Origin of the sequence: Streptomyces sp. NBRC 110035, assembly GCF_000829695.1 — a bacterium.
In the GTDB taxonomy this organism is placed as follows: Bacteria; Actinomycetota; Actinomycetes; order Streptomycetales; family Streptomycetaceae; genus Streptomyces.
In genome coordinates this window covers 115,343-172,840 of record NZ_BBNN01000029.1, presented here as the reverse complement: position 1 = coordinate 172,840, position 57,498 = coordinate 115,343, and the positions used below count along the sequence as shown (strand labels likewise).

The window sequence follows — 57,498 nt, the reverse complement described above, 5'->3', positions numbered from 1 at the left end:
CCTTCGACGTGCTGGAGGAGCGTTTCCCCGGGAGCAGTGCCGACGGAGCGACCGCACGTGTCGTCTTCAAGGCACCCGCCGGCGAGAAGATGACCGACGCCGGCCACAGGGCGACCGTCCAGGACACCGTCGGGGAACTCTCCGACGGCTCCGAGGTCGCCCGCGTCACCGACCCGTACGCGGGCGGAGGCGTCAGCAAGGACGGCACCGTCGCCTACGCCTCGGTGACCTACCAGGTCTCCGGCATGGAACTGGAGGACTCCTCGCGCGACTTCCTCCAGGACGCCGCGGAGAGCGCCCGGGACACCGGCCTGACCGTGGAGATCGGCGGTGACGCGCTCCAGGCCGTCCCGGCGACCGGCGCCGCCGAGATCATCGGCATCGGGGTCGCCGCGGTCGTCCTGGTCATCACCTTCGGCTCGCTGGTCGCGGCCGGTCTGCCGCTGCTCACCGCGCTCATCGGGGTCGGCATCGGCGTCGCGAGCATCACCGCGCTGGCCTCGACGCTCGAACTCGGCTCGACCACCTCCATCCTGGCCATGATGATCGGCCTCGCCGTCGGCATCGACTACGCGCTGTTCATCGTCTCCCGCTACCGCGCCGAACTGGCCGAGGGCCGGGAACGCGAGGACGCGGCGGGCCGCGCCGTCGGCACCGCGGGCTCCGCGGTCGTCTTCGCCGGCCTCACGGTCGTCATCGCCCTCGTCGGCCTGTCGGTGGTCAACATCCCGATGCTCACCAAGATGGGCATCGCCGCCGCCGGCACGGTCGCCATCGCCGTCCTGATCGCCCTCACCATGGTTCCGGCGCTGCTCGGCTACGCGGGCCGCAGGGTCCGCGCGGCCGGCGAGAAGGGCAAGCCGGGCGGGCGCAAGGCCAAGAACGCGGACGAGGAGAAGCCGCAGCAGCAGGCGCAGCGCCCGAACCTGGGCACCCGCTGGGCGAGCTTCGTCGTCCGGCGTCCGGTGGCCGTCCTCCTGCTCGGCGTCGTCGGCCTCGGCGCGGCGGCCGTACCCGCGTCCTCCCTCGAACTCGGCCTGCCCGACGACGGCTCGCAGCCGACGTCCACCACCCAGCGCCGCGCCTACGACCTGCTCTCCGAAGGCTTCGGCCCCGGATTCAACGGTCCGCTCGTCGTCGTGGTCGACGCCAAGGACAGCGACGACCCGGACGCCGTCTTCCGGCAGACCGGCGACGACATCAAGGCGCTCGACGGCGCCGTCTCGGTGAGCCCCGCGGCACCCAACAAGGCCGGCGACACGGCGACGATCACCGTCGTCCCGGACTCCAAGCCCTCGTCCGTCGCCACCGAGGACCTGGTCCACGACATCCGGGACGCCGGAGCGGACGTCAGGGCCGACACCGACGCGGACGTCCTGGTCACCGGTGCCACGGCGATGAACATCGACGTGTCGCAGAAGCTCAACGACGCGCTGCTCCCGTACCTGACCCTGGTGGTCGGCCTCGCGTTCCTGCTGCTGATCGTGGTCTTCCGGTCGATCCTGGTCCCGCTCAAGGCGGCCCTCGGCTTCCTCCTCTCGGTGATGGCCGCGCTGGGCGCCGTGGTCGCGGTCTTCCAGTGGGGCTGGCTGTCCGGCCTGATGGGCGTGGAGGAGACCGGCCCGGTCATGTCGATGATGCCGATCTTCATGGTCGGCGTGGTCTTCGGACTGGCCATGGACTACGAGGTGTTCCTCGTGACCCGGATGCGGGAGGCCTACGTCCACGGCGAGAAGCCGAGCCAGGCCGTGGTGACCGGCTTCCGGCACGGCGCCCGCGTGGTGAGCGCGGCCGCGGTGATCATGATGGCGGTCTTCGCCGGGTTCATCGGCTCCAGCGAGGCGATGGTCAAGATGATCGGCTTCGGCCTCGCCGTCGCCGTCTTCTTCGACGCGTTCGTCGTCCGCATGGCGATCGTGCCGGCGGTACTGGCCCTGCTGGGCGGGAAGGCCTGGTGGCTCCCGAAGTGGCTGGACCGCGTCCTGCCCAACGTGGACGTCGAGGGCGAGGGCCTGCGCACCGACGCGGAGAGGAAGGGCGGCAGCCCGGGCGACGACCGGGACCTGGCCCGCGTCTGACAGCCGCAGCGCACCGCAGAACCAGCCGGTGAGGGCCCCGTGGGGACGGGGAGCCCTCACCGGCTTCCGTACCGGTTTCCGTCTTCGCCCGGACGGTCCTGTGCAGGTACGCCTCGTACCCCACCGTCGCTCACACGCCGTGGGCCCTGTTCCCCGCACACGTCGCGAAGCGACTCGGGCCGCCCGTGCCGCCCTGTGCGGGCCGGACCTGAAAACCCCCTGCCGGTCGCCGCCCTGCGGGCGCCCTCCGTCCTCGTCGGCGCTGCGATCGGGGCCCTGTTCCTCGAGGAGCGCTTCGGCGCGCCCCGCGCATCGCCGTGTCCGGGCCGCTGGTCGTCGGGACCGGGCCGATACCGCGCAGGGGAGGGCAGGCGGGCTGCTCGGGTGCCCGTTCGGGGGGAGGGACCGACGGATCCCCCGAACACCTCGTCCGGCGGGCAGGTGCGGCGGGCCGGTGCGGGGCGCACCCTGGAACTAGGTATTCCGGAGGTGACCGTCATGACGAACACCATGCGCACCACCGTGGGGTGGCATGTCGAGATGGAGTTCATGGAGGACGACCAGCACACACGGGCGGTGGCCATGGTGCGCTTGCCCGACGGGACCGAGCTACGGGGCCACGGGCACGCGAGCCGGCACCGGGTCGACGAGAACCAGCCCAGGGTCGGGGAGGAGGTGGCCGGCGCCAGGGCGCTCAACGAGCTCACGATGCAGCTGCTGACCAAGGCGCACGACGAGATCGACGCGATGTCGGGGCGGACCTCGCACCCGATCCACGTCTGAGCGGGCCCGTACGAGCGGGCCCGTACGAGCGGCCGCGTACGAGCAGTCCCGCACGGGCGGCCGGGTACGGGTCAGGTGAGGACGACGGAGCGTACCGCCCGTACCAGGGACTGGGCGCGGGGGTCCGAGGTCACCGTGGTGCGGAAGCCGTTGGTGACGTAGCCGAAGGCGATGCCCGTGTCCGGGTCGGCGAAGCCGAGGGAGCCGCCGCGGCCGGGGTGGCCGAAGGACCCCGGGGCCAGCAAGGGCGACGCGCTCCCGTGCAGCATGTAGCCCAGGCCGAAGCGGGTGCCGACGATCAGGACACGGTCCGGGCCCGCCGACTCCTCGGCGCGGGCGCGTTCGACGGTGGCCGCCTCGAAGAGGCGTACGCCGTCGACCTGCCCGATGAGCGCGGCGTAGAAGCGGGCCAGCCCGTCCGCCGTCGCGACGCCGTTGGCAGCGGGATGGGGGACCGCGCGGAACTCCGGGTCGTTGTGGTCCGGGAACGGGTCGATCGCGGCGAAGGCCCGGCGGGTGACGGAGGCGGGGTCCTTGTAGGCCTCGGTGACCGAGCGCTTGGGGCGGGCGCGCAGCGCGCCGGACGGCTCGGATCCCTCGACCGGGCCGACCCTCCCCACCCGGCCGGTCTCCGCGTCCGGCAGGCCCAGCCAGAAGTCCAGCCCCAGGGGAGCGGCGATCCGCTCCGCGATCCACTCGCCGGCTCCCCGGCCGCCCGTCACGCGTCGTACCAGCCCGTCGAGCAGCCAGCCGTAGGTGAGGGAGTGGTAGCCGTGGTCCGTGCCCGGCTCCCACACGGGGGCCTGGGCGGCGACGGCCTCGGCACCCCGCAGCGGGTCGAGCGCCTCCCGCGGGGTGAGCGGGCGGTCGAGGAGCGGGAGACCGGCCCGGTGGTTCAGTAGGTGCCGGACGAGGACCTGTTCCTTGCCCCGGGCCTTGAACTCGGGCCAGTAGTGGCCGACCGGCGCGTCCAGGTCCAGTTCGCCGTACTGGTGCAGCAGCAGGGGCACGGCGGCGGCGACGCCCTTGGTCGCCGAGCGGACGAGCTGGGCCGTGCCCCGCTCCCACGGCTCGGGGCCGGAGCCCTCACCGCCGGCCCCACCGTCGACGTTCTTCGCGCCGGCCCACAGATCGACGACCCGCTGCCCGTCCCGGTACACGGTGACGGCCGCGCCCCGCTCCCCGAGGCGCTCGAAGTTCCCTGCGAACGCCGCCCTGACCGGCTCGAAGCCCTCGGTCACCGTGCCGTGCACCTCGACGCCCACGTCTGTCGGTCCTTTCCGTGCCGTTCCCTGTGCTTCTGTCCGCCGCCGGGCGTGCTCGCCCGCGACGCGAGGTGCAACAGCCGCCGTCCACCGGGGATTCCTCACCCCGGGGAGGACGACCGGCCGGCCGGGCGTGACCGGGCGCCCGTGGCCGCGCTCCGGTGACCGTCCGTGTACGGAGAGTCGGATTCCGGAATCTGTGGCACATTGGAGGCAGGGGCGGGTATACGGCTTTCGTGCAGGTAGCGCACCGTGAGGGGCCACCCATGAACGTAGTCGAACAGTACGCACGCGCCCAGATCGTCGCGGACGCGGACGCCCCGCAGGCCGCGGGCCGAACGGTACCGGTGAGGTTGAGCTACGATCCCGGGCGCGATCCCCGGACCGTGCGGGTGAGTCTTCCCGGTCCCGCCGGCCGTGAGTGGAGTCTGCCCCGTGGGCTGCTCGAACAAGGGCTGTGCGCCCCTGCGGGCAGCGGTGACGTGCAGGTGTGGCCGTGCGGCCGGGTGCAGGCGGTCGTGGAGTTCCACTCCGTGCAGGGAGTGTCGGTGGTGCAGTTCGAGACGAAGGCCCTGACGCGTTTCCTGCGCCGTGCGCACATGGCAGCGGCAGCCACCGAACCGGTACCGCACTGACGGACGGACGGACGGACGCACGGACGGACGCACGGACGCACGCATGGACGGACCGGCGCCCGGACCGGTCAGTCGCCGAGCTTCAGCAGGCTCGCCACGATCGGGCCCGCCGTCGAACCGCCGTGGCCGGCCGCCTGGACGACTCCCGCCGCGGCGAGGTCCCCGCGGTACGCGGTGAACCAGCCGTTGGGCTTCTTCTGCCCGTCGACCTCGGCCGAGCCGGTCTTCGCGCCCTTGTCGCCGCCGACCCCGGCCATCGCCTTCGCCGCGGTGCCGCTGGTCGCCGTGTAGGACATCAGCTGCCGCAGCTGCGTCACCGTCCCGGCCGACATGGTGCGCGAGGCGGTGGCCAGCTTCCGGCCGTCCACCTCCGGCGACACCAGGTACGGCTGGTGGAACTCGCCCGCCTTGACGGTCGCCGACACCGACGCCATGTTCAGCGGGTTCATCCGGACTCCGCCCTGGCCGATCAGGGAGGCCGCCATGGGGGCGTCCTTCTGCACCGGCACCGAGCCGTCGAAGGACGAGACACCGATCTGCCAGTCGTTGCGGGAGAGCCCGAAGACCTCCTGCGCCTGCTCGGTCAGGTCGTCGTCCTCCAGTTCGGACGCCTGGCTGATGAAGGCGGTGTTGCAGGAGGCGCCGAAGCTGTCGCGGAACGTGCCGCCCTTGATCTCGAACTTGTCGAGGTTCTGGAACTTCCAGCCGCCGTAGCTGGAGTACTTCGGGCACGGGTGCTTCTTGTCGCTGGACGCGAGGCCCTTCTCGATGAGCAGCGAGGCGGTGAGCACCTTCATCGTCGAACCCGGGGCCAGCGAACCCTGGAACGCGGTGTTGAAGCCGCGCGAGGAGTTCGCGGCGGCGAGTATCTCGCCGGTCGACGGCCGCATCAGCACCACCGACGACTTGGCCTTCTTGGCCACCTGCTCCTCGGCCGCCGCCTGGAAGGCCGGGTCCAGCGTGGTCTGCACCGTCCCGGGGGTGCCCTCGCTCACCTCCAGCACGGTCTTGTCGGAGGCCTCCGCCTTCTTGGACTTCTCGCCGCGGACGACCCGCAGCTCGATGCCGGCCTCGCCGCCCGCCGTCTTCCCGTACTTCTCGCGCAGCCCGTCGAGGACCGGGCCCAGGGACGGGTAGTCCTTGGTGGTCAGCTCGCCGCCGTCCCGGTCCAGCGCCCTGATCGGCGGGGTGTCCGTCTTCCCGGTGACCAGCTTGTCGCCGTCCTCGAGGTCGGGGTGCACGACCGAGGGCTGCCACGCGACCCGCGGTTCGCCGTCCCCGTCCCGGCGTACGACGGTCAGCCTGCTGTCGTACGCCAGCGGCTCGGTGATCTCCTCGTACGCCACCGTGCCCTTGACGGAGAACGGGACCTCGGTGCCGGTGCGGGCGCCGGCGGTGAGGGTGACGTCCTCGACGCGGGCGTCCTTGGCGTAGCCGGTGAGCAGGGCGGTGGCCGCCTCCGGGTCGTCGGTGGCGTCGGCGGCCTCGCCGACCTTGCCCTGCTGCCAGGCGGTGAGGAAGCGGTCGGCCGCGGCGGTGACCTCGGCGGCGGACAGCGGGCCGCTCTTGGCCCTGGCCTGCTGGGTGGCGGCCGCCCCGGGGTCGCCCTCGGACCCGGACCCGCCCCCGAACAGCGCGTAGGCACCGAATCCGGCACCCCCGACGACGGCGGCGATCACCCCGCCGAGTACGGCGGGGTTGGTCTTCCGTCGCTCGGCGACGCGCCTTCTGTTGCCCACTGCTGTCCGATCCTCCGCAAAGTCCGCATCCGCCGGGCTGACCGGCCGGCAGGTCGACAGGTCGATAGGCCGACAGGCCGTAGGCGGATGGTCGTACCGTCATACCGGCCCGCTGTTCATGCGGCGCTCACCTGCCCATGACGGCCACCAGCCTAGAGTCCCGCCTTCCGCGCGTCGCGGTCAGCCGCCCGCTCGTAGCACAGCTGCGACAATCGGACCGGCCGCGTCGCCGCCGTGACCGCCCTGCTGGGTCATGGCCGCCGCCGCGACGTCGCCCCGGAAGCCGGTGAACCAGCTGTCGGAGGTGGCGTTGCCGTCGACCTCCGCGGAGCCGGTCTTCGCGCCGATGTCGCCGCCGAGCCCGGACATCGCCTGCGCGGCGGTGCCCTGTGTGGCCGTCAGACGCATCATCTGCTTCACCTGGCTCGCGGTGTCCGCCGGCAGACCCTTCGCCTGCGCCAGCTGCCGGCCGTCGAGCTCCGGGGAGACGAGGTAGGGCTGGCGGAAGGTGCCGGTGATGGCGGTGGCCGTCACCGACGCCATGTTCAGCGGGTTCATCTGCACCTGGCCCTGGCCGATGGCGTTCGCCGCGCGGTCCGGACCGCCGACCGCGGGGACGCTGCCGTCGAAGGAGACGATGCCGGTCGCCCAGTCGTCCCGGCCGAGCCCGAACCGCTCCTGCGCCTCCTGGGTGAGCGAGGCGTCGGTCAGCGGGTTCTCGTCGATGAGCTTGATGAAGGCCGTGTTGCAGGAGCGCAGGAAGCTGTCGGCGAGGGTGGCGCCCTCGTTCGGTTCCATGCCGGTGAGGTTCTTGAAGGTCTGGCTCTGCCAGGTCGCGGTGGGCGGGCAGGGAGCCGGACCGTTCATCGAGGCCACGCCGTTGTCGATGAGCATGGCCGCAGTGATGATCTTCATGGTGGATCCGGGGGCGACCCGGCCCTGGAACGCCGCGTTGAACCCGTCCTGGCGGTGGTTGGCCACGGCCAGCACCTCGCCGGTGCTCGGCTGCACGGCGACCACCGACGACTCGGCGAACTCCTTCACCGCCTTCTCGGCGGCGGCCTGCACGCCCGCGCTGAGCGTCGTCCGCAGCTTGCCGGGCTTGCCCTTCGCGAGGGTCGCCAGCGTGGAGTCGGCGGCACCCGCCCCACCGCCGGCGCTCTCGGCGTGCCGGATCGTCAGCTCGATGCCGGGGGTGCCGCCCGCCTTGTCGCCGTACTTCTCGCGCAGCGTGTCCAGCACCGGTCCGAGGGAGGGGTGGTCGTCCTCCGTCAGCACCGTGCCGTCCCGGTCCACGGCCTCGATCGGCGGCTGGGCGGACTCCCCGGTGACCAGGGTGTCGCCGTCCTCGAGCTCCGGGTGGACGACGGACGGCTCCCAGTCGACCAGCGCCCGCCCGGTGGTCTGCCCGCGTACCACGGTCAACTCACTCTTGTAGGCGAGCGGTGCGGACTTCCCGTCGTACGAGACGGTCGCCTCCACGCGGAACGGCACGGTGGTGCCGGAGACCGTGCCGGGCGTGATCTCGACATCGGTGATGCGGGCGTCCTCGCCGTAGGCCGCCAGCAGCGGGGCGGCGTCCTCGGCGTTGTTCGTGTACGACGCCGCCCGCGTCGCCCGCCCCTTCTCCCAGGCCGCGAAGAACGTCGCGCTCGCCTTCTCGACCTCCTCCTCGTCCGGCGGCCCGGACTTCTTCGTCACGGCCGCGTCCGAACCGCCGCCGCCCCCGTCGTCGTTCACCGCCGACACGATGGTGTGGACCCCGTACCCGGCCCCACCCACCATCACCGCGAACACACCGCCGATGGCGGTCGCCTTGACCCCCTTGCCCATCGGGCGCTTCCCCTCCCCCGCCGGACCTCCCACGTCTTATGAACGTGTTCAGAAAGTTCGGCGAGTGAGCACTCTACGCACAAGGAGCGACGCCAGGGACGGCAGTTGACCTTTGTTGTCCGAAAGGAGATCGCTCCCGACCGACATCTGTTCGCGGTCGGCCCGCCTTCGAACGGATGAAGGGGCGTTCCTCCTGCGGGCACCCCCGTCTCTCCGTCTCTCCGTCTCTCCGTACGTCCCGCTCCGTAGCCCCTTCGGGCGCCGCGAAGGCCGGCGCGCACGGACCGGCCGCCGGTGCACCCTGCGCCACGTCACCCTCGCCCGAGCCGAATCGGCTGCATCACCCGCGCCGCCCTCGTCCTCGGCGGACACTGGAAGTGATCTTCACTGGGAGGACGTCACCGGCCGGGCCGTTCTTCCCAGGGCTCGGCGGCCGAGCCGGCTAACGCGCCACGCGGTGGCGGAGGTAGACGACCTTCGAGCCGAAGGTGCGGGTCTCGACGAGTTCGAGATCCACCCGGCGCCCGCGTTGGGGAAAGAACGGAACGCCACCGCCGACCAGCACCGGGTGGACCATGGCCCGGTACTCGTCGATCAGCCCCGACGCGGCCGCCTCGGCGGCGAGAGTCGCGCCGCCGATCGCGATGTCGCCCTCCCCCGGCTCGGCCCGCAACCGCCCGATCTCCTCCGCCAGGCCGCCGGAGGCCAGGCGGGCATGGCCCTGCACCGCCGACAAGGTGGTGGAGAACACCACCTTCGGGAGCGGCTTCCAGAGCGCGGTCCACTCGCGCAGGGAGTCGTCGAGCGCTGGATCCTGGTCGGCGTTCTCCCAGTACAGCATCGTCTCGTACAGCCGTCGTCCCAACAGGTGGACGCCGACCTCTCGAATCTCGTCGATCCAGAAGCGAAAGACCTCCTCGTCGGGGCCCGTCCAGTCGAAGCCGCCGTCCGGCCCGACGATGTAGCCGTCGAGTGAGACGTTCATCGAACAGGTCACGCTGCGCATCCGGAGTCCTCCTCGGTAACGGGTTCCACCGTAGGACCGCCGGACGCCGCAGGACTCATCGCGGCTCGCGGAACCCCCTGGGCCGAGTCACCTCAAGAGATCCTTTCGTTGAGGAAACCCCGGTGACCCCATGGACGGCTGCCCCACCGAGACCGGCCTGACCGTCAGACCCATCCGAGCAGCCCGGCGACATCAGGAGTTCTACCTCGGCAACGGCCCACAACGACCGGGAGGGCGCGGCGTTCCGCCGCGTCCCCGTGGGACGTTTGCCCAGCTAGACCCACGTGTCCAGCCACATCCGCGCCCGCCAGTCGTCGATGGGGATGGAGGTGCCGGTGTAGACGGGCCAGAAGTAGATGAAGTTCCAGGCGATCAGCAGGGTCAGCACGCCCGCTGCCGTGGCACCCGCCACGCGGCGGGTGTCGCCCGCCCGGGGCGGGCCGACGAGCGCGCCCAGGAGCATCGCCACCGCCAGGCACAGGAAGGGGAGGAAGACGACGGAGTAGAAGAAGAAGATCGTGCGCTCCTGGTAGAAGAACCAGGGCAGATAGCCGGCCGCGATGCCGCAGGCGATGGCGCCCGCCCGCCAGTCCCGGCGGAAGAACCACCGCCACAGGACGTAGAGGAGCGCGAAGCAGCCCACCCACCACAGCAGGGGCGTGCCCAGGGCCAGTACCTCGCGGGCGCACTTCTCGGCCGCGTCGGCCGGGCAGCCGTCCGCGCCGGGCGCAGGCGACTCGTAGAAGAACGAGACCGGGCGGCCCGCGACGATCCAGCTCCACGGGTTGGACTCGTAGGGGTGCGGCGAGGACAGGCCGACGTGGAACTCGTACACCTGGGTCTCGTAGTGCCAGAAGCTGCGCCACCAGTCGGGGAACAGCCACGACCAGGAGCTGTCCTTGCCGTCGGTCACCGCCCAGTCGCGGTAGTAGCCGCCGCTGCCGTCGGCGGCGGAGAGGAACCAGCCGGTCCAGGACGTGACGTAGGTGGCCAGGGCGACGGGGACCGTGGACAGGAACGCCCAGCCCAGGTCGCGCCGCACGACGGCCCGGACCGGGCGGTGGGCGCCCGCGGTCCGGCGGGAGCCGACGTCCCACAGCACCGACATCACACAGAACGCGGCCATGATGTACAGGCCGTTCCACTTCGTGGCGAACGCCAGGCCCATCATCAGCCCCGCCGCCAGCCGCCACGGCCGCAGGCCCAGCCGTGTGGCGGCGGCGATGTGCGCGTCCGGCAGGGTCCTGCCGTCGGTGCCCACGGGCAGCGCGGCCGCGAGCCTCTCCCGCGCCCGGTCCCGGTCGACGACCAGGCAGCCGAAGGCCGCCAGTACGAAGAACATCAGCACCCCGTCGAGCAGCGCGGTGCGGCTCATCACGAAGTGCAGCCCGTCCACCGCCATCAGCGCGCCCGCCAGGCAGCCGAGGAACGTCGAACGGAACAGGCGCCGGCCGATCCGGCACAGCACCAGCACCGACAGCGTGCCGAGCAGGGCCGTCATGAACCGCCAGCCGAACGGGTCGAACCCGAACATCAGCTCGCCCAGCCCGATGACGTACTTCCCGACCGGCGGATGCACCACGTACGCCGCTTCGATCGGGATCGAGACGTCCCCGCCGGAGGAGAGGACCAGGCTGTCGGCGTTCTTGTCCCAGTTGACCTCGAAGCCGCGGTGGACCAGCGCCCACGCGTCCTTCGCGTAGTACGTCTCGTCGAATATCACCTTCCTGGGGCTGCCCAGGTTCCAGAAGCGCAGCACCCCCGCCACCAGCGCGACCAGCAGCGGACCGCCCCAGCCCGACCAGCGGGCGATCCTCTCGCCGAGTCCCGGCGGCACCCCGAGCGCCGTCCACAGCCTGCCGGACGGCTTCGTGTACGGAGGGACCAGGCGGTCGCGGACGTCGCCCCCGGACCTCGCCGTGTAGCCGAAACGGCTCAGCCGCTGCTGCCACGGCGATTGCTGGTCCTGCGGCGGCTGTTCCTGCCGGGTGTCCGTGGAGGACGCGGTACTCGTCACCGCGCCATCGTAGGGAACGGCGCTGTGCGAGTCCCGTGCACGGGCGGGATGGACCCGGTATGCCCCGGGTGTGCCCGGCCCTCCCCGGGTATGCCCGGCCGCGGAGGCCGCGGGGGCGCGCCGGGTGCGGGTACGGGCCGTTCCCGCGGGGGCGCCGGTGCTGGGAGGATGACAGGCGTGACCGGAATCCTCGTACTCGCAGGCACCCCCATCGGCGACGTCTCCGACGCCCCGCCCCGGCTCGCCGAGGAGCTGGCCGGCGCCGACGTCGTCGCCGCCGAGGACACCCGGCGGCTGCGGCGGCTGACCCAGGCACTCGGCGTCACCCCCAAGGGGCGGGTCGTCTCCTACTTCGAGGGCAACGAGTCCGCCCGTACGCCCGAACTGGTCGAGGAGCTGGCGGGCGGCGCCCGCGTGCTGCTCGTGACGGACGCCGGGATGCCGTCCGTGTCCGACCCCGGCTACCGGCTGGTCGCCGCCGCCGTCGAGCGGGACGTCAAGGTCACCGCCGTGCCCGGACCGTCCGCCGTACTCACCGCGCTCGCCCTGTCCGGGCTGCCCGTGGACCGGTTCTGCTTCGAGGGGTTCCTGCCCCGCAAGGCCGGGGAGCGGCTGGGGCGGTTGCGGGAGGTCGCCGGGGAGCGGCGCACCCTCGTCTACTTCGAGTCCCCGCACCGGCTCGACGCCACCCTCGCCGCGATGGCCGAGGTGTTCGGCGCGGAGCGGCGTGCCGCCGTCTGCCGTGAACTGACCAAGACGTACGAGGAGGTCAGGCGCGGTCCCCTGGCCGAGCTGGCCGCATGGGCGGCCGAGGGCGTACGCGGCGAGATCACCGTCGTCGTCGAGGGTGCCCCGGACCACGGGCCCGAGGAAGTGGACGCCACCGAGCTGGTACGCCGGGTACGGGTGCGCGAGGAGGCGGGGGAGCGCCGCAAGGAGGCCATCGCGGCGGTCGCCGTGGAGGCGGGGGTGCCCAAGCGGGAGGTCTTCGACGCGGTGGTGGCAGCGAAGCGCTCCGTGGGGTGAGCGGGGGCGGCAGGCGCCGTCGGAGGCCTGCTTTCTCGTCGTGGGGCGCGGTGGTGCGTGGTGGGCCGATGGCGGGGCGGTGGTGCGTGGCGGGGTGGCCTCGGCTCGTGGCCGGGCGGTGGGGCCGCAGGCCGGAGCGGTTCCGTGCCTCCTCGGGCGGGGACGGTGTGCCCGGCGGAGACGGCCTCCCGAGCCGGACCGTCGCCCGCGTCGCCCCGGGTCCGGACGGTGCGTGCACGGCCTTCCGTAGGATCGGGGCATGCCTTCGAACACCTCCGACACCTCCGACCGGAACGCCGCCCCGCCGCTTCCGGAGCCGCTGCGGGTACCGGTCGCGGACTCGCACACCCACCTCGACATGCAGTCCGGCACGGTGGAGGAAGGACTCGCCAAGGCCGCGTCGGTGGGGGTGACGACGGTGGTCCAGGTCGGCTGCGACCTTGCGGGCTCGCGCTGGGCGGCGGACACGGCCGCCGCGTACGAGGGCGTGCACGCGACCGTCGCCCTGCATCCGAACGAGGCCCCCCGCATCGTGCACGGCGACCCTGACGGCTGGTCGCGGCAGGGCGCGCGGGAGCCGGGCGGGGACGCGGCCCTGGACGAGGCGCTCGCCGAGATCGACCGGCTGGCCGCGCTGCCGCAGGTCAAGGGCGTCGGCGAGACCGGACTCGACTACTTCCGCACCGGGCCCGAAGGCAAGGAGGCGCAGGAGCGCTCCTTCCGTGCCCACATCGAGATCGCCAAGCGGCACGGCAAGGCCCTGGTCATCCACGACCGCGACGCCCACGCCGACGTACTGCGCGTGCTCAAGGAGGAGGGCGCACCGGAGCGCACCGTCTTCCACTGCTACTCGGGGGACGCGGAGATGGCGGAGATCTGCGCCCGTGCCGGGTACTTCATGTCGTTCGCCGGGAACGTCACCTTCAAGAACGCCCGGAACCTGCGCGACGCCCTCGCCGTGGCCCCGCCGGAGCTCCTCCTGGTCGAGACCGACGCCCCCTTCCTGACACCGGTGCCCCACCGCGGCCGGCCGGGCGCCCCGTACCTGGTGCCGGTCACCGTGCGGGCCATGGCGGCCGTACGCGGCACGGACGAGGACACCCTCGCCACGGCCCTCGCGGCGAACACGGCACGGGCCTTCGGTTATCCACAGGCGTGACCTGCGGGGTCCCGCGCCCCGTACCCTTGTCCCGTGACGAGCCCCACCCCCGACGCCCTCCTGGGCCCCGCCGACGTCCGCGAACTCGCGGCCGCGCTCGGCGTACGGCCCACCAAGCAGCGCGGTCAGAACTTCGTGATCGACGCGAACACGGTCCGCCGTATCGTGCGCACCGCCGAGGTCCGCCCCGACGACGTGGTCGTCGAGGTCGGCCCGGGGCTCGGCTCGCTCACCCTGGCGCTGCTGGAGGCCGCCGACCGGGTCACCGCCGTCGAGATCGACGACGTCCTGGCCGCCGCGCTGCCCGCGACCGTCGCGGCCCGGATGCCGCAGCGCGCCGACCGGTTCGCGCTGGTCCACTGCGACGCGATGCGGGTCACCGAGCTGCCGGGACCCGCCCCGACCGCGCTGGTCGCCAACCTGCCCTACAACGTGGCCGTCCCGGTGCTGCTGCACATGCTCGAGACCTTCCCGAGCATCGAGCGCAGCCTCGTCATGGTCCAGGCCGAGGTCGCCGACCGGCTCGCCGCCCCGCCCGGCTCGAAGGTGTACGGCGTACCCTCGGTCAAGGCCAACTGGTACGCCGAGGTCAAGCGGTCCGGCGCCATCGGGCGGAGCGTGTTCTGGCCGGCGCCCAACGTCGACAGCGGTCTGGTCTCCCTCGTCCGCCGCGACGGGCCGCCGAGGACCACCGCCACCCGGCGCGAGGTCTTCGCCGTCGTCGACGCGGCCTTCGCCCAGCGCCGCAAGACCCTGCGGGCGGCCCTCGCCGGATGGGCGGGCTCGGCCGCGGCGGCGGAGGCCGCACTGGTCGCCGCCGGGGTGTCGCCGCAGGCCCGCGGCGAGTCCCTGACCGTCGAGGAGTTCGCGCGCATCGCCGAGCACAAGCAGTCCGAGGAGCCCGAGCCGTCCGAGGAGCCCGTCGCGTGAGCGTCACCGTCCGCGTGCCCGCCAAGGTCAACGTCCAGCTCGCGGTCGGCGCGGCCCGCCCCGACGGCTTCCACGACCTGGCCAACGTGTTCCTCGCGGTCGGCCTCCACGACGAGGTCACCGTCACGCCGTCCGCCGACGGCCTGCGCGTCACCTGCGAGGGGCCGGACGCCGCCGAGGTGCCCCTGGACCGTACGAACCTCGCCGCCCGCGCGGCCCTCGCGCTCGCCGGGCGCTACGGCCGGGACGCCGACGTGCACCTCCACATCACCAAGGACATCCCCGTCGCCGGCGGCATGGCGGGCGGCAGCGCGGACGGCGCCGGCGCCCTGCTGGCCTGCGACGCGCTGTGGGGGACCGGCGCCTCACGGCAGGAACTGCTCGAGATCTGCGCCGAGCTGGGCAGCGACGTGCCGTTCGCGCTGGTCGGCGGGGCGGCGCTGGGCACCGGGCGGGGCGAGAGGCTGACGGAGCTGGAGGTCGGCGGCACCTTCCACTGGGTCTTCGCGATGGCCCGGCGCGGGCTGTCCACCCCGGCGGTCTTCCGGGAGTTCGACCGGCTCGCCGAGGGCCGGGACGTCCCCGAGCCCGTGGCCTCGCAGGACCTGCTCGACGCCCTCGCCAAGGGCGATCCCGAGGCGCTCGCCGCCGCGGTCTCCAACGACCTCCAGCCCGCGGCGCTGTCGCTGTTCCCCGAGCTGGCCGACACCCTGGCGGCGGGACGCGCGGCAGGTGCGCTGGCCGCCCTGGTCTCGGGCTCGGGGCCGACCACGGCCTTCCTCGCCCGGGACGCGGAGGCGGCGGAGGCGGTCTCGGACGCGCTGGGCGACTCCGGCACCTGCCGCACGGTGCGCACGGCGTCGGGGCCGGTGCCGGGGGCGACGGTGGTGTGAGGGCCCGGTTCAGAGCTCGGTGACGGCGGTCAGGTCGATGTCGATGGCATAGGGGTGGTCGACCTTGATCCGGTCGCGGTGCATGCCCATGTGCACGTACGTGAGGGTCAACGGGTCCCTCTCGTACACGTGGACGAGTGGGCTGCCGCCGGTGCCGTCGCGCTCGACGCGCCAGAAGTGGGGGATGCCGGCGGCGGCGTACTTCTGCGGCTTGGTCGTACGGTCGCGGGACTCCGAGTCCGGGGACACGACCTCGACGGCCAGCAGCACGTCCTGGGCCTGGTAACCGGTCTGATCAGGGCCACGGACCGCCTCGGCGAAGACCACGCTCACATCGGGTTCCGGCCCGTTGCGCCGGTCCAGGACGATGGTCATCTCCCGCTTCACCCTGAACTTCTTCGGCATGTCTCGCCGTAGGCCGCTGACCAGCAGGTCGATCACGTCTGCGTGGAAATTGCGCTGCGGACCCACGGTGATGAGACTCCCGTCGATCAGCTCGGTGTGCGGCGGGAGATCGGGCAGTGTGAACAGGTCGTCCACGGTGTAGCCGTCCACGGGCGGCACCGGCCAGTGGTGGCGGTGCTCTACGGACTCGGCGGTCATGGTTCCTCCCATGGACGGGATCCTGCTGCCTGCCCCTACGGTAGCCGCCCGTTTCCGATCACGTCATCACAAAGAGTGACGGCCCTCTCGCGTCCCGCCCGCTGTCCGCCAGGGCCTACGCTGGACAGCTGATCGACCCCCCAGGCAGGAGCGTAATGGCCGTCAATCTGGTCAATGTCGAGAACGTCAGCAAGGTGTACGGCACCCGTGCCCTCCTCGACGGCATCTCCCTGGGCGTCTCGGAGGGGGACCGCATCGGTGTCGTCGGGCGCAACGGCGACGGCAAGACCACCCTGATCCGGATGCTCGCCAAGCTGGAGGAGGCGGACACCGGGCGGGTCACGCACTCCGGCGGACTGCGCCTCGGCGTGCTGACCCAGCACGACTCCCTCGACCCCCGGGCCACCGTCCGGCACGAGGTCATCGGCGACATGGCCGACCACGAGTGGGCGGGCAACGCCAAGGTCAGGGACGTCCTGACCGGCCTGTTCGGCGGGCTCGACCTGCCGGGCTTCCCCAAGGGCCTGGACACCGTCATCGGACCGCTCTCCGGTGGCGAGCGGCGCCGGATCGCGCTCGCCAAGCTCCTCATCGACGACCAGGACCTGGTCGTCCTCGACGAGCCCACCAACCACCTCGACGTCGAGGGCATCGCCTGGCTCGCCCGGCACCTGCGGGAGCGGCGCTCCGCCCTCGTCTGCGTCACCCACGACCGCTGGTTCCTCGACCAGGTCTGCACCCGGATGTGGGACGTGCAACGCGGTGACGTGTACGAATACGAGGGCGGCTACTCCGACTACGTCTTCGCCCGCGCCGAGCGGGAGCGCATCGCCGCCACCGAGGAGGTCAAGCGGCAGAACCTGGTCCGCAAGGAGCTGGCCTGGCTGCGCCGCGGGGCACCCGCGCGGACGTCCAAGCCGCGCTTCCGCGTCGAGGCCGCCAACGAGCTGATCAAGGACGTCCCGGCGCCCCGGGACAGCAGCGAGCTGATGAAGTTCGCCTCCTCCCGGCTCGGCAGGACGGTCTTCGACCTGGAGGACGTCACCGTCCAGGCGGGGCCCAAGGTGCTGATCGAGCACCTCACCTGGCAGCTGGGCCCCGGCGACCGGATCGGCCTGGTCGGTGTCAACGGCGCCGGGAAGACGTCCCTGCTGCGGGCGCTGACCGAGGCCGCCCGCAGCGAGGGCGAGGTCCAGCCTGTGGCGGGACGGATCCACGTCGGCAAGACGGTCAGGCTCGCCTACCTCTCCCAGGAGGTCGCCGAACTCGACCCCACCTGGCGGGTGCTGCAGGCCGTGCAGGCGGTCCGGGAGCGCGTCGACCTGGGCAAGGGGCGCGAGATGACCGCCGGGCAGCTGTGCGAGACGTTCGGCTTCAACAAGGACAAGCAGTGGACGCCCGTGGGCGACCTGTCCGGCGGTGAGCGGCGCCGGCTCCAGCTGCTGCGGCTGCTCATGGACGAACCCAACGTCCTCTTCCTCGACGAGCCCACCAACGACCTCGACATCGAGACCCTCACCCAGCTCGAGGACGTCCTCGACGGCTGGCCCGGCTCGATGATCGTGATCTCCCACGACCGGTTCTTCGTCGAGCGCACCACCGACCGGGTGTTCGCCCTGCTCGGCGACGGCGCCCTGCGGATGCTGCCCCGCGGTATCGACGAGTACCTGGAGCGGCGCAGGAAGATGGAGGAGACCGCCGCCTCCGCGGCCTCCTCCGCCGCCTCGTCGGCGAAGGAGGCCGCGGACGCCGCTCCCGAGAAGAGCGCCGCCGAGGTGCGCGCCGCCAAGAAGGAACTGCAGAAGATCGAACGGCAGCTCGACAAGGTCTCCGAGAAGGAGGCCACGCTGCACGCCGCGATCGCCGAGAACGCCACGGACTTCGCCAGGGTGGCCCAACTCGACGCCGAGCTGCGGGAGACGGCGGGCCAGCGGGACGAGCTCGAACTGAGGTGGCTGGAACTCGCCGAGGACGCCTGACCTCCGGCCCCACCCCGCCCGCGCCCCCACGCACCCTCTGCGCAGGCACCCCGCACGCCCCCGCTCACCCCCGAGCGCGGGGCGTGCGGGGTGTGAAGGGGGCGTGGAGGCGCGTAACGAGGGCATCACAGGCCGGTTCTTCCTTGGGAACAGGGGTGGACGGGGCCCGGTGACCTGTCGGTCCCGGGTGATAGAAAGACCCCGTCCGAGAAGAGATAAGAACCGCGTGAATGCGACTCTGGGAACCTCACGTACCTCAGGGTGTGGCTAAAAATCAGTGAGCAAGGGGGAACGCGCTGATGGCTCAGCCGCCCAGTCAGCCGCCGCAGGGTGGCTTCGGAGCACCGCAGGACCCGCCCGCGTCGGGTGGTGGTTTCGGGGCTCCGGCCCCGCCGCCCCCGCAGGGAGCGCCGTCCGGTGAACCGCCGCAGCCGGGGTACGGCTACCCGCAGCAGGGACCGCCCGCACCGCAGCCGGGACCGTACGGGCAGCAGCCGGGGCCGTACGCCCCCGGACCGTACGCCTCCGGTCCCTACGGCCCGCCGCAGCAGCCCGGCCCGTACGGGCAGCAGCCGGGGTACGGCTATCCGCAGCCGCAGTTCCCGGGCGCGCCCGGCACCCCGCCGCCCGGTCCCGGTTCCGGCAGCCCCTTCAAGGGCAAGCCCGCCATGATCATCGGCGCCGCGGTGGCGGCGCTGCTGGTCGTCGGCGGCACCGTGTGGGCGGTCTCCGGCGGCGACGACGAGAAGAACAAGAAGCCCGTCGCCCGGCAGACCGGCGACGACCCCGAGCCCCAGCCGTCCGGCGCCCCGGTCAATCCGGGCGACGGCGAGGGCGACGGCGGCTCGGGCCCCGAGGACCTCAACGAGGGCCGCAAGTCCGGCGAGGCCAAGGTGCTCTGGTACAAGGAGGCGCCCGACGCGCCCGGTTCCGGAGCCGACGCCCCCGGCATGTGGATCACCGACAAGACGGCGGTGAAGGCGGCCTACAAGGAGCTCTCCGCCTACAACGTCGCCGACGGCAAGCCGGCCTGGGAACCCATGGCCCTCCCGCAGAAGATCTGTGCGGTCACCTCGGAGAAGACGGCCGACGACAAGGTCGTCGTCGCGTACATGAGCGGCGGCAGCGACCGTGCCAAGTGCAACCAGCTCCAGCTCGTCGACCTGAACACCGGCGACAAGGGCTGGACGCAGGAGGTCGCCGACGGCGCGCTGTTCGACTCCGCGCTCTCCATCGAGATGACCCTCAGCGGTGACACGCTGATGGTGGGCCGCTCGCAGTCCGGCACCGCGTTCGACGTGACGTCCGGCGACAAGATGTACGACAAGAAGAAGTACGGCGAGGCCTGCTTCCCCGCCGGGTTCGCGGGTGGCGAGCGGCTGATCCAGGTCGCGTCCTGCGGCGCCGGCGGTGACAACGAGCACGACGAGGTCCAGGAGCTCGACCCGAAGACCGGCAAGGCCAAGTGGACCCGGAAGTTCGACAAGGGCTGGCGCGTCTCGCGCGCCTACTCCGTCGACCCGGTGGTCGTCTACAGCACCAACCAGGACAAGAAGGCGTGGAACATCTCCGCGCTCGGCGCCGACGGCTCGATCCGTTCCCAGGTCGACGTCGACGAGGACTTCTCCGCCGACTGCGGCTGGGCCATCCTCGCCCGTGACCTCCAGGGCTGCGAGGGCGTCGTCGTCGAGGGGGACACCCTCTACCTGCCCACCAAGGCGACCACCGGGGCCAACGAGGTCGTCGCGATCAGCCTCGCCACCGGCAAGGAGAAGTGGCGGGTGAAGTCCCCCGCGGCGGACTCGATGGTGCCCATGAAGGCCGGGGGCGGCAACCTCATCGCCTACGTGGAGCCGTCGTACGACGGGGGCGGCCGGGTCGTCTCCGTCCCGACCGGGGGCAGCAGCCACGAACCGGTCACTCTGCTGCAGAACCCGCAGGGCACCGCGTCCATCGAGAACAGCTTCTTCAGCAAGTCGATCGACTGGGTCGACGGCCGCTTCTACATCTCGACGACCCGGCTGACCGGCAACGACGGGACGAAGGAGAAGCTGATGCTCGCCTACGGCAAGTGAGGCGCGCAGCAGCGGCGAAACGCGCCGGCCCCGGCGGGCCGGCGCTCTCGCCCCTTCCGGTCCCTTTCCCGCCGCCGCCCGTCCCCTTCGTCGAGTCATTCGAGGTGTCCACGTCATGACGCAGCCGCCCCAGCCGCCCCAGCCGCCCCAGCCGCCCCACCAGCCGGGCTTCGGTCCGCCGTCCGAGCCCGAGCAGCAGGGGCAGCAGCAGCCCGAGCCGTCGGCCCCGCAGGCTCCCGAGGCCCCGCAGGCCCAGCCGGGCTTCGGTCCGCCGCCCGAGCCCTCGCCGACGCCCCAGCCGCAGCCGCCCCAGCCGCAGCCCCAGCCGCAGCCCCAGCCGCAGCCGCAGCCGCAGCCGCCCCAGCCGCAGACGCCGCCGGCGCAGCAGCCGCCGTCCGCACCGGGCGGGCCCGACCTCGGCAAGACCCCGGAGCCGGGCTACGGCTACCCGCAGGCCCCCCAGCCCCCGCAGCAGTCGCCCCAGGCGCCCCCGCAGACCCCGCCGCCGGCCGCTCCGCCGCCGGCCGCTCCGGCGCCGGGCGGTCCGCAGCCGCCGCCCGGGTACGGCTACCCGCAGCAGCCTCCGGCCGGTTACGGATACCCGCAGCAGCCTCCGGCCGGTTACGGATACCCGGGCCAGCCGCAGCCCGGCCCGCCCGGCGCCTACGGCCAGCCGCAGCCGCCGTACGGCTACCCGCAGCAGCCCTACGGCCAGCCCGGCTACGGCGGCTACCAGCAGCCGACCATGCCGATGCAGCCGCAGCCCGGCCCGCCCGGCGGCGGACGGAGGATCAACGCGCAGCTGGCGATCATCGTGGCGGCGGTCGTGGCCATCGCCCTGATCGTCGGCGGCGGTGTCTGGTACGCCTCGTCCAGCGGCGACGACGACAAGAAGAGCACGGCGAACTCGGGCGACAGCGGCGACACGAAGGGCGCCGAGGGCGGCGGCTCCGGCGGTGACACCGCCGGCGGCGACGAGAAGGCCCCGGCCGACCCCTCCGCCAAGGTCCTCTTCCAGGTGCCGGCGCCGAAGGTCCCGAAGGACACCACGACCATCGTCACCTCCGGCTCCTGGCTGACCGACAAGGTGTACGCCAAGAGCGGCGTCGCCGAGGTCGTCGGGTACGACGCCGTCAAGGGCAGCGAGCTGTGGACGCTCGACCTGCCCGGACCGGTGTGCGAGGCCAGCGACCACGCCACCGAGGACGGCAGGACGGCGATCGTCTACAAGCCGAAGATGCCGACGAAGACCGATCCGCAGCGCTGCACGCAGGTCGCGGCCTTCGACCTCGCCACCGGCGAGAAGCTGTGGTCCGAGACGGCCGAGTCCGGCACCCAGGAGATCAGCTTCAACAACGTCACCGTCAGCGGGAACACCGTCGCGGCGGGCAGCACCAGCGGCGGCGCCGCCTGGGACATCACCTCCGGCACGTCCCTGTGGACGCCCAAGACGTCCGACGCCTGCTACGACTCCGGCTACGGCGGCGGCCCGAAGATGGTCGCGGTGCGCAAGTGCGGTGCGTACGACCAGCGTCAGCTGCACATCCAGACCATCGACCCGAAGGACGGGAAGGTGATCTCGGAGTACAAGATGACCGAGGGCATCGAGTACGCGGCCGTGGTGTCCACCGACCCGCTGGTCGTGGCCGCCGACGTCGGCGACTCCGCCGGTGACGGCAGCGGCATCTCGGACTTCTTCTCCATCGACAACAAGAGCGGCGAGCTGCGGACCCGTATCTCCGCGCCCGGCGAGGAGTTCGCGGCCCGCTGCGACGGCATCACCAAGATCGAGCACTGCAGCGGCCTGACCGTCGGCAACGACCGCCTGTACATCGCGACCGAGGAGCACGACGGCACGGGCGAGTACAGCCGGACCAACGAGATCGTCGTCTTCGACCTGTCGACCGGCAAGCAGACCGGTCAGCGCGCCGACGCGGGCGACGGCTACCGGATCGTCCCGCTGCGCATGGACGGCAACAACGTCATCGCCTACAAGCGTCCCCCCTACGACAAGGGCGGGCAGATCGTCAGCATCGACGGCGGTTCCTTCAAGGAGACCAGGCTGCTGGAGAACCCGGCGACGGAATCCGTGCGGGACGTGGAGACGCGGATGTCGCCCGACTACTCCGAGATCCTGTACTCGCAGGGCCGCCTGTACATGTCGGACGTGTACGCCAGCGAGTCGTCCTCGGGCGACAAGGAGTACCTGGCGGTCGCTTTCGGTACCGGCTGACCGTTCTCCGGCCCGTACCGGTCCGCTCGTGAGGCCTGTTCGTACGGCCCCGCTCTCTGGAACTCGCCGAACGGCGAGTTCCAGAGAGCGGGGCCGTACACGTACCGCTCACCAGGTGCTCACCGCCGCCGAATACGAGAAATTCGGCGATCCGGGGCGATTCTCGCCGGTAGGGGGAGCGCGACGTCGAACAAGCGTGTAGCTTCCGGGACCGGGGAGGCGGCGCACGGGGGTGCGCCCGCGGTTGGGGGGATGATCGATGGGCGTGCGGTTGATGGTGGTCGACGACCACCGGCTGCTCGCGGAGGCGCTGGCCTCGGCACTGAAGCTGCGGGGGCACCGGGTGCTGGCCGCGGCGGCACCCGTGGCGGGGGCAGCGGATCTGGTGATCAGCAGAGCGCCGGAGGTGTGCCTGCTGGGGACGGCGGCCCCGGCGGAGCCCGGGATCTTCGACCCGGTGGTGAAGGTCAAGCGGGAGCGGCCGCAGGTGGCGGTGCTGGTGCTGGGCCCGGTGCCCAGCCCCCGCGGGATCGCGGCGGCGTTCGCGGCGGGCGCGTCCGGTTACGTCCGGCACGACGAACGCATCGAGGGCGTCGAACGGGCGATCATGAAGGCGCGGGCGGGGGAGGCCGCGGTGGCGCCGCAACTGCTGCACGGCGCCTTCGGCGAGCTGCTGAACCCGGCGGCCCAGCCGGACGACGAGGGCCAGCGGCTGCTGAGGATGCTCACCCCGCGGGAGGTGGAGGTCCTGGTCCGGGTCGCCGAGGGCGAGGACACCCGGCTGATCGCGGCGGGCATGGGCATAGCCCCGTCCACGGCGCGTACGCATGTGCAGCGCGTCCTGATGAAACTCGGCGTGGGCTCCAGGCTGGAGGCGGCGGCGCTGGCCGCCCGGACGGGACTGCTGGACCGGGCGGGCCCGGTGCGCAAGGCGTCGTCCTGCGAGGAGTGAACGCGCTGGAGGAGCGAACGCGCTCGCGGGGCGGAGCGCTCGCGGTGCCGGCGCCTGTGCGCTGCCGGTACCGCGGGCGCCCCGCCCCGCCGTGTGCCGCGGGTGCTCAGTCGCCCCGCTGTTCCTCCTCCACGGCGTCCACGATGTCCGGGGTCGGCGGAGCCGTGGGCCGCAGTTTCAGCCAGACGAGGAAGAACAGGCCCAGGGCCAGCATGCCCAGGCCGGTCCACAGGTTGATGTTGACGCCCGCGGCCTTGTCGATGTCCGCGTCGGACGCGGTGATGCCCGCGAGCGTGACGATGACGCCGTACACCACGAACAGGGCGCCGATGAGGCGGCGGATGTCGAAGAGGCGGGCGGCGGTCGCGGACTTGGTCCGCAGCTCGGAGACCTCCTCCTGGAGGTCCTTGTCCGAATAGTGCGCGGACGACGACGATGCGGAGTGGGGCCCGGGCCGGGAGGGCCGGGGACGGTGCTGCTCGGAATTGTGTTCGGACATGGTCTCTCCATCCTCCCGCGATCAGAACGAGAACGGGATGTAGCAGGCGGCCGCCAGGACCACCGCGCCCCAGCCGAGCAGTGCCGGCTTGCGGTACCAGGCGTCGTCGCCCTCGGCGGGCGGCTCGGCCATGCCGGGCGAGGTGGTGCCGTAGACCAGGCCCTGGAGGTCCTCGGCCGGCTTGGGTGCGGTGAACAGCGACACCGCGACCATCACCACCGCGCCGGCGACGAAGCCCGCGATCGCGGAGACGAAGTTGGCCCCCTGGTCGGTGGGGATGTCGACGATGCCCTGTTCGTAGAGGACGAAGTAGTTGACCATCGCGGCGGTGGTGCCGGCGAGCAGGCCCCAGAAGCCGGACTTCATCGACGCCCGCTTCCAGAACATGCCGATGATGAAGACCACGAACATCGGCACGTTGAAGAAGGAGAACAGGGTCTGGAGGTAGCTCATGATGTTCGAGAACGACGAGGCCAGGAAGGCCGTGCCGATCGACGCCAGGACCCCGACCACGGTGATCAGCCGGCCGAAGCGGACGTAGTACGCGTCCTCACGGCCCTTCTCCACGTACCGTGCCCAGATGTCGGTGGTGAACACCGTGTTGAAGGCCGAGATGTTGGCCGCCATGCCCGCCATGAACGCGGCCAGCAGACCGGTCACCGCGATGCCCAGGACACCGTTGGGCAGCAGCTGTTCCATGAGGTACGGGATGGCGTCGTTGTACTGGAGATCGGAGTCGGGGGTGCCGATCTGCGGCACCAGGACGGCCGCGACCAGGCCGGGGATCATCACCAGGAAGACGATGAAGATCTTCGGGAACGCGGCGATGAGCGGGGTGCGCTTGGCCGCGGAGAGGTTCTTCGCGGACAGGGCGCGCTGCACCTCGGCGAAGTTGGTCGTCCAGTAGCCGAAGGACAGGACGAAGCCGAGGCCGAGGACGATGGTCAGCCAGTTGGCCCCGAGCGGGTTGTCGCTGCCGATGCCGGTGCCGCCCCAGGAGGTCATGAAGTCGGCGCCGCGGGACTCGGTGAGGGAGTCGGACAGTCCGCCCCAGCCGCCCACGCTCTTCAGCCCGAGCACGGTGATCGGGATGAGCGCGGCGAGGATGACGAAGAACTGCAGCACCTCGTTGTAGATGGCCGAGGACAGGCCGCCGAGGGTGATGTACGCGAGCACGAAGAAGCCCGCGACCACGATGGCCACCCACTGCGGCCAGCCCAGCAGCGCCTCGACCACGATCGCCAGCGCGTAGAGGTTGACGCCGGCGATGAGGATGGACGCGCAGGCGAACAGCAGTGCGCTGAGCAGGTGGGCCGCCTTGTCGAAGCGCAGCAGCAGGAACTCGGGGACCGAGCGGACCTTGGAGCCGTAGTAGAACGGCATCATCACCAGGCCGAGGAAGACCATCGCCGGGATGGCGCCGATCCAGTACCAGTGCGTGGTGTAGACGCCGTACTGCGCGCTGTTGGCGGCCATGCCCAGGATCTCGGTGGCGCCCAGGTTGGCGGCGATGAACGCCAGGCCGGTGACCCAGGCGGGCAGGGACCGGCCGGACAGGAAGAAGTCGAGGCTGGTCTTCACGGACTTGCGGGCCGCGAAGCCGATGCCGAGGACGACGACGAAGTAGATCGCGAGGATCAGGTAGTCGAGCCAGTTGGTGGGGAGCCGCAGCTCGGCGGAGAGGTGGAGCGTGCCGACGGGGCCGGCGGGTCCGGCCGGAACGTTCAGGGGTGCAGTCGGATCTGTGGGGGTCTGCATGAGTACTCGCTTCGTTGCGCGAACCGATACGTCGCGGAACCTAATGCCTCCGTGTTCAGGGATTGAACACGTCCGCCGGTGCTCTTTGTTTGATTCTGATGTGCACTGTCGTGGTGAGTCGTGTTCTGGTATGTTGGTTTCTGTTGAAAGTGTGCGAAGATGTGTGATGACGGCGCCGCGAAGGCGGCGCGGCGAACGGCTCGAATGGAGCGTCCGGCGTGAAGAAGACCTCGACCCGGCTGGCCGACGGTCGCGAACTCATCTACTACGACCTCAGTGACGACACCGTGCGCGACGCGGCCGACCGCCGCCCGCTGGACGCCACCGTCACGACGTCCGAGATCCGCCGCGACCCGCTGCTCGGCGACTCCGTGGCCGTCGCCTCCCACCGCCAGGGCCGCATCTACCACCCGCCGGCCGACGAATGCCCCCTGTGCCCCTCCGAGGGCGACCGGCTCGGCGAGATCCCCGACTCCTCGTACGACGTCGTGGTCTTCGAGAACCGCTTCCCCTCCCTGGCGGGCGACTCCGGCCGCTGCGAGGTCGTCTGCTTCACCTCCGACCACAACGCCTCCTTCGGCTCCCTGGACGAGGAGCAGGTGCGCCTGGTCCTGGACGCGTGGACGGACAGGACGTCGGAGCTGTCCCATCTGCCCTCCGTCGACCAGGTGTTCTGCTTCGAGAACCGGGGGGCCGAGATCGGCGTCACCCTCCAGCACCCGCACGGGCAGATCTACGCCTACCCCTTCACCACCCCCCGTACCGCCCTGATGCTCCGCCAAGTGGCCGCACACAAGGAGGCATCCGGCGGGGCAAACCTGTTCGACACCGTCCTGGCGGAGGAACTGGCGGGGGAGCGGGCCGTCCTGGAGAGCGACCACTGGGCCGCCTACGTGCCGTACGCCGCGCACTGGCCCTACGAGGTCCACCTGTACCCCAAGCGCCGGGTGCCCGACCTGCTGGGACTCGACGAGGCGGCACGCGCGGAGTTCCCCCGGGTCTACCTGGAACTGCTGCGACGGTTCGACCGGATCTTCGGCGAGGGCGAGCCCCCGACCCCGTACATCGCGGCCTGGCACCAGGCCCCGTTCGGCGCGCTGGAGGAGTTCGACGGGGTCACGCGCGACGACTTCGCGCTCCACCTCGAGCTTTTCACCATCCGCCGCACATCCGGCAAGCTGAAGTTCCTCGCGGGCTCCGAGTCCGGCATGAACGTGTTCATCAACGACGTGCCGCCGGAGCGCGCGGCCGAGCGACTGCGAGAGGTAGCGAGTTCATGAGCGGGAAGTACCTGGTCACGGGTGGCGCGGGCTACGTCGGAAGTGTCGTCGCCCAGCATCTGCTGGAGGCGGGCCACGAGGTCGTCGTCCTGGACGACCTCTCCACCGGCGTACGCGAGGCCGTCCCGGCCGGTGCCTCCTTCGCCGAGGGCGACATCCGTGACGCGGCGGCGTGGCTGGACCCCTCCTTCGACGGCGTGCTGCACTTCGCCGCGTCCTCCCAGGTCGGCGAGTCCGTCGTGAAGCCCGAGAAGTACTGGGAGAACAACGTCGGCGGCACCATGGCCCTGCTCGGCGCCATGCGCGGGGCGGGGGTGCGCCGGCTGGTGTTCTCCTCCACGGCGGCCACCTACGGCGAGCCCGAGCAGGTCCCGATCGTCGAGTCCGCCCCGACCCGCCCCACCAACCCCTACGGCGCCACCAAGCTCGCCGTCGACCACATGATCACCGGCGAGGCGGCGGCCCACGGCCTGGGCGCGGTCTCGCTGCGCTACTTCAACGTGGCAGGCGCGTACGGACAGTACGGGGAGCGGCACGATCCCGAGTCCCACCTGATCCCGCTCGTGCTCCAGGTGGCCCAGGGCCGCCGCGACGCGATCAACGTCTACGGCGACGACTACCCGACGCCGGACGGCACCTGCGTACGCGACTACATCCACGTCGCCGACCTGGCCGAGGCCCACCTGCTGGCCCTGACCGCGGCGACCCCCGGCGAACACCTCGTCTGCAACCTCGGCAACGGCAGCGGCTTCTCCGTCCGCGAGGTGATCGAGACGGTCCGCCGGGTCACCGGCCACCCGGTCCCCGAGACCGTGGCCCCCCGCCGGGGCGGCGACCCGGCGGTCCTGGTGGCGTCGGCCGCCGCGGCCCACGAGAAACTGGGCTGGAAGCCGACCCGCCCGGACCTCGCCGGAATCGTCGCGGACGCGTGGGAGTTCGCGCAGCGGCAGCAGCAGAGCAAGCAGTAGCAGGACGACCGGGCCCGGAATCGGGCCCGGGATCGGGTTCGGGATGACGAAGGGTCAGGGCCAGGGCATGAACGCCATGAGCGAGTCCACCACCGGCGAGGCGGCCGCGGGAGCGGTCGGCGAGCGATTCCGGGAACTGTACGGAGCCGAGCCGCAGGGCGTCTGGGCGGCACCGGGCCGGGTCAACCTCATCGGCGAGCACACCGACTACAACGACGGCTTCGTCATGCCGTTCGCCCTGCCGCACACCGCGGTCGCGGCGGTCTCCCGGCGCGACGACGGCATCCTGCGCCTGCACTCCGCCGAGGTGGCGGCGCCGGTCGTGGAACTGACGGTGGACTCCCTCACCCCCGGCGCGGACAAGAACTGGACCGCCTACCCGGCGGGCGTGGTCTGGGCCCTGCGCGAGGCCGGCCACGCCGTGACCGGCGCGGACATCCACCTCGCCTCGACGGTCCCGGCCGGCGCCGGCCTGTCCTCCTCGGCGGCCCTGGAGGTCGTCGTCGCCCTGGCCCTCAACGACCTGTACGCACTGGACCTGCGCGGCTGGCAGCTGGCCCGCCTGTGCCAGCGCGCGGAGAACGTGTACGTCGGCGCCCCGGTCGGCATCATGGACCAGACGGCGTCCGCCTGCTGCGGGAGCGGGCACGCCCTGTTCCTCGACACCCGCGACCTCTCCCAGCGCCAGATCCCCTTCGACCTCGCCGCCGAGGGCATGCGCCTGCTGGTGGTCGACACCCGGGTCAAGCACAGCCACAGCGAGGGCGAGTACGGCAAGCGCCGCGCCGGCTGCGAGAAGGGCGCCGCCCTCCTGGGCGTCGACGCCCTGCGGGACCTCCCGTACGCCGGCCTCGACGCGGCGCTGGAGCGGCTGGGCGACGGCGAGGACGAGGTGCGCCGCCTGGTCCGGCACGTGGTGACGGAGGACGAGCGGGTCGAGCGGGTCGTCGCCCTCCTGGAGGCGGGCGACACCCGCGCCATCGGCCCGGTCCTCGTCGCGGGCCACGCCTCGCTGCGCGACGACTTCCGTGTCTCCTGCCCGGAACTCGACCTGGTCGTCGACACGGCCGTCGCCTCCGGCGCCCTCGGCGCCCGCATGACCGGCGGCGGCTTCGGCGGCTCGGCCATCGTCCTGGCCGAGGAGACCGACGTCCCGGCCATCACCAAGGCAGTCGAGGACGCCTTCACGACCGCGGGCTTCAAGACCCCCCGGGTCTTCGAGGCGGTGCCTTCGGCGGGGGCGCGACGGGTGGCCTGAGGGGACCGGGTTCAGTCCTCCGGGCTGTTCTCCCCCACCGAGCGGCCCGTCGGGCAGACCGAATGCCGGCGACGGCGGCGGCAACCGCGCAGCCGAAGCCGGCATCCCGGCGGGCGACGCCCCGCCCCCGGAACTCCTCGGCCGGACGGGTCGCCCCGCCGGGATCGCCGGGGCCGGCATGGTTGATCCCGCGGGCGAGCTCTGCCTCGAAGGCGTCGGCACCGGTGGGAAAGCCGTACCCCAGGGCGAGGGCGGTGCGAAGCCCGCCGATGGTGCGCATGGGCGGGAGGCGGGGCGGGCCGAAGCCGGCCGGCTGTGCGGCCATGGCGATCGGGGCCCCTCGCCCGGTGTCGCTTTCACGGTACCGGGGCGCGACGCGCCTTGACCGGGGTGCGCTCTCTGCCCGTACTCGGGCCGGTATCGATCAGCGTGCTCTTCCCGCCTCTCTCGTCGCTGAGAGCACGTGCACGTCGGGTTCCCCGAGTAGAGCCGATGGCCGATGGGCCGCGTCTCACGGTGGGCCGTCCGTGATAGGTCAACCTTTGAGGTACTACGGTGTCGTGGGGGAGGCAGGATCCATGACCACGACTTCGAGGATGCTCCGGCAGGAGCCGCTCAGGATGGACCCGGTGACGGACAAGTTGATCAGCCAGGGCGCGCGTTTCCTGGGGTTGCCGAGGAAGGGCCTGGTCACGGATGCGGTACGAGTCCATCGAAACCAGCGCCACGAGGATTTGCGCGAGGGCATGGTGGAAGCGCTCAGTGTCACTGGACGAGCGGCAAGTTTGGACGTCTGAGTCGGCCGTGAGCCCGTCGACGTACCTGGAGAGTGTGCTGCCGCTCATGGCGTTCACACCTTGCGTTACGAAACAGTGACCCGGAAGTCCTGTCGATCTTGCCGGCTTCTGTCGGGATTTCCCCGTTCAGGGGGTGGGGCTTGGCCAGGAGGTAACTGTCGTCGCCTCAGTCCCGTCGATAGCGTTGGCGTACTTGCGAGAACCCTCGCCCCATCGGGAGCCATCCGTGAACCGCCGCCCCGCTCGCAGCTATCGCGCTGGCCGTTGTTGGGATCCTGTCGCTGTCCGCCTGCGGGAGCGGAGATGACGGTTCCAAGGGCAACGACAAGATCGCGGGTGCCGGCACGGGAGCCGATTCGCCGACCTCGACTTCGCCGAGTGAGAGTGCACCAGACCGCGCGGCTCGCTGGCCGGAGCGATCGTCCTGTCGATAGCGGCTGTCTGCTTGGCGGTGGTGGCGGTCTCGCTTCCGACAGCCGTATTCACAGGTGGTCAGGTCTATACGCTCTCGCCGGTTTTCTCGCCGAACGGTGAAGCTGTTGACGTACTCACCGCCCAGTTCCATGCCATGATCCCGGTCCCGGAAGAGGCAGAGGGAGAAGGCCGGCGCATGTGCCTGATGGCCTTCTCCACCCCGAACGTCGGCCACTGGGAAGAGTGCTACGCCCCGGTCATGGCGGCGGTCCTGCGAAGCCTCCGCTTCACTGAGGACGGGCAGAGTCGCGGCGGCTGCAGCCCGACTTCGGGGTGAACGCTCTCGACTGCCGTCAGGGAGTGACACTGTTCCTGAGACCGTCGATGAATCCGGTGAACGCATCGGTACTCACGACGAAGCCTTCGAGAGCCGGGACTTTGGAGTCGCGTATGCCGACCCGGTCGAAAGCGTGGGCTACCTCGACGCACTCGTTGTCCGCCGGGCTGTAGCTGCTCTTGAACCAGTCGACTGCCCTGAGTCGAGTGAGGGTTGGCATCGCGTCCGTGGGACGTACTCCTGTCGTGTTGTCGACGGCGGGGAGCGGCGTCGGGCAGGGGTCACCCTGCCTCGCGTATGTCCGCGCACGTTTTCAAGTCGTTGACGAAGGCGGCGAAGGTGTTGGTCCGCACGGTCAACGTGCCCTGCTGCGGAGCCTTCGAATCGCGTACCGAGGTGACCGGGCCACCGAAGCCCACCTCTACGCAGTCGCTTCCGGCTCCGCCGCTGTACGAGGACGTGAGCCAGCGGACGTCGTCGTTGTCGGCCTCTTGAGCAGGTGCCATCATCGCTCCTTGCGTGCTGTGGTGGTGAACTCTCCGACCAGCTCCGCGAGCAGACTGCTTGTGTCCGAGGGACTGAGCGCCTGCGACCGCAGATACTCGAAGACCGCCCTATGTCGCTCCGACTCGGCGGGCTTCTCCAGATACAGGGCTCCGCCGAGGTTGCTCAGATGCACCACGTCGAGCGTCGGTTCAGCGCCGCGCAGAATGACGAAACTCGTGCTCTCGGCGCCGTGGGCTCCGGCGTCGAACGGGAGTATCTGCACCGTGACGTGCGGGGTGTCCGCCGCAGTACGCAGGTGGTCCAACTGTTCGGCCATGACCTGCGGTGACCCGACGCGGCGTCGGACGACGGCCTCATCCAGAATGGCCCAGATGTGAGGAGGGCTCTCCTTCTTGAGGACCTCTTGCCGCTTCATCCGGACGTCCACCATCCGTTCGATCAGCTCCGGTTGGGCGCGTACTTCGGCAGCCTGGATCACGGCAGTCGCGTACGCGCGGCTCTGCAGCAGGCCAGGTACGTAGGTGTTGGCCCAGTGGCACTCCTCGACGGCCTCGTCCTCCAAGGTGAGCAGCGGTGTGATCCAGTCGGGGATGGCGTCGTTGTAGCTCTTCCACCACCCCTGCACCTTGGCGTTCTTGGCGAGTGAGACGAGTGCCGTACGTTCTTCGTCCGTTGTGCCGTATGCGCGGCACAGCGCGTCCACGACCAGCCATTTCACCGGTCCGCTATTCGACTCGTACCGGTTCACGGTGGCTCGGGAGACCCCGGCCGCTTCGCCGGCCAGTTCAAGGGCGATCCCTTTCTGATCCCTCAAGCGCTTCAGTTCGGCGCCGAGTTGGCGACGCCTGGTGGTTGGTCCCACGGCTGTCCTCTCTTCGTGTCCGTGCCATTGTCGGGGCGTTCCGAGCGGGTCATCGACCATGCCCGCACGTGTGTTCTGGCGGGCGTCACCCATGCGAGGGAATTCAGAGAGAAGCTCATGATGAGATTCTCATGGCGAGATGATCGATGTCACACTCCAAAAGTGGAGGAGGGGGTGAACCCTTCCGGCCCCACTGGTTTGCCTCGTGAACGCCTGCTTAGCGTGTTCGACTACGCCCAAGGAGCCTCATGCGACAACTGATCAGGCAACTCGTCGGATGGGCACGACCGTTCCTCGCGCCGACCGGACGGCACAGGGCGGAACGCCTGTCACCACAGGACCGGTGGCCGGAGACCCTCCGACCTGTGAGGGTCCGCTCTGCGGTCTCCCGCCCCGCCCTCTCCCCGGCGGCCAGCTGCTGATACGCCCCCATCGACGGCGCCTCGACCCCTCTCGTCCGCCCCTGCCTCGCCGCCCACGAACGAGACGAGAAGGCCCGCGTCCAGCGGCTCCGCCGCGACATCCTCCGGTGCGCCACCCACGGCGTCGACCTCGACATGCGCGACACCCGCACCGGCCTGGGAGCAGCATCGTGAACGAGGACGCGACCCACGTACGGCTCCTGCCCCGGAGCGGTGTTCACGACCGGCCCTGTCTCCTGTTCACGGACGGAGAGGGCCCGGTCTCCCGGCTCGCCGACCGGGTGGAGAACGTGCAGCTCGGTCTCGCGGGCCGGCTTCTCGGACGCACGCGGGATCTGCTCGCGGCGGGAGGGGCGACCGGCAGCGATCTCGGGCCGCTCGCCGGTCAGTTGGCCGACGCGCTGGCGGATGTGCTGCTGGTCGCCGAGTCACGACGCCGTCGGCTGCCCGGGGCGTACGGTCACGTACCCGCGTATGTCCTGCCCGGCTTCCGTGCCCACAGCCTGCGCACCTTCCCCGGCCAGGACCTCGCCTCCGCCCGGGCCGCCCGACGCCATGTGCGGGACACCGTCCAGCCGTGGGGTCTGCCTGCGGGAGCCGTGGACGATCTCGAGCTGATCACCGGGGAGCTGGTCGCGAACGCCCTGGAGCACACCGGCAGTGACACCATCACGGTCACCTGCGGTCTGACCGCCGAAGCCGCCGCGGTCGGCGTGACCGACGAGGGGGAGAGCGGTGCGGCCGTGGTGCCCGGGGCGCCAGGGGGCGAGCAGGAACACGGCCGCGGTCTGCTGATCACGGACGCGCTCGCCGCCCGGTGGGGAAGCCTGCGAACGGGTGAAGGCCTGACCGTCTGGGCCGAGGTGCCCGCCGACGTCGGCGAGGCGGGGGTCTACGAACTCGACCCGGTGACCAAGGCCTACGACCTGACAGGCACCCGGCGTGAACTGCTCAAACTCGGTGTGCCGTACGACATCGACATCGACATCACCTCGGAAGCGCTCGACGATCTCTGACCGGTCCCGCCCCAGCGGTTCGGAGCCTGGACGGTCCGACGAGCCCCGACGTCTCACCCCAGCGGCCTGACCAGCGTGTACTCGGTGATGCCCGGCGGGTAGTCCGGGATCACGCAGACCACCTCGTAGCCGTGGCGCCGGTAGAACTCCGGGGCCTGGAAGTCCCAGGTCTCCACGCGGGAGGAGCGGCAGCCGCGGGCCGCGGCGATGCGTTCCGCCTCGGTCAGCAGGAGGGTGCCGAGGCCCGCTCCGCGGTGGCGTTCGTCGACCCACAGGTACGTCACGTGCAGCCAGGTCGCCCAGGTGTGGCCGACCAGGCCGCCCGCGAGACCGCCGGCCGGGTCCGACGCCCACACGTGCAAAGGGGAGTCGCGTTCCTGTGGGGTTCCGCGCAGCGCCCGCAGGACCGGCGACGCCGCCGTGTTGGTGTCCCGCAGCCGCCTGCGGAGCAGATCACGTCGGGCCTTGTCGACTTCGGTCTCCAGACGAAACATGCGGCTCACCATAAACGCGCAGGAGCGCAAGTTCTGCAAAGAGCCTTCCGCTCCCGGCCCCCGTCCGTACTCTGATGGGCAACGCCGGTGGGGGCCGGCGCCGTTCAGGGGCGAGGCACTCGGATACGCGATCCGGGGCGGGGCGGCGGGGACGTGCGGCGGCGGCCGGGCGGCTTCCGGCGACCCGTCCCGGTGCTGCTGCCGGTGCCGTCCTCCGACTCCGCCGCCAGAGGTAGTCCCCTGCTCCGCGGAGAGCATGGGGGAGGGGGTTTCGTGCAACGTGTCCGAGTCCTGGTCGTCGACGACCACCGCATCTTCGCCGAGTCGCTCGCCGCGGCCCTGGCCGCCGAGCCGGACGTCGAGGTGTCCGCGGCGGGCAGCGGTCCGGCCGCACTGCGCTGCCTGGAGCGGGCCGCCGGTGAGGGGCGGCGGTTCGACGTCCTGCTCGTCGACGCCGACCTGGGGGGCAGGGTGCCGGCCGGCCGGTCCGCCGTACCCGTCCAGGCGGGCGACGAGGACGGCCTGGTCGACGGGATGTCCCTGGTCGCCGGGGTGCGCTCGGTCCACCCGCAGGTACGGATCGTCGTGCTCGCCGAGAAGGACGATCCGCGCCGCGCCGCGCTCGCCCTCCAGGCCGGCGCCGGCGGCTGGGTCGCCAAGGACTGCTCGCTGAGCCGGCTGCTCACCGTCGTGCGGGGCGTGCTGCGCGACGAGACGCATCTGCCGCCCGCCCTGCTCACCGGGGTCCTGCGCGAACTCACCGCCGCCCGCAAGCACCGCACCGAGAGCGAGCGGCTCGTGGAGTCCCTGACCCCGCGCGAGCGGGAGGTGCTGCGGTGCATGGTCGCGGGCCTGGGGCGCAAGGCCGTCGCCGAGCGCCTGTACCTGTCCCCGCACACCGTCCGTACGCACATGCAGAACGTGCTCGGCAAACTGGGCGTGCACTCCACCCTCGCCGCCGTCGCCCTCGCCCGGCGGGCGGGTGTCGGGCCCGTCGACCTAACCGGGGGTGTTGTCGAACGGGGCGGTCAGCTGGCGTAGCAGGCCCGCCAGTTCGGCGCGTTGGGCGCGGGGGAGTTCGGCGAGGATCGCCCGCTCCTGCGCCAGCAGCCCGGCCAGCGCCTGGTCGCCGCGGTCACGGCCCTCGTCCGTGAGGCGGACCAGGACCCCGCGCCGGTCGTTGGGGTCGGGCAGGCGCTCCACCAGACCCTTCTTGGTCAGGCGGTCGATGCGGTTGGTCATCGTGCCCGAGGTGACCAGCGTCTGCGTGAGGAGCTGCCCCGGCGAGAGCTGGTAGGGGGCGCCCGCGCGGCGCAGCGCGGTCAGGACGTCGAACTCCCAGGGCTCCAGACCGTGCTCGGCGAAGGCCAGTCTGCGGGCCCGGTCCAGGTGCCGGGCGAGCCTGCTCACCCGGCTGAGCACCTCGAGCGGTTCCACGTCGAGGTCCGGGCGCTCCCGGCGCCATGCTGCGACCAGCCGATCGACCTCGTCCTCCATGACGATCAGTGTAGTGGTTGTGTCGACGTGAAGTCTCTTGACGTCAAGTTTCTTGACGTCGGAGTGGGAGGTGCGGAGCGGCGGGCGCCCGTCAGCCCGGCTGCCGGCCGGTTGCCGATCTCCGGGAGACCCGCGCCTGTGTCCGCACCCGCCGGGATCCCGGTGGGTGCGGACGTTCCCGCGGACCGGCTTCGCCGGCCTGCTGTCAGTCGACGGGGGCGACCCGGATCAGGTTGCCGTCCGGGTCCGCGACGACGAAGGTGCGCCCGAACACCTCGTCGCTCGGCTCGCTGACCACCCGGACCCCTTTCTCCGTCCACCTCGCGAACCGGCGGTCGATCGCCTCGGGCCCGCCGGGCAGCATGAGGCAGACCTCGCCGGTGCGCGGCACTGCCGGGGTCAGGTCGTCGAAGTGCCCGCTCCACAGCGCGAGGTCCGCGCCGTCGCCGAGGCCGAAGGCGATGTACGCGGGGCTCTGGAAGGTGGGTTCGATCTCGAGGAGGTCCGCGTAGAAGCGGGCGGCTTCCGGCGCGTCGTTGACGTAGACGATGAACGCGATCGAGGGTGACATGGCTCGCTCCTTGGGTCGGTCTGACCGGACGACTGGAGCATGCGCGTCATACATGACGGATCCCGTCATGTTCTCTGGGATTCTCCCTCCCGTGACTCCGGATCGTTTCTTCTCGTTGTTGTTGGCGCTGCAGTCCCGGGAGACCGCGACGACCGCCGAGCTGGCGGCTCAAGCAGGCGTGTCGGTGCGTACCGTCCTCAGGGACGTGCAATGGCTGCAGGAAGCAGGCTTCCCCCTGCTGGTCCGGCGCGGCCGTGGGGGCGGGGTGACACTTCTGCCCGGTGGGCTGCTCGACACGGCACGGCTCACTCCGGGCGAACGGGACCATCTCGCGCTCTACGGCCTCGACGACATGCAGCGCGAGCAACTGGGAGCCACGGCCGACACCCGGCGCGCGCACCAGAAGGTGCGCCCGAGGCTGCGTCCGTCGGCCGGCGACGTACTGCCGCTGAGCGCGGTCGTGACCACCGACAACAGGCCCTGGTTCTTCCGGGACGCCGAGGGCCTGCCTCCGGCGGCACTGGTGGGCGACCTGCGGCGCGGCGTGCGGTTGCGTATCCGCTACCGCAGACCCGACGAGGAGGAGCCCACGTGGCGGGTGGTCGACCCCTACGGCCTGCTGGCCAAAGCCGGCCGGTGGTATCTCGTCGCCGACTCCGCGGGCCGTCCGCGCCTCTACGTGCTGGAACGGCTCGTCGACTGGGAGCCGATGCGGGCGGCCGGCCGGCTGCGTCCGGGCGCGACCCTGAAGGGTGTCGCAGCAGAACTGACGGCGCGCTGGGAGAACCCGGACTCCTTCCAGATCCATGCCGAACTCGACCTGGACCGGGTGGGTCTGGCGAGGCGCGTCCTCGGCCGCCGGCTGACCCTGCGGGAGACCGCGGGAGCGCACCGGGTGGCCATCACGGTGAGCGGTCGGGACGTGGAAGACGTCCGCCTGCTCCTGCAGTTCGGCGACAGCGTCACCGTGACCGGTCCCGCGGAAGCCCGGGAGCACATCCGGCAACTCGCCGCACAGGTCCTTCAGGGGTACTCCTAGTGCTGTGACCGGGTAGCTCGCGTCACCTTCGCCAGAACAGGTGATGCGTCACGCCGCTCGGGCTGGGCACGACCTCCAGGTGGAACCGGTCGAGCAGTTCGTCGGGGGACTCCCACAGGCGTAGTCCGGACCCGAGCCTTACCGGCGAGACCGCCACATGCAGGGTGTCGACGAGATCGGCGTCAAGGAACTGCCGGATGGTGGTGACCCCGCCGCCGAGTCGGACGTCCTTGCCCTGCGCCGCTTCCCGCGCCCGTGCGAGGACCGTGGCCGGGGCGCCGTCGACGAAGTGGAACGTGGTGTCGGAGAGCGTGAACGACGGACGCCTGTGGTGGGTCATGACGAACACCGGGGTGCGGAACGGGGGCTCCTCCCCCCACCAGCCGCGCCACTCGTGGTCGTTCCAGGGCCCGCGCTGGGGCCCGAACTTGTTGCGGCCCATGATCTCGGCACCGATGTCGCGTGCGAAGTCTCGTGTGAAGTAGTCGTCGAGGCCCCGGCTCCCCCCGGAATCCGTGCGCATGGGCCAGCTCGCCGTGGCTCCGGCCCAGGCGAACAGCCTCTCGGGATGGTCGTAGCCGAACGGCCGCTCGAGACTCTGGTGCTCACCGGCACCGATTCCGTCACTCGAGACGTTGAAGTTCATGACTCTCAGCAGTTGATCCACGTGTTCCCTCGTCAGGTCCTGCCGCATCATGGTGTGGCGAGGCGCCGCACATCATGACGTCGAACGGGACGTGGCCGGATCGACAGCAGCCCGCAACTTTTTCCACGGCGCGTCAGGAGGCGGCCTCGTTGGCGGTGGGGCCGTGGCGGACGCGGACGGCATCGGGGCGGCCGGGGTGGCTGCCGCGACCACTCACATGCGTGCAACGGACGTCACCGCCCCTCCAAGGAGTGTGTCTCGTACATGCGTACCGCGACCAGCAGGCCGGAGGCGGCGGTGAGGGCGGCGATGGCCCAGATGGCGGTGGTGAGGCTGTAGGCGTCGGCGAGGGCTCCGGCGAGGAGGGCGCCGACGGCGAAGCCCCCGTCGCGCCACAGGCGGTAGACGCCGACGGCGCGGGCGCGCCAGGCGGGGTGGGCGACGTCGCCGATGACGGCGAGCAGGGTGGGGTGGACCAGGGCGGTGCCGATGCCGAGGAGGACCTGGGCGGTGGCCCAGACGCCGAAGGTGGTGCCGGCGGCGACGAGGGCGATGGCCGCTGCCTGCAGGAGCATTCCGGCGGTGATCAGGTGCTTGCGGCCGAACCCGTGTACCTGGACCGGAACGCCACCACCCCGTGCGCCCACGGGTGGGCGGGGCGATGCGCCCGTACCTGGCGGACCGGCTCGGCAACCCCTCCGCCTTCCCGGCCCCGGAGGCCGTCGTCGGGGCGGGCGGCCGCCTCCGGACCGTCTCCCTCACCGACCTGCTTCCCGAAAGCCGCATCCGGGCCGACCGTCGACTCGGCACTGAGCACACCGAACCACTCAGGCAGAACGACCGAACTCCAGGAGGCTCCGCGCCCGTGGTCACCGACTCCCTCTGGGACCCCGCCCAGTACCTGCGGCACACCGGTCACCGCACCCGCCCCTTCCTCGACCTCCTCGCCCGCGTCCCCGCACTCCCCGGCGATCCGCCGCGCATCGCCGACCTCGGCTGCGGCGCCGGCAACGTCACCGCGCTGCTCGCCGAGCGCTGGCCGCGCGCACGCGTCACCGGCTACGACAACTCGCCCGAGATGCTCGGCACGGCGGAGGCCGGCCACGCGGGCCCCACCCCCGGCGGCGGCCGGATCGGCTTCGCCCGCGCCGACGTCCGCACCTGGGCGCCCGGGCCGGGCCGGCCGTACGACCTGATCGTCAGCAACGCCGCCCTGCACTGGATCCCCGGACACGCGGACCGGTTCGCGCACTGGGTGGCGGGTCTCGCGCCCGGCGGCACCCTCGCCTTCCAGGTGCCCGGCAACTTCGACGCCCCCAGCCACACCCTGCTGCGCGACCTCGTCGCCTCCCCGCCCTGGCGCGACCGCCTGGACGGCGTCCTGCGGCACGACGGCGCCGTGCTCCGGCCGGAGGCGTACCTGGAGCGGCTGACCGGCCCCGGCTGCACCGCCGACGTGTGGGAGACGACGTACCTTCACCTGCTCCAGGGGGAGGACCCCGTACTGGACTGGGTCAAGGGCACCACCCTGCGCCCCGTCCTCACCGCCCTCGCCGACGACCCGCGGGCACGCGACGCGTTCCTCACCGCGTACCGGTCCGCCCTGCGCGCCGCCTACCCGGCCGGGCCGCACGGCACCCCGTATCCCTTCCGGCGCGTCTTCGCCGTGGCCCGGAAGGGGGAGTGACCCGGCTCGGGGGGTGCGGCCCGGACGGGTGACGAGGACATGGATCACATCGTCATCGACGACGTACCACACGCGGTGGTCGCCGACGCGCAGGCGGCGGGCTGTCGGTCCATGGGCGACGGAGTGGGTGGGGCGAGGTTCCCCGGCGAGGCCGTCGACCGCTTCGTGGACGGAGGCCGGCCCGGCCGGATCGTCCCGGAGGAACCGCGCGGCCCGTTCACACGACCCCGTCCGCGACGAGCGCGTCGACGGCGTCCTCGGACAGGCCCAGCTCGGTGAGGAGGGAGCGGGTGTGCTCGCCCAGCGCGGGGACGGCCTCCATGCGGGGCGCGCCCCCGGTCGGGCCCGGCGGGGCCAGTGCCGGGACGGGGCCGGCCGGTGTCGGCACCTCGTGCAGGCGGCCGCGCGCCGCCAGCTGCGGGTGCTCCCACACCTCGGCGAGGGTGTTCACCCGGGCGTTGGCCACGGGCACCGCGCTGAGCAGCTCCGTCGCCTCGGTGCCGGTCAGCTCCGTGAACCGGGCCGCGATCAGCCGCCCCAACGCCTCCCGGTGCGTGGTGCGGGCCGCGTTGTCCGCGTAGTGCGGGTGGTCGGCCAGCTCCGGGCGCTCCAGGAAGACCTCGCAGAACCCGCGCCACTCGCGTTCGTTCTGCACCGCCGTCATGACGACCCCGCCGTCGCCCGCGGTGAACGGGCCGTACGGGTAGATGGTGGCGTGGGCGGCGCCCGCCCGGGGCGGCGGCCCGGCACCGTCGAAGGCGTAGTACAGCGGGAAACCCATCCACTCCACGGTGGCCTCCAGCATCGACACGTCCAGATGCGTGCCCTGCCCCGTCCGCCCCCGTTCCAGCAGCGCGCCGAGGACCGAGCTGTAGGCGTACATCCCGGCGGCGATGTCGGACACCGGGATGCCCGCCTTGGCCACGGAGTCCTCCGTGCCCGTGACGGACAGCAGCCCCGCCTCGGCCTGCACCAGCAGGTCGTACGCCTTCAGCTCCTCGTAGGGGCCGGGGGCGCCGTAGCCGGAGATGTCGCACACGATCAGCTCCGGGTGCTCCGCCCGCAGCTCCCGCGCACCGAGCCCGGCCCGGGCCGCCGCCCCCGGGGCCAGGTTCTGCAGGAAGACGTCGGCCCCCGCGATCAGGCGGCGCAGCACGTCCCTGCCCCGCGGGTCCTTGATGTCGAGGGTGAGGGACTCCTTGTTGCGGTTCACCCACACGAAGTGCGAGCTCAGACCCCGTACACGGGTGTCGTAGGCCCGGGCGAAGTCACCCGTCCCGGGACGTTCCACCTTGATCACCCGCGCGCCGAGGTCGGCGAGCTGACGGCTGGCGTAGGGAGCGGCGATCGCCTGTTCGAGCGAGACGACGGTGACTCCCCGGAGCGGCTGCATGCGTGTCCTAGTTCTTCCGGTGCCCTATCAGCCGGGGCTTCTGCTCCAGGCCGTCCAGGCCGTGCCAGGCCAGGTTGACCAGGTGCGCGGCCACCTCCGCCTTCTTCGGCTTGCGGACGTCCAGCCACCACTGGCCGGTCAGCGCCACCATCCCGACCAGCGCCTGCGCGTACAGCGGAGCCAGCTTCGAATCGAAGCCGCGGTTCTTGAACTCGCGGCCCAGGATGTCCTCCACCTGCGTGGCGATGTCCGAGATGAGGGAGGCGAAGGTGCCGGTCGACTGCGGGATCGGGGAGTCACGGACCAGGATGCGGAACCCGTCCGTGTACTCCTCGATGTAGTCCAGCAGGGCGAACGCCGCCTGCTCGCACAGCTCCCGCGGATGACCCGCGGTCAGCGAACCCGTCACCATGTCCAGCAGACGCCGCATCTCGCGGTCCACCACCACCGCGTACAGGCCCTCCTTGCCGCCGAAGTGCTCGTACACCACGGGCTTGGAGACCCCGGCCTTCGCCGCGATCTCCTCCACCGACGTGCCCTCGAAGCCCTTCTCGGCGAACAGGGTGCGGCCGATCTCCAACAGTTGCTGACGGCGCTCCGCGCCGGTCATCCGGGTGCGGCGGGCACGCCGCGGCCTGTCATTGCTCGGGGTGCTGCTGGAGTCGGTGGCCACGGCGACCATCATGCCGCCTCGGCCGTCCCCCGCCCGCGCCGGGAGTCCTCTTCCCCGGTGTCACGGCGCGAATCGATGCGCGAGCGTGACGGCCAGCGCACGTCGTACGCCCAGCCCAGCTTCTCGAACCAGCGGATCAGCCGGGCGCTCGAATCGATCTGCCCCCGCTCCACCCCGTGCCGCGCGGACGTCGGATCGGCGTGATGCAGGTTGTGCCACGACTCGCCGCAGGACAGCACCGCCAGCCACCACACGTTGCCCGAACGGTCCCGCGACCTGAACGGCCGCTTGCCCACCGCGTGGCAGATCGAGTTGATCGACCACGTCACATGGTGCAACAACGCCACCCGGACGAGTGACCCCCAGAAGAAGCCCGTGAACGCACCCCACCAGGACATCGTCACCAGACCGCCGATCAGCGCCGGCAACGCCAGCGACACCCCCGCCCACAGCAAAAACTGGCGGGAGATCGCGCGCAGCGTCCGGTCCCTGATCAGATCCGGCGCGTACTTGTCCTGCGGAGTCTGCTCCTCGTCGAACATCCAGCCGAGGTGGGCCCACCACAGGCCCTTCATCAGCGCCGGCAGCGACTCCCCGTACCGCCACGGCGAATGCGGGTCGCCCTCCGCGTCGGAGAACTTGTGGTGCTTGCGGTGGTCCGCCACCCACCGCACCAGCGGGCCCTCCACCGCCATCGAGCCCGCCACCGCCAGCGCGATCCTGAGCGGCCGCCTCGCCTTGAACGAACCGTGCGTGAAGTGCCGGTGGAAACCGACGGTGATGCCGTGGCAGCCGAGGAAGTAGAAGAACACCAGCAGCCCGAGATCCAGCCAGCTCACTCCCCAGCCCCAGGCCAGCGGCACCGCCGCCAGCACCGCCAGGAACGGAACGACGATGAAGACCAGCAGCGCGATCTGCTCGACCGAACGCTTGCGCTCCCCGCCCAGCGTGGCGGAGGGGGTGGCTGCGGGATCGGCGCCGGGGCCGGAGGAGGGCGGCTCCTTCAAGGCTTCGTCAATGACATCAGGACGTGAGGTCATGCGTGTCCCCTGTGGGGTATGAGGGTTGAGGGTGGTGCCGGGCCACCGGACCCGGACAGCATTTCCTACGGGACCGTAACCTACGGCATCGTAAGTATGGCAGCGCGTAGCCCGTCGGCAAGAGCCCACGAGCCTGCGCGTTCCGGCCGCCACCTATCCTGGAAACCGGTCGGACAGCGCGGTCCGCTCTGATTTCTTCCCGTATGCCCGGCCCGTATGCGGCGCCAGCCGCCCGAGCCGCCGTCCGGGTCCCCCTCCAGACCAGCTTCAACACTGCAAGGAGCCGCACCTGTGAGCAGTGCCGACGACCAGGCCGTGTCCACGGCGACCACAAGCAGCGAACTGCGGGCCGACATCCGCCGCCTGGGTGACCTCCTCGGAGAGACCCTCGTCCGCCAGGACGGTCCCGAACTCCTCGACCTCGTCGAGAAGGTCCGACGACTCACCCGCGAGGACGGCGAGGCCGCAGCAGAACTGCTGCGCGGCACCGAACTCGACACCGCCGCCAAGCTGGTCCGCGCCTTCTCCACCTACTTCCACCTGGCGAACGTCACCGAGCAGGTGCACCGCGGCCGCGAACTGCGCGCCCGCCGCGCCACCGAGGGCGGCCTGCTCGCCCGCACCGCCGACCGCCTCAAGGACGCCGATCCCGAGCACCTGAGCGAAACCGTGCGGCACCTCAACGTCCGCCCCGTCTTCACCGCCCACCCCACCGAGGCCGCCCGCCGCTCCGTCCTCAACAAGCTGCGCCGCATCGCCGCCCTCCTCGACACCCCCGTCATCGAGAGCGACCGGCGCCGCCTCGACACCCGCCTCGCCGAGAACATCGACCTCGTCTGGCAGACCGACGAGCTGCGCGTCGTCCGTCCCGAACCCGCCGACGAGGCCCGCAACGCCATCTACTACCTCGACGAACTCCACGCCGGCGCCGTCGGCGACGTCCTCGAGGACCTCACCGCCGAACTCGAACGCGCCGGCGTCACCCTCCCCGACGACACCCGCCCCCTCACCTTCGGCACCTGGATCGGCGGTGACCGCGACGGCAACCCCAACGTCACCCCCCAGGTCACCTGGGACGTCCTCATCCTCCAGCACGAACACGGCATCAACGACGCCCTGGAGATGATCGACGAGCTCCGCGGGTTCCTCTCCAACTCCATCCGCTACGCCGGCGCCACCGAGGAACTGCTGGCCTCCCTGCAGGCCGACCTCGACAACCTCCCCGAGATCAGCCCCCGCTACAAGCGCCTCAACGCCGAGGAGCCCTACCGGCTCAAGGCCACCTGCATCCGCCAGAAGCTCGAGAACACCAAGCAGCGCCTCGCCCAGGACACCCCCCACCAGGCAGGCTGCGACTACCTCGGCACCGGCGAACTCCTCGCCGACCTGCGGATCATCCAGACCTCCCTGCGCGAACACCGCGGCGGCCTCTTCGCCGACGGCCGCCTCGCCCGCACCATCCGCACCCTCGCCGCCTTCGGCCTCCAGCTCGCCACCCTCGACCTGCGCGAACACGCCGACGCCCACCACCACGCCCTCGGCCAGCTGTTCGACCGGCTCGGCGAGGAGTCCTGGCGCTACACCGACATGCCCCGCGAGTACCGCACCAAGCTCCTCGCCAAGGAACTCCGCTCGCGCAGGCCCCTCGCCCCCACCCCCGCACCCGTCGACGCGGCCGGCGAGAAGACCCTCGGCGTCTTCCAGACCGCCAGACGCGCCCTGGAGATCTTCGGCCCCGAGGTCATCGAGTCCTACATCATCTCCATGTGCCAGGGCGCCGACGACGTCTTCGCCGCCGCCCTCCTCGCACGGGAGGCCGGACTGATCGACCTCCACGCCGGCTGGGCGAAGATCGGCATCGTCCCCCTCCTGGAGACGACGGACGAACTCAAGGCCGCCGACACCATCCTCGAGGACATGCTCTCCGACCCGTCCTACCGGCGCCTCGTCGCGCTGCGGGACGACGTCCAGGAGGTCATGCTCGGCTACTCCGACTCCTCCAAGTTCGGCGGTATCACCACCAGCCAGTGGGAGATCCACCGCGCCCAGCGCCGGCTGCGCGACGTCGCCCACCGCTACGGCGTACGCCTGCGCCTGTTCCACGGCCGCGGCGGCACCGTCGGCCGCGGCGGCGGCCCCACCCACGACGCCATCCTCGCCCAGCCCTGGGGCACCCTCGAAGGCGAGATCAAGGTCACCGAACAGGGCGAGGTCATCTCCGACAAGTACCTGATCCCCGCCCTGGCCAGGGAGAACCTCGAACTCTCCGTCGCCGCCACCCTCCAGGCGTCCGCCCTGCACACCGCGCCCCGCCAGTCCGACGAGGCGCTCGCCCGGTGGGACGCCGCCATGGACGTCGTCTCCGACGCCGCCCACGACGCCTACCGCAAGCTGGTCGAAGACCCCGACCTGCCGACGTACTTCCTGGCCTCCACGCCGGTCGACCAGCTCGCCGACCTGCACCTGGGCTCACGGCCCTCCCGCCGCCCCGGCTCCGGCGTCTCGCTCGACGGGCTGCGCGCCATCCCCTGGGTGTTCGGCTGGACCCAGTCCCGCCAGATCGTCCCCGGCTGGTACGGCGTCGGCTCCGGCCTCAAGGCCCTGCGCGAGGCCGGCCTCGACACCGTGCTCGACGAGATGCATGAACAGTGGCACTTCTTCCGCAACTTCATCTCCAACGTCGAGATGACCCTGGCCAAGACCGACCTGCGCATCGCCCGGCACTACGTCGACACCCTCGTCCCCGACGAACTCAAGCACGTCTTCGACATGATCAGGGCCGAGCACGAACTCACCGTCGCCGAAGTCCTCCGCGTCACCGGCGAGCCCGGACTCCTGGACGGCACGCCGGCCCTCAAGCAGACCTTCACCATCCGCGACGCCTACCTCGACCCCATCTCCTACCTCCAGGTCGCCCTCCTCAAGCGCCAGCGCGACGCCGTCGCCGCCGGCGACCCGGCCGACCCGCTGCTCGCCCGCGCCCTGCTGCTGACCGTCAACGGTGTGGCGGCGGGCCTGCGCAACACCGGCTGACCCCGGCGACACGGCACAGGCGACGAGACGACACGACAGAGGTGCCCCGGGCCGTACGGCCCGGGGCACCTCCGTGTTCCTCACACCATCAGGAACGCCGCCGTCACCAGTGACACCCCCGACAACCCCATCACCCACGCCACCCGCGTCCGCAGCAGCCCGTCCGCCACCACCACCGACGCCAGCATCAGCGCCCCGCCCAGCGGCACCCACGCGTGGAGAACCCCCGCGGAACCGGAACGGACCACCTCGTTGCCGTCCGGCTTCACGACGACGGTGTACGTCCGCCCCTCCGCCACGGCCGCGTTGTTCTCCAGAACGACCTCGGCCCGCGGCTGCGACCCCGGCGACGACGGCGTGTACGCCCCCGTACAGGTCCGCCCACCGCAGGACGTCACCGCGACCGTGCCCTGCTCGCGCCCCTTCGTCAGCATCGCGTACTGCGCCGTACCCCACGACCCCCACACACCCGCGACCAGGATCAGCACGGCGACCGTGCCCATCACCGCGAACCGGCCGAAGCGCAGCGCGGCGGACGGACCCCGGGAGGACGAGACGGCAGAAGGCATGGCCGAGATCCTTGGCCATGCCCTTGCGGTCGGTCAACTCCGTGCGGGGTCCGCACACGCGCACATCAGCGCGGCGTGAGGGCCAGCAACTTCGCGATCCACTCGTCGAAATGGGGACAGGCGGCTCGCAGAGCGGCCAGACCCAGGTCCATCACCGCCACCGGGCCGTCCTGTGTTTTCACATACCTCGGGTACAGCTTGAGGATCCGCTTGGAGGGAGCTGTCTCGGGCTTGTCGTTCACCTTCTCGGGTCCCCCGGCCTTGTCGGCCTGGCGCTTGAGCTCATGGGCCAGAGCCGGGTCGTCGGCCCAGTCCCCGAGCTGTTCCGCCGCCGCGAATACCCAGGTCTCCGTCTCGTGCAGGACGACATGGGGAAGAAAACGAGGATGGCCGACGTGTTCCGCGAGGCGCCGCTCGACATGCGTCACCTTGCCCACGGGCGAGCCGCCCGGCCGGTCCGACATCCCCGGACTGTCCTGAGGGAGGCCGTAGTAATCAAGAAGCGTGGTGACCGCTGCCCAATGAGTGCCGGCCAGTAACTTGCGCAGGTCTCTCTCGATCTTCGCCCACTTGCTGACCCCGCCCTTGCCCGCTGAACCGCCCGCCGGCATCCGGGTCATCAGGATGGTCGGCACCAGGCAGATGCCGTACTCCGCCAGTTCGGGCGCGAGGAAGTCGTTGACCATGTTCTCCTCGGTCTGACCCTCGCACAGCACCCCCACCATGATCATTCCGGGCGGCCCCGCAACGGCAGTTCCGGCGAGGGCCTGCCACCTAGTACGTTCTTCTCCCACAGCTCCCCGAGGGAGTAGTCCTCCAGCCATCCCTGGAGTTCCTCGGGATCCGGACGCCGTAGCTCCGTCGCTCCGTCCTCGCGCTCCACCACCGCGATGTCGTCGAGTGAGAACTGGTTCAGCAGGGTCACGGACTGTGTGGCGATCACGATCTGACTGCGTACGGCGGCCGACCGGAGCATGTCCGCCAGCTGGACGATTGCGTAGGGGTGCAGCCCGAGTTCCGGCTCGTCGAGTGTGAAGAGGGCCGGCGGGTCGGGCTGGAGGAGCAGGACGCACAGGCAGATGTAGCGCAAGGTGCCGTCCGAGAGCGCCTCCGCGGGAAACACTGCGTCGACCCCCTCCTGCATCCAGCGCAGGCGGATCCTCCCGCCCGGCTCCTCCTTCAGCAGGAAGTCCCGGAAGAACGGCGCCACGGACTTGATGGCCCGCACAATGCGCCGATAGGACTTGGGTTCACCCTCGCGCAGCCGCAACAGGAAGGCCGCAAGGTTCGCCGCGTCCGGGCGCAGCGCCTCGTTGTCCGCCTCGTACCCGAACTGCTTGACCGGCGCCTCACGACTGGTGTCCTGGAAGTGGAAGACACGGCAGCCGGCGAGGATGTGCCGCACCGGGCCCGCCAGGCGGGAGAGCTGCTCCTCCTCCTTCTGCCGCAGCAGTGATTCGCGGTGTCCACGGCCGAAGCTCTCCTCCATCGGGAGACCGGGACCCGGCTCGTGGAAGTGCCCCTTCTCCTCGGCGAAGACGAAGTTGTCGTTCGCCGCAGGGACGAGGTGCGCCTCATACCGATACGGGGGAGCACAGACCTTGAGCCGGATGCCTTTCCCGGTGCCGCGTCCCGCGAACTGCAGGGCCTGGGCGCCACCGTGGATGCCCGCCTGGAGCGCCAGGTCGCCGTCCGCCATCCACCCCAGCAGTTCGAGTGCGCCGACGACGTTGCTCTTGCCCGCACCGTTGGCACCGACCAGTACGGTCACGCCCTCGCCCAGCTTCAGCGTGCTGGATCGGATGGAGGCGTATCCCTCTACGGTCACCTCTGAGAGCTTGTACGACGGCATGGCCCCAACCCTAGGTCAGGGCCCCGGGCGGATGAGGGGCAGAGCGCCAACAGATGATCTGTTGCGGTCGTTCGTCCACAGCCGGCCGGGGCATACTTCTGGCCCGTCGGGCATGGTCGATAGGCTGGACCACCTGCTGTGATCCGGCCACCGGCAGGGAAACAGACGAGACAGCGAGATACGGAAAGGGGCGTCGCGGTCATGCGAGACGGCAGGTGGACCACTGTCACCGAGTCGCAGTTCCAGCACGAGCGCAGCGGACTGCTGTATCTCAAGGAGAGGCTCCCGGACACCGAGCCCTACCGCGCCTGGTCGAACTTCACCTTCACCGCCCACAGCGGCCACGTCCGCGAGGTCGACCTGCTGGTCGCCGCTCCGGCCGGTCTCTTCCTGGTGGAACTGAAGAACTGGCAGGGCACGGTCACCTCCTCGGGAGCGAGCTGGGTGCAGACCCTCTCCGGCGACCGCACCCGCCTCCACCGCAACCCCCGCCACCTCGCCAACCAGAAGGCGAAGGAACTCAAGGGCCTGCTCAGGGACGCCCTGCGGAAGACCGACCCCCGGCGCCATGTCCCCTACATCCAGGAACTGATCTTCTTCACCGACCCCGGTCTGCGCATCCGGCTCGCGCCCAACGACCTGGCGGGCGTCTTCGGCAAGGCCGGGCACAGCGGGCTGGGCGACGTCCTCGCCGAACTCCAGCGTCCCGCGCGTGACGTCAAGTCGGGCGTCGACCGCGAGTTCTCCCGCGGGCTGGGCAAGCTCCTGGCCGAGGTCGGCATCGGCCGTTCCGATGCCGAGTTCCACGTCGGCACCTACCGCCTGGACCGCACCCCTTTCGACACCGGGCCGAACTGGGCCGACTACCTCGGCCGCCACGACTCCCTGAGCAAGACCCGCCGCGTACGCATCTACCTGCGCGAACGCGGAGCGGACCGGCAGGCCCGCGAGTCCATCAGCCACACCGCCGAGCGCGAGGCACGAGCGTTGGAGGGCCTCAGACACCCGGGCCTGGTCGCCCTGGAGAACTTCGACGAGAACGGCCACAGCGCCGGCCCCGCCCTGCTGTACGCCTACGACCCGCGCACGCTCCGCCTGGACGACTACCTCCTCCAGTACGGCGCGAAGCTGGACGCCCAGGCACGGGCCGCCCTCCTGCGCCGCCTGGCCGAGACGGTCCACTACGCGCACCGCCACCTCCTCTTCCACCGCGCCCTGCACGCCCGCGCCGTCCACGTGCTGCCCGGCCCGCGCACCGGAACCGGCAGCGACGAGGACCGCTGGCTCAACCCGGTTCTCCAGATCGCCGAATGGCAGACGGCGGTCCGCCATCCCCGCCCCCAGGGTGTCGCGGGAGGCTCCGGCTCCTCCCTGAGCAGCGGACACGAGATCATCCCGTCGAACAACCTCGCCGCGTACGTCTCCGAGGCCGCCGACCCCTATCTCGCCCCCGAGGTGACCGCGAAGTCCCCGGACCCCACCGCCCTCGACGTCTTCGGGCTGGGCGTACTCGGCTATCTGATCTTCACCGGCAAACCCTCCGCGAGCAGCCAGGCGGAACTGGGCGCCAGGCTCGAACAGGGACGCGGGCTCGTGCCCTCCGCCGTGGCCGACGGCCTGACCAAGGACATCGACCAGATCATCCTGGACGCCACGGCCTTCGACCCGCACCGCCGCATCCGCACCGCCGCGGAGTTCCTGGAATGGCTCGACGTCGTCGAACAGGGACTCAGGCCCGCGAGGCCCGAGCCGCAACCGACCCCTGAAACCCCGGGCGAGGAGGGCGACCCGCTGGAGGCCGCCCCGGGCGACGTCGTCGGCCGCCGCTTCCGCATCAAGCGCAGCCTGGGCCAGGGCTCCACCTCCCGCGCCCTGCTCGCCGAGGACCTCGAACGCGACAAGGCGCCGGTCGTCCTCAAGATCGCCCGTAAGGACAAGTACGCCGAGGCGCTGCGCCGCGAGGCCGACGTCCTGTCCAAGCTGCGCAACGACTCCAAGGTCATCCATCCCGCCCTGCCCGAGCCGATCCGCATCGGCCCGCGCACGGTCCTCGTCCTCGACCACGCCGGCGACCGCACCGTCGCCCGCCAGCTGCGCGAGCGGGGCCCGCTCCTCACCGACCAGCTGGAGACCTACTCCACCTACCTCTTCGCCGCCGTCGACTTCCTCGACGGCGAAGGCGTGTGGCACCGCGACCTCAAGCCCGACAACATCGCCATCCGGGTCCGCCCCAACGGCACCCGGCAGCTGGTCCTCTTCGACTTCTCCCTCGCCGGCCTCGACGTGGACGCCGTCCGGGCCGGCACCGAGGGCTACCTCGACCCGTTCGTCGAGAACATCATCCGGGGCCGATACGACGCCCATGCCGAGTGGTACGCCCTGGCCGTCACCCTCCACGAGATGGCCTCCGGGGAACTGCCCCAGTGGGGCGACGGCTCCGTCCTCGCGCGCCAGACCGACCCCAAGAAGTGGCCCCACCCCAGGATCGCCTCCGAGGCCTTCGACTCGGCCCTCCGCGACGGCCTCACCGAGTTCTTCCAGCGTGCCCTGCACCGCGACCACCGCAAGCGGTTCCCCGACCTGAAGGAGATGCAGCGCGCCTGGCAGCGCGTCTTCGCCCTCGCCGACCTGCCCGTCCCGGGCCGCTCCGGCGGCCATCCCGAGGACACCGCACAGTCGGCCGCCGCCCTGCCCGTCGGTGAACTCCCGCCCCTCGACCCCGCGGCGGACGAGGACGCCCGGGAGGAAGCCGCGGCCAAGGCCGGCCGCGACACCGCCCTCCTTGTGGCAGGACTGTCCCTCAGAGCGGTCTCCTTCCTCAACGGCCTGGACGTCCACACTGTCGGCGACCTCCTCGACTACTCGACCCGCCGACTCGTCAACCGCCCCGGCCTCGGCGCCCGCACCCGCGACGAGATCAACCGCCGCATCAAGCAGTGGCGTCTCGCCCTCGACGTCCGCCAGCCCTCCCCGCTCTCCCCGGCCGAACGCGGCGACTCCGCGGAGGAGATCGCCGAGGCACGCTCCGAGCAGCGCGACGAGGGCAACGACCTGCCCCTGCGCCGCCTCTCCCTCGACGCCCTGGTCACCCTCCTGGTGCCCAAACCGGCACCCCGCGGACGCAACGCCACCGAGGTCGAGACGGTACGGCTGCTGCTGCGCCTCCCCGACGAGCAGGGACGGTTCCCCGAGGAGCTGCCCAGCTGGCCCCTGAACAAGTCGGTCGCTCCGCTCACCACCGACCAGGTCACCGAGGGCCGCATCGCCCAGATCGTCGGCGCCCGGCGCAAGAGCTGGTCCCGGGACCCGGCACTCGTCGCCCTGCGCGACGAGGTCGTCGAGATACTCGCCACCCTGGGCCGGGTCGCCTCGGCGACCGAACTCGCCGAAGCCCTGATCGGCCGCCGCGGCACCTCCCAGTCCGACCCCACGGTGCGGCGCGCTCTCGGCACGGCCGCCGTACGGGCCGCCTGGGAGGTCGACTGGGGGATGACCCCCCGCCGCATGCGCAGCCGCCGCCACGGCGAGACCGGCGACAACCGGATGCTGCTGGCCCTGGAGGTCGACGAGGACAGGGACGCCCCGGACACGCCCTCGGCCCCCGCCCTCCTCAACTACGCCGACCGGCTCGGCAAGGCGGCCGACGCCCTGGCCGCACGCGACACCCTCGCCGGTCCCGGCACCGTGTTGGAGCAGATCGTCGCGGCAGACGCCGCGTTCCGGGCCCGCTGGCCCGAGGCGCAGATCAGCATGGACGAGGCCCGCATGGTCACCCTGGCTGCCGCGGCCTCCCAGGACGCGGCAGCCAACGCCCGCCTGGAGATCTACGCGCGGTCCCTGGAACCGGTACGTGCCCTCCGCCTCGCCCAGGCAGGCCTGCTGCTGCCGCTGGCGGGCAAGCCGGACGACGAGCAGGACGGCCTGACCGTCGAGCAGATCCACGACCGGGTCCGCGCCCGCTTCCCCGACCTGTCCGGCCGTCTCCCGGACGACCGGGTCCTCCTGGGCCGCCTGCTGCGGCAGGCCGGCTTCGAGCTGGAGTGGCGGACGAACCGGAAGCGCCCGCGCGGCTGGTTCGTCCCCCGGCGGGAGACTGCCGCCGGCGGTGACGTCACCTCGGTCGTCACCCAGCGCCGCCCCAGCCGGGTCAGCCGCACCGACCACTGGACGGCCCGGGATCCGGAGCAGCGCGCCCGGCTCAAGGCCAGGGCCCAGCTCCAGGAATCCGGCGGCCGGTCCGGTTTCCGGCTCCTCACCGTCCGGTTCGACGACCAGCGCCTCGCCCTGCGGACCCTCACCGAGCAGGGACGCGAGTGGCAGGCCGAGCCCGTCGACGTCAGCGCACTCTTCCTGGCCTCCCTTCGCCGCCTGGTCGAAGCCCGGCCCCGGCCCACCTGGGAGACCATCCTGGAGGCGGACAACGCGGAACCGGGCTCGCGGGACGCGATGAAGTTCGGTGAGTACACGGCCGCGGCGTGGCGGGACGTGGAGAGGGACATCCTGGCCGTTCGGGAGGCTCCGGCCGGCCCCGACACGACGAGGACGGGGGAGGGCGGTGCGGTGGAGGGCCGCCGACCGCTGCTCCTGCACGACGCCTATGTCATGGCTCGGTACGGCGGCATGGGCGTCCTCCAGCGGCTCGCCGACCTGGCACGCAGGGGCGGCCCGGACGGGCGGGGGCTCTGGCTGCTCAGCCCGCTCAAGGACCAGACCCTCGGGCCACGGCTGGACGACGTGACCGTGTCGATCGAGGACCGCGAGGAGTGGATCACCCTCAATCACGCGTGGGTCGTCAACGACCCGGGGGAGGAGCACGCGGCCTGACGCGTGGCCGGCCGCCTGCTCGTCCTCTCCCGCTTCTCCGCTTTCCCCGCTCAGATTCGCCCCGCCGGGTCCGGCGGGAGGGCCCGGCTCTGGGCATTGGCGGCGGCCACGGAGGCGTGCAGCCGCTCGGCGGGGGAGGCGGGTCGGACCTGTGCCGGGTCCGCGTCCCACTCCCGGCCGCCGCCGACCGGCCGTAGCTGGAGGTAGGGGCCGACGTGGTCCATGACGATCCCGGCCCGGCCTGTGTACTCCTCGATGACGATCGTTCCGGCGGGTGGTGAGGGCGGGGTGGTTGTGTGCGGGTTCGGGAGGGGGCCGGGTGGGGGTGCGGTCACCGGTTCGTGCCGCTGTCGGTTCGGTTGTCCTCGCCGGTGTACGGGCGGGCCGCTGCTGCCTTGCGCGCGTCCGCCGCGTCGGTGAGCACGGTGGTCAGTCGGTGGGCCGTGGACAGGTTCACCCGGCCCAGCTCCAGGAGCGGACGATGCACCGTGGACGTCGTGCAGGACGCCAGCTCCGGCCCGAGAGACGGCAGGATGATGCCATGCAGGGCGAGGGCGGCGCTGAGCTCGTCGGAGACGGCGAGCGCGGAGGCGAGGGGGTTGTCCGGGAACGGATAGGCGAACGGGACGGTCGGGTTCGTGCGTTCGGTTCGGGTGGGGGAGGGGTGATTGCTGCTGTTCATGCTCACAGCGTGCTCTTGTGGGACTACGCTCGGTAGAGGTCGCGTGCCAGCAACGGGGTTGCGGGCAGTGAGCGGCACTTGGCCCCGCGGAACCGGCGGGCGCGCACAGGGAACATCGCAAGGGGGCACCGCCGATGGCAGGCCGACAGAACCGCAACCAGGACCTGGACCCGTACGCTTCGCCGCGGACCTTCTTCGGCAGCGAACTCCGGCGGGTCCGAGAGGACGCCGGCCTCTCGCAGGACCAGCTCGGCGAGCGGGTCTTCTGCTCGGGTACGTACATCGGCCAGTTCGAGTCCGCGACGAGGCGGCCACAGCCGGACCTGTCCCGGCTCCTGGACGAGGTCCTGGGCACCGGCGAGCACTTCCAGCGGCTGTGCGAACTGGCCCGCAAGTCCAAGCACGCCGACTACTTCGCGGACGCGGCGGAGCTGGAGACACGGGCCAAGACGATCAGCGAGTACGCGCCGATGCTGGTGCCGGGGTTGTTGCAGACGGAGGGGTACGCGCGAGCGCTCACAACAGCGACCATGCCCTACGCCACGGCGGAAGTGGTGAACGGGTATGTGAGAGCGCGGCTCGAGCGGCAGAAGATCTTGGCTGATCCTGCAAGGCCGTTGCTGTGGGTTGTGCTGAACGAGACTGTGTTGAGGGTTCCGGTGGGAGGGCCTGTCGTGATGGCCTCACAGCTTCGGCACGTTCTGCAGATGGCTCAGGCCCATACGGTCGTGGTGCAAGTACTGCCGTTCGTGCGTGCAGCCGAGGCATTCATGACCAGCATGGCTTCGATCATGACGTTCGTAGATGCTCCTCCCGCTGTGTATGTGGAAGCGCCGTGGACAGGCCAACTGATCGAGGAACCAGCCCTCGTTGATCTCTACATGAGGTCGTACGATCTCGTCAGGGCCGCTGCGCTGTCGCCAGCGGAGTCTCTGACCTTGATCGAATCGTCAGCGAAGGGTTACACCAACCATGAGCATCACACCTGATCTGAGCAGGGTTGCCTGGCGTAAGTCGTCTTACAGCGATGGTTCGGGTGGTAGCTGCATCGAGGTCGTTGATGGGGTACTAGGAGTGGTTCCGGTGCGCGACAGTAAGGTTTCTGATGGCACCGTGCTCCTCATCCCCAGTGCTGGATGGTCGGCCTTCGTGAACTCCGTGAAGGACGGATCGATGATGCGAGCTTGACCCTTTTGCTGCAACCTGTAGAGCCCCGTCGCTCACACGAGCGACGGGGCTTGGGTATGGTGCAATAGATGTCTGTACGCACTGCGGCTACTTCCGTGACCAAACCCCTAAACTGTTGGCGAGCTTAGTGATTGACAGCGTGAATCTGTTTGGGGGCCTGCAGGAACGAGTGATCAAGGTCGAGCGGGACCTTCGAGTTCAGCTCGTGGAGGATCCTAAGATCGAACAGTGATTGCTTGCAGAATACAACAATGCTTTTAGGGCTCGCAGAACATCAGTTGCTGCCTCGCAATGGATCAGTGAGCGCGTAACGCAAGCCGCCATCGCGTGGGTTCTTGGCACGGTATTTGTTCGATTTTGTGAGGAAAACTTCCTGCTGGAAGCCCCATATATTGCTGGACCGACGCCGGCCCGCCAGACGTATGCTCAAGAGCGGCATAGTCAGTTCATGGCACAGGATGCAGCTCGTACTCACCGAGATTGGTTGGTCGCAGCATTTGATGAGATCGGGTCTTCGCCGACGGGACGCATGCTCTTCGACAGGCATAACCCTCTTCGTCAAATTCCAATTTCTAAGGAAAAACAGCCGAACGGGTACGGAGCGTCGTTGACGACTCCTACGTGACCGACCTCGCGCGCGCCGTGGCAGGAAGCCTCGGCGGCAGAGTCGGCATCGCACCGAGGCTCTTCCTCAAGAAGCTCGTGGGCGACGTCCTCGACCGCGTGGAACAGTTCGAGGACTTCGATCCGCGCAAACACTACGCGCTCACGGTCACGGGCACCGAGCTCACCGGCACCGAGAGGAACGCCGCGGCAGGCTCGGCCGACGACATCGAACTCCCTCTGTGAGGTGCCCGTGAACGCCGGCGACACCCCGGACGCGGTCGACCGGCTTCACCCCGTCGTCCTGCACCACATCGCCAACACCCTCGGCTGGCCCGATCTGCGGCCCCTCCAGAAGGCCGCCGTCCATCCGCTCCTGGACGGCACGGACACGCTGCTCCTCGCCCCCACCGCCGGCGGCAAGACCGAAGCCGCAGCCTTCCCACTGCTGTCGAAAATGGCCCGGGCACGGTGGACGGGGACCTCGATCCTCTACGTGTGTCCGCTCAAGGCACTGCTCAACAATCTGCTGCCGCGCCTGGAGAGCTACACCTCCTGGCTCGGACGCTCCGCGGCTCTCTGGCACGGCGACGTCTCACAGACCCGACGCAAACGCATTCTGTGGGAGCGGCCCGACATCCTGCTGACCACGCCGGAATCGCTGGAAGCGATGCTGGTCAGCGCACACGTCGATCACCGTGTCTTCTTCTCGGGACTGCGGGCGGTCGTCGTGGACGAGGTCCATGCCTTCGCGGGCGACGACCGGGGCTGGCACCTCCTCGCCGTGCTGGAGCGCCTGGAGCGGGTCGCCGGCTGCCCGGTGCAGCGGATCGGCCTCTCCGCGACTGTGGGCAACCCCCCGCAGCTCCTGGCCTGGCTGCAGGGTTCCGGTGCCGGGAAACGGCCCTCACAGGTGGTCGACGTCAGCCGCTCCGCCCCGGCGGCCGCTCTCCCGCCGCCCGGAGACATCCAGCTCGACTACGTGGGCTCCCTGGAGAACGCCGCCGCCGTCATCGCCGCACTCCATCGAGGAGAGAAACGCCTGGTCTTCTGCGAGACTCGACGGCACGTCGAGAAGCTCGGCGAATGCCTGCGCGCCAAGGGCGTGACCACGTTCCTCTCGCACGCCTCCCTCGCGGCCGACGAGCGCCGACGCGCCGAGGAAGCGTTCGGTGAGGCGCGCGACTGCGTCATCGTCTCCACCAGCACCCTCGAACTCGGCATCGACGTGGGCGACCTCGACCGCGTCGTCCAGATCGACGCCCCGTCCACCGTGGCGTCCTTCCTCCAACGCCTGGGCCGGACCGGCAGACGGCCGGGATCCACCCGCAACTGCCTCTTCCTCACCCTCGACGAGGACGGCCTGCTCACCGCCGCGGCCTTGCTCCTGCAGTGGTCACGGGGCTGGGTCGAACCAGTGGTGGCCCCACCCGAACCCCGGCACATCGTCGCCCAGCAGGTACTCGCCCTCTGTCTGCAGGAGAAGACCGTCGGGGAACACCTCTGGCAGGAATGGTGGGGCGGACTGGGCCCCTTCGGGCCCCCGGCCGAACCGATCGTGAAACATCTGATCGGCGAGGGCTACTTGGAACGAGACGGCGGCATGCTGTTCATCGGTCCCGAAGCGGAGCAGCGCTTCGGCTACCGCCACTTCATGGACCTGACGGCGGTGTTCACCGCGGCACCGGAGTTCACCGTGCTCTTCGGCCGTAAGGAGATCGGATCGACCGACCCGGCCCTGCTGACCGAGAAAGTGGCCGGACCACGACGCCTCCTGCTGGCGGGACGCAGCTGGCAGGTCACCTACATCGACTGGTCCAGGCGCCGGTGCTTCGTCGAGCCCGTGGAGAGCGGAGGCAAGGCGCGGTGGGCCGGAGCGGGCTTCGCCCGGGGAGCCTCGTACGCACTCACACGCGGCGTTCGCGAAGTCCTGCTCGGCACCGATCCGCCCGTGACCCTGACACGCCGCGCGCACGACGCCCTGGCCGCAGCCCGCGAAAACGCCGTGGAACGCGTGCACCCGGGCGGAACCGTCGTCGTCCGTGGCGGTCGCGACACCGGCGTGCGCTGGTGGACCTGGGCCGGACAACGGGCGAACGCCACGCTCGCGGCCACTCTCAGCGAGATCGCCGACCCCCTCCAATACCCCACGGACGCCTGCATCCGCCTCCGGGAAGACCTGACAGCCACCGAATGGAAGCAGGCCAAGGCCCGGGCGGCGCAGCAGCTCAGCCTGCCCTCCGTGGATCCGCGTGCAGTGCGGGGGCTGAAGTTCGGCACCGCCCTGCCGGAACGCCTCGCCACCGCCACACTGGCCGCCCGCCTGGCGGATGCGGACAGGGCCGCCTCGGTCCTCGGGGAACCGGCCCGGTTCCCGGCGGCC

General features: G+C 71.1%; 49 protein-coding genes and 1 pseudogene (2 of these 50 only partly in view). 26 read left to right on the top strand and 24 right to left on the bottom strand.

Going from position 1 to position 57,498, the window contains the following annotated elements; translation table 11 throughout:
* Positions 1–2,078 carry the 3' portion of an MMPL family transporter gene (locus TU30_RS20010; protein WP_042171822.1) on the top strand. 163 nt of this gene lie to the left of the window's left edge, so 2,078 of the gene's 2,241 nt are visible here — the last part of the coding sequence; the start codon falls outside the window, past its left edge; its stop codon occupies positions 2,076–2,078.
* 498 nt (positions 2,079–2,576) lie between these two features.
* Complete coding sequence (locus TU30_RS20005; protein ID WP_042171868.1) at positions 2,577–2,861, top strand: DUF1876 domain-containing protein; 285 nt, start codon at positions 2,577–2,579, stop codon at positions 2,859–2,861.
* Between the two features lie 71 nt (positions 2,862–2,932).
* Here the strand turns inward: TU30_RS20005 and TU30_RS20000 are convergent, their stop codons facing one another.
* Positions 2,933–4,126, bottom strand: a complete 1,194-nt coding sequence (locus TU30_RS20000) for a serine hydrolase domain-containing protein (RefSeq protein WP_042171820.1) — start codon at positions 4,124–4,126, stop codon at positions 2,933–2,935.
* A gap of 266 nt (positions 4,127–4,392) precedes the next feature.
* Between TU30_RS20000 and TU30_RS19995 the strand changes: the two genes are divergently transcribed.
* A complete protein-coding gene (locus TU30_RS19995) occupies positions 4,393–4,761 on the top strand; it encodes an SsgA family sporulation/cell division regulator (RefSeq protein ID WP_042171817.1) in 369 nt (122 codons plus the stop codon).
* Positions 4,762–4,829: 68 nt separating this feature from the next.
* On the opposite strand, the gene TU30_RS19990 is transcribed toward TU30_RS19995, so the two are convergent.
* The 4 genes from TU30_RS19990 to TU30_RS19975 form a co-directional block, all read right to left on the bottom strand.
* Positions 4,830–6,500: a penicillin-binding transpeptidase domain-containing protein gene (locus TU30_RS19990; protein WP_042171814.1), complete on the bottom strand. Its 1,671-nt coding sequence runs from the start codon at positions 6,498–6,500 to the stop codon at positions 4,830–4,832.
* A gap of 180 nt (positions 6,501–6,680) precedes the next feature.
* Entirely contained in the window at positions 6,681–8,333 is a 1,653-nt protein-coding gene (locus tag TU30_RS19985; RefSeq protein WP_042171812.1) for a penicillin-binding transpeptidase domain-containing protein, read from the bottom strand.
* 442 nt (positions 8,334–8,775) lie between these two features.
* Positions 8,776–9,339 (bottom strand): dihydrofolate reductase family protein, encoded by a 564-nt coding sequence (locus tag TU30_RS19980; RefSeq protein WP_042171810.1) that lies wholly within the window; start codon positions 9,337–9,339, stop codon positions 8,776–8,778.
* Between the two features lie 274 nt (positions 9,340–9,613).
* The gene (locus TU30_RS19975) at positions 9,614–11,356 is read right to left on the bottom strand and encodes a dolichyl-phosphate-mannose--protein mannosyltransferase (protein ID WP_042171808.1); all 1,743 of its coding nucleotides are present in this window, start codon (positions 11,354–11,356) and stop codon (positions 9,614–9,616) included.
* A gap of 177 nt (positions 11,357–11,533) precedes the next feature.
* Here TU30_RS19975 and rsmI point away from each other — a divergent pair, with 177 nt between their 5' ends.
* The 4 genes from rsmI (at position 11,534) to TU30_RS19955 (ending at position 15,364) form a co-directional block, all read left to right on the top strand.
* Entirely contained in the window at positions 11,534–12,382 is an 849-nt protein-coding gene (gene rsmI / locus TU30_RS19970; RefSeq protein WP_042171807.1) for a 16S rRNA (cytidine(1402)-2'-O)-methyltransferase, read from the top strand.
* A 259-nt stretch (positions 12,383–12,641) separates the two neighbouring features.
* Complete coding sequence (locus TU30_RS19965) at positions 12,642–13,541, top strand: TatD family hydrolase (RefSeq protein ID WP_042171805.1); 900 nt, start codon at positions 12,642–12,644, stop codon at positions 13,539–13,541.
* A gap of 33 nt (positions 13,542–13,574) precedes the next feature.
* On the top strand, positions 13,575–14,471 hold the full coding sequence (rsmA, locus tag TU30_RS19960; protein ID WP_042171803.1) for a 16S rRNA (adenine(1518)-N(6)/adenine(1519)-N(6))-dimethyltransferase RsmA: 897 nt from the start codon (positions 13,575–13,577) through the stop codon (positions 14,469–14,471).
* A complete protein-coding gene (locus TU30_RS19955) occupies positions 14,468–15,364 on the top strand; it encodes a 4-(cytidine 5'-diphospho)-2-C-methyl-D-erythritol kinase (RefSeq protein WP_042171801.1) in 897 nt (298 codons plus the stop codon). The genes rsmA and TU30_RS19955 overlap by 4 nt, the downstream gene beginning before the upstream one ends.
* A gap of 9 nt (positions 15,365–15,373) precedes the next feature.
* On the opposite strand, the gene TU30_RS19950 is transcribed toward TU30_RS19955, so the two are convergent.
* Positions 15,374–15,979 carry a Uma2 family endonuclease gene (locus TU30_RS19950; protein ID WP_234307920.1) on the bottom strand — a complete coding sequence of 202 codons (606 nt, stop codon included), beginning with the start codon at positions 15,977–15,979 and terminating at the stop codon, positions 15,374–15,376.
* A gap of 143 nt (positions 15,980–16,122) precedes the next feature.
* Here TU30_RS19950 and TU30_RS19945 point away from each other — a divergent pair, with 143 nt between their 5' ends.
* The 4 genes from TU30_RS19945 (at position 16,123) to TU30_RS19930 (ending at position 23,206) form a co-directional block, all read left to right on the top strand.
* Positions 16,123–17,946 carry an ABC-F family ATP-binding cassette domain-containing protein gene (locus TU30_RS19945; RefSeq protein ID WP_042171797.1) on the top strand — a complete coding sequence of 608 codons (1,824 nt, stop codon included), beginning with the start codon at positions 16,123–16,125 and terminating at the stop codon, positions 17,944–17,946.
* 299 nt (positions 17,947–18,245) lie between these two features.
* Complete coding sequence (locus TU30_RS19940) at positions 18,246–20,021, top strand: PQQ-binding-like beta-propeller repeat protein (RefSeq protein ID WP_042171795.1); 1,776 nt, start codon at positions 18,246–18,248, stop codon at positions 20,019–20,021.
* 115 nt (positions 20,022–20,136) lie between these two features.
* Positions 20,137–22,254 carry a PQQ-binding-like beta-propeller repeat protein gene (locus tag TU30_RS19935; protein WP_078878381.1) on the top strand — a complete coding sequence of 706 codons (2,118 nt, stop codon included), beginning with the start codon at positions 20,137–20,139 and terminating at the stop codon, positions 22,252–22,254.
* A gap of 259 nt (positions 22,255–22,513) precedes the next feature.
* Positions 22,514–23,206: a LuxR C-terminal-related transcriptional regulator gene (locus tag TU30_RS19930; RefSeq protein ID WP_042171792.1), complete on the top strand. Its 693-nt coding sequence runs from the start codon at positions 22,514–22,516 to the stop codon at positions 23,204–23,206.
* Between the two features lie 106 nt (positions 23,207–23,312).
* On the opposite strand, the gene TU30_RS19925 is transcribed toward TU30_RS19930, so the two are convergent.
* Positions 23,313–23,705, bottom strand: coding sequence for a hypothetical protein (locus tag TU30_RS19925; RefSeq protein ID WP_234307919.1), 393 nt, complete (start codon positions 23,703–23,705; stop codon positions 23,313–23,315).
* A 21-nt stretch (positions 23,706–23,726) separates the two neighbouring features.
* Positions 23,727–25,463, bottom strand: a complete 1,737-nt coding sequence (locus TU30_RS19920) for a sodium:solute symporter family protein (RefSeq protein WP_234307918.1) — start codon at positions 25,461–25,463, stop codon at positions 23,727–23,729.
* Between the two features lie 218 nt (positions 25,464–25,681).
* Between TU30_RS19920 and galT the strand changes: the two genes are divergently transcribed.
* The 4 genes from galT to TU30_RS19900 all read left to right on the top strand — a co-directional run bounded on the left by galT (position 25,682) and on the right by TU30_RS19900 (position 29,766).
* Positions 25,682–26,743 carry a galactose-1-phosphate uridylyltransferase gene (galT, locus tag TU30_RS19915; RefSeq protein ID WP_042171789.1) on the top strand — a complete coding sequence of 354 codons (1,062 nt, stop codon included), beginning with the start codon at positions 25,682–25,684 and terminating at the stop codon, positions 26,741–26,743.
* Positions 26,740–27,711: a UDP-glucose 4-epimerase GalE gene (gene galE / locus TU30_RS19910; protein WP_042171788.1), complete on the top strand. Its 972-nt coding sequence runs from the start codon at positions 26,740–26,742 to the stop codon at positions 27,709–27,711. The genes galT and galE overlap by 4 nt, the downstream gene beginning before the upstream one ends.
* Before the next feature lie 76 nt (positions 27,712–27,787).
* Positions 27,788–28,969, top strand: coding sequence for a galactokinase (gene galK / locus TU30_RS19905; RefSeq protein ID WP_042171860.1), 1,182 nt, complete (start codon positions 27,788–27,790; stop codon positions 28,967–28,969).
* Positions 28,970–29,547: 578 nt separating this feature from the next.
* On the top strand, positions 29,548–29,766 hold the full coding sequence (locus TU30_RS19900) for a hypothetical protein (protein ID WP_042171786.1): 219 nt from the start codon (positions 29,548–29,550) through the stop codon (positions 29,764–29,766).
* A gap of 767 nt (positions 29,767–30,533) precedes the next feature.
* On the opposite strand, the gene TU30_RS19895 is transcribed toward TU30_RS19900, so the two are convergent.
* From TU30_RS19895 to TU30_RS19885, 3 genes are all read right to left on the bottom strand, one after another.
* On the bottom strand, positions 30,534–30,737 hold the full coding sequence (locus tag TU30_RS19895) for a DUF397 domain-containing protein (protein ID WP_042171784.1): 204 nt from the start codon (positions 30,735–30,737) through the stop codon (positions 30,534–30,536).
* A 61-nt stretch (positions 30,738–30,798) separates the two neighbouring features.
* On the bottom strand, positions 30,799–31,023 hold the full coding sequence (locus TU30_RS19890) for a DUF397 domain-containing protein (protein ID WP_052479865.1): 225 nt from the start codon (positions 31,021–31,023) through the stop codon (positions 30,799–30,801).
* Positions 31,023–31,946, bottom strand: coding sequence for a helix-turn-helix transcriptional regulator (locus TU30_RS19885; protein WP_078878386.1), 924 nt, complete (start codon positions 31,944–31,946; stop codon positions 31,023–31,025). The genes TU30_RS19890 and TU30_RS19885 overlap by 1 nt, the downstream gene beginning before the upstream one ends.
* Before the next feature lie 532 nt (positions 31,947–32,478).
* On the opposite strand from TU30_RS19885, the gene TU30_RS33230 reads away from it, so the two are divergent.
* Positions 32,479–33,324, top strand: a complete 846-nt coding sequence (locus TU30_RS33230) for an ATP-binding protein (protein WP_063837645.1) — start codon at positions 32,479–32,481, stop codon at positions 33,322–33,324.
* Positions 33,325–33,377: 53 nt separating this feature from the next.
* On the opposite strand, the gene TU30_RS19870 is transcribed toward TU30_RS33230, so the two are convergent.
* On the bottom strand, positions 33,378–33,830 hold the full coding sequence (locus tag TU30_RS19870; RefSeq protein WP_062194203.1) for an N-acetyltransferase: 453 nt from the start codon (positions 33,828–33,830) through the stop codon (positions 33,378–33,380).
* Between the two features lie 261 nt (positions 33,831–34,091).
* Here TU30_RS19870 and TU30_RS19865 point away from each other — a divergent pair, with 261 nt between their 5' ends.
* Positions 34,092–34,859, top strand: coding sequence for a response regulator transcription factor (locus tag TU30_RS19865; RefSeq protein ID WP_042171779.1), 768 nt, complete (start codon positions 34,092–34,094; stop codon positions 34,857–34,859).
* On the opposite strand, the gene TU30_RS19860 is transcribed toward TU30_RS19865, so the two are convergent.
* A complete protein-coding gene (locus TU30_RS19860; protein WP_042171778.1) occupies positions 34,818–35,315 on the bottom strand; it encodes a MarR family winged helix-turn-helix transcriptional regulator in 498 nt (165 codons plus the stop codon). The genes TU30_RS19865 and TU30_RS19860 overlap by 42 nt on opposite strands.
* Before the next feature lie 205 nt (positions 35,316–35,520).
* Entirely contained in the window at positions 35,521–35,886 is a 366-nt protein-coding gene (locus TU30_RS19855) for a VOC family protein (protein WP_042171777.1), read from the bottom strand.
* A 91-nt stretch (positions 35,887–35,977) separates the two neighbouring features.
* Between TU30_RS19855 and TU30_RS19850 the strand changes: the two genes are divergently transcribed.
* Complete coding sequence (locus TU30_RS19850) at positions 35,978–36,925, top strand: YafY family protein (protein WP_042171776.1); 948 nt, start codon at positions 35,978–35,980, stop codon at positions 36,923–36,925.
* Positions 36,926–36,947: 22 nt separating this feature from the next.
* Here TU30_RS19850 and TU30_RS19845 read toward each other — a convergent pair whose 3' ends face one another.
* Positions 36,948–37,592, bottom strand: coding sequence for a dihydrofolate reductase family protein (locus tag TU30_RS19845; protein WP_042171854.1), 645 nt, complete (start codon positions 37,590–37,592; stop codon positions 36,948–36,950).
* 212 nt (positions 37,593–37,804) lie between these two features.
* A complete protein-coding gene (locus TU30_RS19840; protein WP_042171775.1) occupies positions 37,805–38,218 on the bottom strand; it encodes an MFS transporter in 414 nt (137 codons plus the stop codon).
* Positions 38,219–38,232: 14 nt separating this feature from the next.
* On the opposite strand from TU30_RS19840, the gene TU30_RS19835 reads away from it, so the two are divergent.
* Positions 38,233–39,258 (top strand): trans-aconitate 2-methyltransferase, encoded by a 1,026-nt coding sequence (locus tag TU30_RS19835; RefSeq protein WP_234307915.1) that lies wholly within the window; start codon positions 38,233–38,235, stop codon positions 39,256–39,258.
* A gap of 217 nt (positions 39,259–39,475) precedes the next feature.
* Here TU30_RS19835 and TU30_RS19830 read toward each other — a convergent pair whose 3' ends face one another.
* The 3 genes from TU30_RS19830 to TU30_RS19820 are packed head-to-tail and all read right to left on the bottom strand — an operon-like array spanning position 39,476 to position 42,364.
* Positions 39,476–40,651 (bottom strand): CaiB/BaiF CoA-transferase family protein, encoded by a 1,176-nt coding sequence (locus TU30_RS19830; RefSeq protein ID WP_042171774.1) that lies wholly within the window; start codon positions 40,649–40,651, stop codon positions 39,476–39,478.
* A gap of 7 nt (positions 40,652–40,658) precedes the next feature.
* Positions 40,659–41,336, bottom strand: a complete 678-nt coding sequence (locus TU30_RS19825) for a TetR/AcrR family transcriptional regulator (RefSeq protein WP_042171773.1) — start codon at positions 41,334–41,336, stop codon at positions 40,659–40,661.
* Positions 41,333–42,364, bottom strand: a complete 1,032-nt coding sequence (locus TU30_RS19820; RefSeq protein WP_042171772.1) for a fatty acid desaturase — start codon at positions 42,362–42,364, stop codon at positions 41,333–41,335. The genes TU30_RS19825 and TU30_RS19820 overlap by 4 nt, the downstream gene beginning before the upstream one ends.
* Before the next feature lie 291 nt (positions 42,365–42,655).
* On the opposite strand from TU30_RS19820, the gene ppc reads away from it, so the two are divergent.
* On the top strand, positions 42,656–45,397 hold the full coding sequence (ppc, locus tag TU30_RS19815; protein WP_042171771.1) for a phosphoenolpyruvate carboxylase: 2,742 nt from the start codon (positions 42,656–42,658) through the stop codon (positions 45,395–45,397).
* An 80-nt stretch (positions 45,398–45,477) separates the two neighbouring features.
* Here the strand turns inward: ppc and TU30_RS19810 are convergent, their stop codons facing one another.
* The 3 genes from TU30_RS19810 to TU30_RS19800 form a co-directional block, all read right to left on the bottom strand.
* Positions 45,478–45,966 (bottom strand): hypothetical protein, encoded by a 489-nt coding sequence (locus tag TU30_RS19810; RefSeq protein WP_042171770.1) that lies wholly within the window; start codon positions 45,964–45,966, stop codon positions 45,478–45,480.
* Between the two features lie 65 nt (positions 45,967–46,031).
* On the bottom strand, positions 46,032–46,691 hold the full coding sequence (locus TU30_RS19805; RefSeq protein ID WP_267889348.1) for a DUF4276 family protein: 660 nt from the start codon (positions 46,689–46,691) through the stop codon (positions 46,032–46,034).
* A gap of 2 nt (positions 46,692–46,693) precedes the next feature.
* Complete coding sequence (locus TU30_RS19800; protein ID WP_234307913.1) at positions 46,694–47,794, bottom strand: AAA family ATPase; 1,101 nt, start codon at positions 47,792–47,794, stop codon at positions 46,694–46,696.
* Between the two features lie 225 nt (positions 47,795–48,019).
* On the opposite strand from TU30_RS19800, the gene pglW reads away from it, so the two are divergent.
* The gene (pglW, locus tag TU30_RS19795; RefSeq protein ID WP_042171767.1) at positions 48,020–52,642 is read left to right on the top strand and encodes a BREX system serine/threonine kinase PglW; all 4,623 of its coding nucleotides are present in this window, start codon (positions 48,020–48,022) and stop codon (positions 52,640–52,642) included.
* Positions 52,643–52,692: 50 nt separating this feature from the next.
* Here pglW and TU30_RS35515 read toward each other — a convergent pair whose 3' ends face one another.
* A complete protein-coding gene (locus TU30_RS35515) occupies positions 52,693–52,905 on the bottom strand; it encodes a hypothetical protein (protein ID WP_370626676.1) in 213 nt (70 codons plus the stop codon).
* A gap of 68 nt (positions 52,906–52,973) precedes the next feature.
* Positions 52,974–53,324: a hypothetical protein gene (locus TU30_RS19790; protein WP_042171766.1), complete on the bottom strand. Its 351-nt coding sequence runs from the start codon at positions 53,322–53,324 to the stop codon at positions 52,974–52,976.
* Positions 53,325–53,458: 134 nt separating this feature from the next.
* Between TU30_RS19790 and TU30_RS19785 the strand changes: the two genes are divergently transcribed.
* The 5 genes and pseudogenes from TU30_RS19785 to TU30_RS19775 form a co-directional block, all read left to right on the top strand.
* Entirely contained in the window at positions 53,459–54,313 is an 855-nt protein-coding gene (locus TU30_RS19785; RefSeq protein ID WP_042171765.1) for a helix-turn-helix transcriptional regulator, read from the top strand.
* On the top strand, positions 54,297–54,512 hold the full coding sequence (locus TU30_RS34305; protein ID WP_078878380.1) for a DUF397 domain-containing protein: 216 nt from the start codon (positions 54,297–54,299) through the stop codon (positions 54,510–54,512). The genes TU30_RS19785 and TU30_RS34305 overlap by 17 nt, the downstream gene beginning before the upstream one ends.
* Before the next feature lie 232 nt (positions 54,513–54,744).
* On the top strand, positions 54,745–55,137 hold the full coding sequence (locus TU30_RS36080) for a hypothetical protein (protein ID WP_158719341.1): 393 nt from the start codon (positions 54,745–54,747) through the stop codon (positions 55,135–55,137).
* Positions 55,101–55,361, top strand: a pseudogene (locus tag TU30_RS19780) (BREX system ATP-binding domain-containing protein); the annotation flags it as partial. The gene TU30_RS36080 and the pseudogene TU30_RS19780, both read left to right, overlap by 37 nt.
* Before the next feature lie 7 nt (positions 55,362–55,368).
* Positions 55,369–57,498, top strand: partial view of a DEAD/DEAH box helicase gene (locus tag TU30_RS19775; protein WP_042171850.1) — the 5' portion only. Its footprint extends 12 nt past the window's final position; only the first 2,130 of its 2,142 coding nucleotides appear in the window; it begins with the start codon at positions 55,369–55,371; the stop codon falls past the right edge of the window.

What these genes read in the sequence shown, in the direction of transcription:
- TU30_RS20005 (WP_042171868.1), top strand. Translation starts at nt 2,577, where the DNA reads ATGACGAACACCATGCGCACCACCGTGGGGTGGCATGTCGAGATGGAG.
- TU30_RS19995 (WP_042171817.1), top strand. Translation starts at nt 4,393, where the DNA reads ATGAACGTAGTCGAACAGTACGCACGCGCCCAGATCGTCGCGGACGCG.
- TU30_RS19985 (WP_042171812.1), bottom strand. Translation starts at nt 8,333, where the DNA reads ATGGGCAAGGGGGTCAAGGCGACCGCCATCGGCGGTGTGTTCGCGGTG.
- TU30_RS19980 (WP_042171810.1), bottom strand. Translation starts at nt 9,339, where the DNA reads ATGCGCAGCGTGACCTGTTCGATGAACGTCTCACTCGACGGCTACATC.
- TU30_RS19965 (WP_042171805.1), top strand. Translation starts at nt 12,642, where the DNA reads ATGCCTTCGAACACCTCCGACACCTCCGACCGGAACGCCGCCCCGCCG.
- TU30_RS19950 (WP_234307920.1), bottom strand. Translation starts at nt 15,979, where the DNA reads ATGGGAGGAACCATGACCGCCGAGTCCGTAGAGCACCGCCACCACTGG.
- TU30_RS19945 (WP_042171797.1), top strand. Translation starts at nt 16,123, where the DNA reads ATGGCCGTCAATCTGGTCAATGTCGAGAACGTCAGCAAGGTGTACGGC.
- TU30_RS19940 (WP_042171795.1), top strand. Translation starts at nt 18,246, where the DNA reads ATGGCTCAGCCGCCCAGTCAGCCGCCGCAGGGTGGCTTCGGAGCACCG.
- TU30_RS19935 (WP_078878381.1), top strand. Translation starts at nt 20,137, where the DNA reads ATGACGCAGCCGCCCCAGCCGCCCCAGCCGCCCCAGCCGCCCCACCAG.
- TU30_RS19930 (WP_042171792.1), top strand. Translation starts at nt 22,514, where the DNA reads ATGGGCGTGCGGTTGATGGTGGTCGACGACCACCGGCTGCTCGCGGAG.
- TU30_RS19925 (WP_234307919.1), bottom strand. Translation starts at nt 23,705, where the DNA reads ATGTCCGAACACAATTCCGAGCAGCACCGTCCCCGGCCCTCCCGGCCC.
- TU30_RS19920 (WP_234307918.1), bottom strand. Translation starts at nt 25,463, where the DNA reads ATGCAGACCCCCACAGATCCGACTGCACCCCTGAACGTTCCGGCCGGA.
- galE (WP_042171788.1), top strand. Translation starts at nt 26,740, where the DNA reads ATGAGCGGGAAGTACCTGGTCACGGGTGGCGCGGGCTACGTCGGAAGT.
- galK (WP_042171860.1), top strand. Translation starts at nt 27,788, where the DNA reads ATGAGCGAGTCCACCACCGGCGAGGCGGCCGCGGGAGCGGTCGGCGAG.
- TU30_RS19900 (WP_042171786.1), top strand. Translation starts at nt 29,548, where the DNA reads ATGACCACGACTTCGAGGATGCTCCGGCAGGAGCCGCTCAGGATGGAC.
- TU30_RS19895 (WP_042171784.1), bottom strand. Translation starts at nt 30,737, where the DNA reads ATGCCAACCCTCACTCGACTCAGGGCAGTCGACTGGTTCAAGAGCAGC.
- TU30_RS19890 (WP_052479865.1), bottom strand. Translation starts at nt 31,023, where the DNA reads ATGGCACCTGCTCAAGAGGCCGACAACGACGACGTCCGCTGGCTCACG.
- TU30_RS19885 (WP_078878386.1), bottom strand. Translation starts at nt 31,946, where the DNA reads ATGGTCGATGACCCGCTCGGAACGCCCCGACAATGGCACGGACACGAA.
- TU30_RS19870 (WP_062194203.1), bottom strand. Translation starts at nt 33,830, where the DNA reads ATGGTGAGCCGCATGTTTCGTCTGGAGACCGAAGTCGACAAGGCCCGA.
- TU30_RS19860 (WP_042171778.1), bottom strand. Translation starts at nt 35,315, where the DNA reads ATGGAGGACGAGGTCGATCGGCTGGTCGCAGCATGGCGCCGGGAGCGC.
- TU30_RS19855 (WP_042171777.1), bottom strand. Translation starts at nt 35,886, where the DNA reads ATGTCACCCTCGATCGCGTTCATCGTCTACGTCAACGACGCGCCGGAA.
- TU30_RS19835 (WP_234307915.1), top strand. Translation starts at nt 38,233, where the DNA reads ATGCGCCCGTACCTGGCGGACCGGCTCGGCAACCCCTCCGCCTTCCCG.
- TU30_RS19830 (WP_042171774.1), bottom strand. Translation starts at nt 40,651, where the DNA reads ATGCAGCCGCTCCGGGGAGTCACCGTCGTCTCGCTCGAACAGGCGATC.
- TU30_RS19825 (WP_042171773.1), bottom strand. Translation starts at nt 41,336, where the DNA reads ATGATGGTCGCCGTGGCCACCGACTCCAGCAGCACCCCGAGCAATGAC.
- TU30_RS19820 (WP_042171772.1), bottom strand. Translation starts at nt 42,364, where the DNA reads ATGACCTCACGTCCTGATGTCATTGACGAAGCCTTGAAGGAGCCGCCC.
- TU30_RS19810 (WP_042171770.1), bottom strand. Translation starts at nt 45,966, where the DNA reads ATGCCTTCTGCCGTCTCGTCCTCCCGGGGTCCGTCCGCCGCGCTGCGC.
- TU30_RS19805 (WP_267889348.1), bottom strand. Translation starts at nt 46,691, where the DNA reads ATGGTGGGGGTGCTGTGCGAGGGTCAGACCGAGGAGAACATGGTCAAC.
- pglW (WP_042171767.1), top strand. Translation starts at nt 48,020, where the DNA reads ATGCGAGACGGCAGGTGGACCACTGTCACCGAGTCGCAGTTCCAGCAC.
- TU30_RS19790 (WP_042171766.1), bottom strand. Translation starts at nt 53,324, where the DNA reads ATGAACAGCAGCAATCACCCCTCCCCCACCCGAACCGAACGCACGAAC.
- TU30_RS19785 (WP_042171765.1), top strand. Translation starts at nt 53,459, where the DNA reads ATGGCAGGCCGACAGAACCGCAACCAGGACCTGGACCCGTACGCTTCG.
- TU30_RS34305 (WP_078878380.1), top strand. Translation starts at nt 54,297, where the DNA reads ATGAGCATCACACCTGATCTGAGCAGGGTTGCCTGGCGTAAGTCGTCT.